General features: G+C 71.1%; 52 protein-coding genes, 1 other RNA gene and 1 pseudogene (2 of these 54 running past the window's edge). 39 read left to right on the top strand and 15 right to left on the bottom strand.

Annotated elements, in window-relative coordinates; all coding sequences use genetic code 11:
- Positions 1-60 carry the 5' portion of a histidine phosphatase family protein gene (locus WG212_RS19170; RefSeq protein ID WP_337188720.1) on the bottom strand. 558 nt of this gene lie to the left of the window's left edge, so only the first 60 of its 618 coding nucleotides appear in the window; its start codon is at positions 58-60; its stop codon lies off the left edge, out of view.
- Between the two features lie 221 nt (positions 61-281).
- Here WG212_RS19170 and WG212_RS19165 point away from each other — a divergent pair, with 221 nt between their 5' ends.
- From WG212_RS19165 to WG212_RS19075, 19 genes are all read left to right on the top strand, one after another.
- Positions 282-1,184, top strand: a complete 903-nt coding sequence (locus WG212_RS19165; protein WP_337188719.1) for an alpha/beta hydrolase — start codon at positions 282-284, stop codon at positions 1,182-1,184.
- A gap of 38 nt (positions 1,185-1,222) precedes the next feature.
- The gene (locus WG212_RS19160) at positions 1,223-2,116 is read left to right on the top strand and encodes a DMT family transporter (RefSeq protein ID WP_337188718.1); all 894 of its coding nucleotides are present in this window, start codon (positions 1,223-1,225) and stop codon (positions 2,114-2,116) included.
- On the top strand, positions 2,113-2,841 hold the full coding sequence (locus WG212_RS19155; RefSeq protein ID WP_337188717.1) for an N-acetylmuramoyl-L-alanine amidase: 729 nt from the start codon (positions 2,113-2,115) through the stop codon (positions 2,839-2,841). The genes WG212_RS19160 and WG212_RS19155 overlap by 4 nt, the downstream gene beginning before the upstream one ends.
- 51 nt (positions 2,842-2,892) lie before the next feature.
- An RNA gene (gene rnpB / locus WG212_RS19150) (RNase P RNA component class A) lies at positions 2,893-3,330 on the top strand.
- A gap of 383 nt (positions 3,331-3,713) precedes the next feature.
- Positions 3,714-4,181, top strand: coding sequence for a division/cell wall cluster transcriptional repressor MraZ (locus tag WG212_RS19145; RefSeq protein WP_337188716.1), 468 nt, complete (start codon positions 3,714-3,716; stop codon positions 4,179-4,181).
- The gene (gene rsmH, locus WG212_RS19140) at positions 4,178-5,152 is read left to right on the top strand and encodes a 16S rRNA (cytosine(1402)-N(4))-methyltransferase RsmH (protein WP_337188715.1); all 975 of its coding nucleotides are present in this window, start codon (positions 4,178-4,180) and stop codon (positions 5,150-5,152) included. The genes WG212_RS19145 and rsmH overlap by 4 nt, the downstream gene beginning before the upstream one ends.
- Positions 5,149-5,607, top strand: a complete 459-nt coding sequence (locus tag WG212_RS19135; RefSeq protein ID WP_337188714.1) for a cell division protein — start codon at positions 5,149-5,151, stop codon at positions 5,605-5,607. Before rsmH ends, WG212_RS19135 begins: the two co-directional genes overlap by 4 nt.
- Complete coding sequence (locus tag WG212_RS19130; RefSeq protein WP_337188713.1) at positions 5,604-7,361, top strand: penicillin-binding protein 2; 1,758 nt, start codon at positions 5,604-5,606, stop codon at positions 7,359-7,361. The genes WG212_RS19135 and WG212_RS19130 overlap by 4 nt, the downstream gene beginning before the upstream one ends.
- The gene (locus WG212_RS19125) at positions 7,358-8,812 is read left to right on the top strand and encodes a UDP-N-acetylmuramoyl-L-alanyl-D-glutamate--2,6-diaminopimelate ligase (RefSeq protein ID WP_337188712.1); all 1,455 of its coding nucleotides are present in this window, start codon (positions 7,358-7,360) and stop codon (positions 8,810-8,812) included. The genes WG212_RS19130 and WG212_RS19125 overlap by 4 nt, the downstream gene beginning before the upstream one ends.
- Entirely contained in the window at positions 8,805-10,232 is a 1,428-nt protein-coding gene (murF, locus tag WG212_RS19120) for a UDP-N-acetylmuramoyl-tripeptide--D-alanyl-D-alanine ligase (protein WP_337188711.1), read from the top strand. Before WG212_RS19125 ends, murF begins: the two co-directional genes overlap by 8 nt.
- On the top strand, positions 10,232-11,341 hold the full coding sequence (gene mraY, locus WG212_RS19115; RefSeq protein ID WP_337188710.1) for a phospho-N-acetylmuramoyl-pentapeptide-transferase: 1,110 nt from the start codon (positions 10,232-10,234) through the stop codon (positions 11,339-11,341). The genes murF and mraY overlap by 1 nt, the downstream gene beginning before the upstream one ends.
- Before the next feature lie 18 nt (positions 11,342-11,359).
- Positions 11,360-12,775, top strand: a complete 1,416-nt coding sequence (gene murD / locus WG212_RS19110; RefSeq protein WP_337188709.1) for a UDP-N-acetylmuramoyl-L-alanine--D-glutamate ligase — start codon at positions 11,360-11,362, stop codon at positions 12,773-12,775.
- 76 nt (positions 12,776-12,851) lie between these two features.
- Positions 12,852-14,030: a putative lipid II flippase FtsW gene (ftsW, locus tag WG212_RS19105; protein ID WP_337188708.1), complete on the top strand. Its 1,179-nt coding sequence runs from the start codon at positions 12,852-12,854 to the stop codon at positions 14,028-14,030.
- A 27-nt stretch (positions 14,031-14,057) separates the two neighbouring features.
- Complete coding sequence (gene murG, locus WG212_RS19100; protein ID WP_337188707.1) at positions 14,058-15,152, top strand: undecaprenyldiphospho-muramoylpentapeptide beta-N-acetylglucosaminyltransferase; 1,095 nt, start codon at positions 14,058-14,060, stop codon at positions 15,150-15,152.
- 217 nt (positions 15,153-15,369) lie between these two features.
- Positions 15,370-15,663: a type II toxin-antitoxin system RelE/ParE family toxin gene (locus WG212_RS19095; protein WP_337188706.1), complete on the top strand. Its 294-nt coding sequence runs from the start codon at positions 15,370-15,372 to the stop codon at positions 15,661-15,663.
- 9 nt (positions 15,664-15,672) lie between these two features.
- Complete coding sequence (locus tag WG212_RS19090; RefSeq protein WP_337188705.1) at positions 15,673-15,981, top strand: HigA family addiction module antitoxin; 309 nt, start codon at positions 15,673-15,675, stop codon at positions 15,979-15,981.
- A 298-nt stretch (positions 15,982-16,279) separates the two neighbouring features.
- Entirely contained in the window at positions 16,280-17,731 is a 1,452-nt protein-coding gene (murC, locus tag WG212_RS19085) for a UDP-N-acetylmuramate--L-alanine ligase (protein ID WP_337188704.1), read from the top strand.
- Positions 17,728-18,633 (top strand): UDP-N-acetylmuramate dehydrogenase, encoded by a 906-nt coding sequence (gene murB / locus WG212_RS19080; RefSeq protein WP_337188703.1) that lies wholly within the window; start codon positions 17,728-17,730, stop codon positions 18,631-18,633. Before murC ends, murB begins: the two co-directional genes overlap by 4 nt.
- 2 nt (positions 18,634-18,635) lie before the next feature.
- Complete coding sequence (locus tag WG212_RS19075) at positions 18,636-19,181, top strand: histidine phosphatase family protein (RefSeq protein WP_337188702.1); 546 nt, start codon at positions 18,636-18,638, stop codon at positions 19,179-19,181.
- A gap of 28 nt (positions 19,182-19,209) precedes the next feature.
- On the opposite strand, the gene WG212_RS19070 is transcribed toward WG212_RS19075, so the two are convergent.
- Positions 19,210-19,635, bottom strand: coding sequence for a PaaI family thioesterase (locus WG212_RS19070; RefSeq protein WP_337188701.1), 426 nt, complete (start codon positions 19,633-19,635; stop codon positions 19,210-19,212).
- Between the two features lie 170 nt (positions 19,636-19,805).
- Between WG212_RS19070 and WG212_RS19065 the strand changes: the two genes are divergently transcribed.
- The 13 genes and pseudogenes from WG212_RS19065 (at position 19,806) to WG212_RS19005 (ending at position 35,889) form a co-directional block, all read left to right on the top strand.
- The gene (locus tag WG212_RS19065) at positions 19,806-21,086 is read left to right on the top strand and encodes a SulP family inorganic anion transporter (protein ID WP_337188700.1); all 1,281 of its coding nucleotides are present in this window, start codon (positions 19,806-19,808) and stop codon (positions 21,084-21,086) included.
- Positions 21,087-21,144: 58 nt separating this feature from the next.
- The gene (locus WG212_RS19060; protein WP_337188699.1) at positions 21,145-22,116 is read left to right on the top strand and encodes a D-alanine--D-alanine ligase; all 972 of its coding nucleotides are present in this window, start codon (positions 21,145-21,147) and stop codon (positions 22,114-22,116) included.
- A 13-nt stretch (positions 22,117-22,129) separates the two neighbouring features.
- On the top strand, positions 22,130-23,077 hold the full coding sequence (locus WG212_RS19055; RefSeq protein ID WP_337188698.1) for a cell division protein FtsQ/DivIB: 948 nt from the start codon (positions 22,130-22,132) through the stop codon (positions 23,075-23,077).
- 19 nt (positions 23,078-23,096) lie between these two features.
- On the top strand, positions 23,097-24,578 hold the full coding sequence (gene ftsA, locus WG212_RS19050) for a cell division protein FtsA (RefSeq protein ID WP_337188697.1): 1,482 nt from the start codon (positions 23,097-23,099) through the stop codon (positions 24,576-24,578).
- 209 nt (positions 24,579-24,787) lie between these two features.
- Complete coding sequence (locus WG212_RS19045; protein ID WP_337188696.1) at positions 24,788-25,177, top strand: hypothetical protein; 390 nt, start codon at positions 24,788-24,790, stop codon at positions 25,175-25,177.
- Between the two features lie 310 nt (positions 25,178-25,487).
- Complete coding sequence (ftsZ, locus tag WG212_RS19040) at positions 25,488-26,996, top strand: cell division protein FtsZ (protein WP_337188695.1); 1,509 nt, start codon at positions 25,488-25,490, stop codon at positions 26,994-26,996.
- A 101-nt stretch (positions 26,997-27,097) separates the two neighbouring features.
- Positions 27,098-27,316, top strand: coding sequence for a hypothetical protein (locus tag WG212_RS19035; RefSeq protein ID WP_337188694.1), 219 nt, complete (start codon positions 27,098-27,100; stop codon positions 27,314-27,316).
- 299 nt (positions 27,317-27,615) lie between these two features.
- Positions 27,616-28,503 (top strand): UDP-3-O-acyl-N-acetylglucosamine deacetylase, encoded by an 888-nt coding sequence (lpxC, locus tag WG212_RS19030; RefSeq protein WP_337188693.1) that lies wholly within the window; start codon positions 27,616-27,618, stop codon positions 28,501-28,503.
- A 284-nt stretch (positions 28,504-28,787) separates the two neighbouring features.
- Entirely contained in the window at positions 28,788-29,399 is a 612-nt protein-coding gene (locus tag WG212_RS19025) for an MSMEG_1061 family FMN-dependent PPOX-type flavoprotein (RefSeq protein ID WP_337188692.1), read from the top strand.
- Positions 29,400-29,483: 84 nt separating this feature from the next.
- Positions 29,484-30,353: pseudogene (locus WG212_RS19020) on the top strand (outer membrane protein assembly factor BamD); the annotation flags it as partial.
- Between the two features lie 188 nt (positions 30,354-30,541).
- Positions 30,542-32,257, top strand: coding sequence for a DNA repair protein RecN (gene recN, locus WG212_RS19015; protein WP_337188691.1), 1,716 nt, complete (start codon positions 30,542-30,544; stop codon positions 32,255-32,257).
- A 109-nt stretch (positions 32,258-32,366) separates the two neighbouring features.
- On the top strand, positions 32,367-34,712 hold the full coding sequence (gene ligA, locus WG212_RS19010) for an NAD-dependent DNA ligase LigA (RefSeq protein ID WP_337188690.1): 2,346 nt from the start codon (positions 32,367-32,369) through the stop codon (positions 34,710-34,712).
- A 1-nt stretch (position 34,713) separates the two neighbouring features.
- Positions 34,714-35,889 carry a class I SAM-dependent methyltransferase gene (locus tag WG212_RS19005; protein ID WP_337188689.1) on the top strand — a complete coding sequence of 392 codons (1,176 nt, stop codon included), beginning with the start codon at positions 34,714-34,716 and terminating at the stop codon, positions 35,887-35,889.
- On the opposite strand, the gene WG212_RS19000 is transcribed toward WG212_RS19005, so the two are convergent.
- Together WG212_RS19000 and WG212_RS18995 are read right to left on the bottom strand one after the other, a co-directional pair.
- The gene (locus tag WG212_RS19000; protein WP_337188688.1) at positions 35,890-36,729 is read right to left on the bottom strand and encodes a methyltransferase domain-containing protein; all 840 of its coding nucleotides are present in this window, start codon (positions 36,727-36,729) and stop codon (positions 35,890-35,892) included. It lies immediately after the preceding gene.
- A complete protein-coding gene (locus WG212_RS18995) occupies positions 36,729-38,543 on the bottom strand; it encodes an aminopeptidase P family protein (RefSeq protein WP_337188725.1) in 1,815 nt (604 codons plus the stop codon). Before WG212_RS18995 ends, WG212_RS19000 begins: the two co-directional genes overlap by 1 nt.
- Before the next feature lie 88 nt (positions 38,544-38,631).
- Here WG212_RS18995 and WG212_RS18990 point away from each other — a divergent pair, with 88 nt between their 5' ends.
- The gene (locus WG212_RS18990; protein WP_337188687.1) at positions 38,632-38,976 is read left to right on the top strand and encodes a GIY-YIG nuclease family protein; all 345 of its coding nucleotides are present in this window, start codon (positions 38,632-38,634) and stop codon (positions 38,974-38,976) included.
- 16 nt (positions 38,977-38,992) lie between these two features.
- On the opposite strand, the gene WG212_RS18985 is transcribed toward WG212_RS18990, so the two are convergent.
- From WG212_RS18985 to WG212_RS18960, 6 genes are all read right to left on the bottom strand, one after another.
- Complete coding sequence (locus WG212_RS18985) at positions 38,993-39,859, bottom strand: 50S ribosomal protein L11 methyltransferase (RefSeq protein ID WP_337188686.1); 867 nt, start codon at positions 39,857-39,859, stop codon at positions 38,993-38,995.
- A gap of 44 nt (positions 39,860-39,903) precedes the next feature.
- Positions 39,904-40,398, bottom strand: a complete 495-nt coding sequence (locus WG212_RS18980; protein WP_337188685.1) for a hypothetical protein — start codon at positions 40,396-40,398, stop codon at positions 39,904-39,906.
- Positions 40,399-40,472: 74 nt separating this feature from the next.
- Entirely contained in the window at positions 40,473-42,830 is a 2,358-nt protein-coding gene (locus WG212_RS18975; RefSeq protein WP_337188684.1) for a UvrD-helicase domain-containing protein, read from the bottom strand.
- Positions 42,831-42,905: 75 nt separating this feature from the next.
- A complete protein-coding gene (locus WG212_RS18970) occupies positions 42,906-43,937 on the bottom strand; it encodes an amidohydrolase family protein (protein WP_337188683.1) in 1,032 nt (343 codons plus the stop codon).
- A 380-nt stretch (positions 43,938-44,317) separates the two neighbouring features.
- The gene (locus WG212_RS18965) at positions 44,318-45,283 is read right to left on the bottom strand and encodes a M56 family metallopeptidase (RefSeq protein ID WP_337188682.1); all 966 of its coding nucleotides are present in this window, start codon (positions 45,281-45,283) and stop codon (positions 44,318-44,320) included.
- Positions 45,273-45,647 carry a BlaI/MecI/CopY family transcriptional regulator gene (locus tag WG212_RS18960; RefSeq protein ID WP_337188681.1) on the bottom strand — a complete coding sequence of 125 codons (375 nt, stop codon included), beginning with the start codon at positions 45,645-45,647 and terminating at the stop codon, positions 45,273-45,275. The genes WG212_RS18965 and WG212_RS18960 overlap by 11 nt, the downstream gene beginning before the upstream one ends.
- 148 nt (positions 45,648-45,795) lie before the next feature.
- On the opposite strand from WG212_RS18960, the gene WG212_RS18955 reads away from it, so the two are divergent.
- Both WG212_RS18955 and WG212_RS18950 read left to right on the top strand, forming a co-directional pair.
- Entirely contained in the window at positions 45,796-46,230 is a 435-nt protein-coding gene (locus WG212_RS18955; RefSeq protein WP_337188680.1) for a nuclear transport factor 2 family protein, read from the top strand.
- 58 nt (positions 46,231-46,288) lie between these two features.
- Positions 46,289-46,507: a hypothetical protein gene (locus tag WG212_RS18950; protein ID WP_337188679.1), complete on the top strand. Its 219-nt coding sequence runs from the start codon at positions 46,289-46,291 to the stop codon at positions 46,505-46,507.
- Positions 46,508-46,566: 59 nt separating this feature from the next.
- On the opposite strand, the gene tauD is transcribed toward WG212_RS18950, so the two are convergent.
- Positions 46,567-47,442, bottom strand: coding sequence for a taurine dioxygenase (gene tauD, locus WG212_RS18945; protein WP_337188678.1), 876 nt, complete (start codon positions 47,440-47,442; stop codon positions 46,567-46,569).
- A 144-nt stretch (positions 47,443-47,586) separates the two neighbouring features.
- On the opposite strand from tauD, the gene WG212_RS18940 reads away from it, so the two are divergent.
- From WG212_RS18940 to WG212_RS18930, 3 genes are all read left to right on the top strand, one after another.
- A complete protein-coding gene (locus tag WG212_RS18940; protein ID WP_337188677.1) occupies positions 47,587-48,822 on the top strand; it encodes an acyl-CoA dehydrogenase family protein in 1,236 nt (411 codons plus the stop codon).
- Positions 48,823-49,101: 279 nt separating this feature from the next.
- Complete coding sequence (locus tag WG212_RS18935; RefSeq protein WP_337188676.1) at positions 49,102-50,184, top strand: PEPxxWA-CTERM sorting domain-containing protein; 1,083 nt, start codon at positions 49,102-49,104, stop codon at positions 50,182-50,184.
- Positions 50,185-50,188: 4 nt separating this feature from the next.
- Entirely contained in the window at positions 50,189-52,147 is a 1,959-nt protein-coding gene (locus WG212_RS18930; protein ID WP_337188675.1) for a tetratricopeptide repeat protein, read from the top strand.
- Between the two features lie 27 nt (positions 52,148-52,174).
- Here WG212_RS18930 and WG212_RS18925 read toward each other — a convergent pair whose 3' ends face one another.
- The 3 genes from WG212_RS18925 to WG212_RS18915 all read right to left on the bottom strand — a co-directional run bounded on the left by WG212_RS18925 (position 52,175) and on the right by WG212_RS18915 (position 55,796).
- The gene (locus WG212_RS18925) at positions 52,175-53,935 is read right to left on the bottom strand and encodes a tetratricopeptide repeat-containing protein (protein WP_337188724.1); all 1,761 of its coding nucleotides are present in this window, start codon (positions 53,933-53,935) and stop codon (positions 52,175-52,177) included.
- Between the two features lie 440 nt (positions 53,936-54,375).
- Positions 54,376-55,023 carry a hypothetical protein gene (locus WG212_RS18920; RefSeq protein ID WP_337188674.1) on the bottom strand — a complete coding sequence of 216 codons (648 nt, stop codon included), beginning with the start codon at positions 55,021-55,023 and terminating at the stop codon, positions 54,376-54,378.
- 149 nt (positions 55,024-55,172) lie between these two features.
- Positions 55,173-55,796, bottom strand: coding sequence for a hypothetical protein (locus WG212_RS18915; RefSeq protein WP_337188673.1), 624 nt, complete (start codon positions 55,794-55,796; stop codon positions 55,173-55,175).
- 102 nt (positions 55,797-55,898) lie between these two features.
- Here WG212_RS18915 and WG212_RS18910 point away from each other — a divergent pair, with 102 nt between their 5' ends.
- Positions 55,899-56,144, top strand: a complete 246-nt coding sequence (locus WG212_RS18910; protein WP_337188672.1) for a helix-turn-helix domain-containing protein — start codon at positions 55,899-55,901, stop codon at positions 56,142-56,144.
- 12 nt (positions 56,145-56,156) lie between these two features.
- Here the strand turns inward: WG212_RS18910 and WG212_RS18905 are convergent, their stop codons facing one another.
- Positions 56,157-56,372, bottom strand: partial view of a hypothetical protein gene (locus WG212_RS18905; RefSeq protein WP_337188671.1) — the final stretch only. It continues 1,152 nt past the right edge of the window; only the last 216 of its 1,368 coding nucleotides appear in the window; its start codon lies beyond the right edge, outside the window; the stop codon is at positions 56,157-56,159.

Genomic DNA, 56,372 nt, shown 5'->3' with positions numbered 1-56,372 from the left:
CACGGGGACCTGCGGATCGATGACGACCTCGGGATGGGTGACGAAGAGGATCGCGCTCATGCGCCGACCGATCGCCGGATACGCCACGCCACGCCAGCGTTTTTCGATGGAAGGCGATATTCACGCGACCGGCCCGACTGGGCCGGGCGGGTCTTTCACGGCCCGCAGCGCCGGGTCCGGAACGGCTCGGGGGCGGGGGGCGGGGCGCCGACGCATGACCTCCCACGTAATCGACCGGCCTACGCCGATGGGGTGATCTCCGCCCACACAGGAGACACCGCATGAACCGCCGCGACATCCTCACCTCGGGCCTGGCCGCCGGAACCGCAGCCGCCGTGGGCGCACCGCGATCCGCCGCCGCTGCAACGGCGCGCAAGGCCCCGACCATCCGCGCCAAGGACGGAACGCGCCTCTTCCATCGCGACTGGGGCGAGGGGCGGCCGGTGGTGTTCGCCGCGAGCTGGGCGCTGTCGGGCGAGATGTGGGCCTATCAGGTGGCGCACCTGTCCGAACGCGGCTTCCGCTGCATCGCCTTCGACCGGCGCGGCCACGGCCGGTCCGACGTTCCGGGCCGCGGCTACGACATGGACACGCTGGCCGACGACCTCGCGGCGGTGATCGACACCCTCGGCCTGAAGGACGCGATCCTGGTGGGGCACTCGATGGGCGGCGCCGAGGTGATCCGCTATCTGGGCCGGCACGGGACGGCCAGGGTGGCGAAGGTGGCCCTGGTGGCGGCCGTGGCGCCCTATGTGATCCAGACGCCGGACAATCCCTTCGGGGCGCCGATGGCGTTCCACGAGGCGACGCTCCGGCAGTACGCCGCCGACTTCCCGAAATGGGCGACGGACAACCAGGCGGCGTTCTTCACGCCGGAGACCTCGCCCGCCATGAAGGCCTGGCTGACCGATCAGCTCCTGGCGACACCCGTCCCCGTGGCGGTGGCCGCCTTCAGGGCGCTGATCGGCAAGGACCTGCGCCCCGACCTGCCCAGGATCGACCGGCCGACCCTGATCGTCCACGGCGACCGGGACGCCTCGGCCCCGCTCGCCGCCACGGGCCAGCGGCTGGCGGCGGGCGTCCCGGGCGCCAGGCTGGAGGTCTACGCCGGCGCGCCGCATGGGCTGTTCGTGACACACATGGACCGGCTCAACGCCGACCTGGAGACTTTCTTCCGGGCGTGAGGTTGCGGAGCCCGGCCACGGCGCCCTAGCTGGGCGTCATGGCCCCCCGCGACCTCGGCCTGCTCATGGCCATGTGCCTGGTCTGGGCGGTCAACAACATCATCTCGAAGTATGTGGTGAGCATCCTCGACGTGCCGCCGCTGTTCTATGCGGCCGCCCGGTTCGCGATCCTGGCCGCGCTGCTGATCCCCTTCCTGCGCCCGGCGCCGCGGCCGCTCTGGCGGCTGATGCTGGCGGCGTTCCTGATGGGCGGCGGGAACTTCGGCCTGATGTTCGTGGGCCTGAAGTACTCCACCCCGTCGGCCGCCGCGGTGGTGTTCCAGCTCGGGATGCCGATCACGCTGCTGCTGTCGGTGGCCTTCCTGGGCGAGCGGATCGGGTGGCGGCGCGGCGTGGGGATCGCGCTCACCTTCGCGGGCGTGCTGACGGTGATGTGGAGCCCCGAGGGCGTCGCGCTTTCCACCGGCCTGCTGCTGGTCGCCGGCGCCACCCTGATGTCCAGCGTGGGGGTCATCCTGACGAAGCAGATCGAGGGCATGCGCCCGCTGACCTTCCAGGCCTGGGTCGGGATCACCTCGGTGTTCCCGATGGCGGCGCTCTCTCTGGCCCTGGAGCCGGGACAGGTGGACGCGGCGCTCGGCGCCGGCTGGACGTTCTGGGCCGCCCTGGTGTTCTCGGCGCTGGTGGTCTCGCTGGGCGCGCATACCGCCTATGTGATGCTGCTCCAGCGCTACGAGGCGAACCTGATCTCGGCGTTGATCCTGGTGACGCCGCTGGCCACTATCGGCCTGGGCGTGGCGCTGCTGGGCGACCCGTTCGGGCCCCGGATGGCGATCGGCGGGCTGCTGGCCCTGGCCGGCGTCCTGATCATCGTGCTCCGGGGCAACCGGATGATGGCCCTGCTGCTGGCGATGCGGAACCGTGACTCATGACGACGTTCATCGAAGCGCCTTCGCCCAACTTCGACGCGCGCACGGCCCCGCCCAGCGTGTTGGTCCTGCACTACACGGGCATGCAGAGCGGCGAGGCGGCGATCGCGCGGCTGCGCGATCCCGCGGCCAAGGTGTCGTCGCATTATGTGGTGGAGGAGGACGGCCGGATCTTTCGGCTCGTGCCCGAGGAACGGCGGGCGTGGCACGCGGGCGTCTCGTACTGGCGCGGGCGGCGCAACCTGAACGGCGAGTCCATCGGGATCGAGATCGTCAATCCGGGCCACGAGTGGGGCTACCGGCCGTTCCCCGAGGCGCAGGTGGCGGCGGTGATCGATCTCGTGGCCGACATCCGCACGCGATGGACGATCGAGGACCGCGACATCGTCGGCCATTCCGATGTGGCGCCGGCGCGCAAGGACGACCCCGGCGAGCTGTTCCCCTGGAAGCGTCTGGCCGAAGCGGGGCACGGCCTCTGGGCCGAGGCTCCCCCCGCGCCGGGCGCGCCGATCGGGGCGGGGGAAGAGGGCGCGGCCGTCTTCGCCCTCCAGGCCGGCCTCACCCGCCTGGGCTACGACCTGCCGCCGTCGGGCGCCTTCGACGCCGACACCGCGACCGTCCTGCGCGCCTTCCAGCGGCACTGGCGGCCCGAGCGCGTGGACGGGATCGCGGACGGCGAGACGCGCGCGCGGCTGATCGCGCTGCTGAGGATGACCTCCCTCCCTTGATGGGGAGGGATGGTTGACTCTGCGCCGCGATCCCCCACTTTCCGCCGCGGATCAGACGGCCGGGCGGTCGCGGCCCCTTCGGGGGTCGAGGAAAGTCCGGGCTCCACGACGACATGGCGGTGGGTAACGCCCACCGGGGGTGACCCCAGGGATAGCGCCACAGAGAGCAGACCGCCCTGCTCCGCCAAGGCTACGCAGGGCTTGCCCTCCGAAGCCTCCGGCGAAGGAGGGTAAGGGTGAAAGGGTGCGGTAAGAGCGCACCGGGCCGCTGGTGACAGGGGCCGCATGGCAAGCCCCGCCAGGAGCAAGACCGAATAGGGATCCCGCGCCGGCCAAGTCCTTCGGAAACTGGCGGGTAGGAGCGTCGCCGCTCCGAGGGATCCGGGTAGGTCGCGAGAACCGGCCGGTGACGGCCGGTCCAGAGGAATGGCCGCCGCGTCCTGCGCGAGCAGGGCGGCACAGAACCCGGCTTACAGGCCGTCTGATCCGCTCCCTCCCGTCATGGGGAGGGTGGCGGGGCGAAGCCGAGACGGGTGGGGAAACAGGGATCATCCACCGCGTCCGAATTCGGGCGACCATCCCCAGCCTCAGCACTCCGGCCCCCGCTTCCCCGCCCCGGCCGCTTCGCGGCCTGTCCCTCCCCATCAAGGGAGGGATGGGCGCGTTAACTATTCGTACCAAGTATGTTCTGTGGATAAGTCTTGGGCCTTCAAGATTTCCCGCTGGATCGGCTGCAAAATCCCATCTGAGGTCAGCAAGTGTCATTGAAACCCACTTGGTCCCATGTTAACCCAATAACCATTCGCTAACCAAAGCGGCGGGTCGGGGCGCTGGCTGGCGGGGTTGGCGAAGGCAGGGGGTCTGGGCCGGGGATGTTTCTCTCGACCTTCGAGAAGCAGCTGGACGCGAAGCGGCGCATCGTCGTGCCGCAGGACTACCGCGCCGCGCTCTCGGGTCCCGTGGAGGGCGTCTTCCTCTTTCCTTCGATCCGCTCCGACTGCCTGGAAGGCGGCGGCCAGGCCCTGTTCGACCGCTATGGCGCGGTGGCCGACGAGCTGGAGTTCGGCGACGAACTGCGCGACTCCATCGAGCGCAACGTGTTCGGCGAGATGCAGCGCCTCAGCTTCGACACCGCCGGCCGCATCACCCTGCCCGAGAGCCTGTGCGAGCAGTACGGCCTGACCGACTGGGTGGCGGTGGTGGGCCTGCGCGACCGCTTCGAGATCTGGGAGCGCGACGCCTATCGCGCCCAGCGCGCCGCCGACCGCGAGCGGGCGCGCCAGGGCCTGGCCGAGATGCGCGCCCAGCAGCGCCAGGCCCGGATCGGAGGCGCCGCATGAGCGCCGAGGTCCGCGCCCCCCCTGTTGCCGGCAACCCTGTTGCCGGCCCCCATGTCTCCGTCCTGCTCGGCGAGGTGGTCGAGGCGCTCGCGCCCGCGCCCGGCGAGACCATCGTGGACGGCACTTTCGGCGCGGGCGGCTACGCCCGCGCGATCCTGGCGACGGGCGCGAAGGTCGTGGCGTTCGACCGCGACCCTACGGTCCGTCGCTTCGCCGCGGGATTTCCGGACGACCGCTTCCGCCTGGTGGAAGCGCGATTCTCGGAAATGGACGCGGTGCTGGGCGAGGGCCATGCCGACGGCGTGGCCCTCGACCTCGGCGTGAGCTCGATGCAGCTCGACGAGGCCGCGCGCGGCTTCTCGTTCATGCAGGACGGCCCGCTGGACATGCGCATGGGCGGCGACGGCCCCACCGCCGCCGACCTCGTCAACACCGCCGACGAAGCCGAGCTGGCGCGGATTCTCTTCGTCTACGGCGAGGAGCGCGAGAGCCGCCGCATCGCGCGCGCCATCGTGCGCCGGCGCGGCGAGCAGGCCTTCACGCGCACCCTGGAGCTGGCCGAGTTCGTGGAGCGCGCGCTGGGCGGCCGGCGCGGGGCCAAGATCCACCCCGCCACGCGCACCTTCCAGGGCCTGCGGATCGCGGTGAACGACGAACTGGGCGAGCTGGAGGCCGGCCTGGCCTCTGCCGAGCGCGTGCTGAAGGCGGGCGGCCGGCTGGCGGTGGTGACCTTCCACTCGCTGGAGGACCGCATCGTCAAGGCGTTCCTGGGCGAGCGGGCCGGACGGACGCCGGGCGGATCGCGTCACGCGCCGCCGGTGGCGACGACGGCCGAACCCAGCTTCCGGCTGCTGTTCAACGGCGCGCGCGGGCCGGGCGACGACGAGGTGAAGGCCAACCCCCGCGCGCGCTCGGCCAAGCTGCGCGCCGCCGTGCGCACCGAGGCTCCTGTGTGGAGGGTGGCGGCATGAGCGTCTTCACGCGCAAGATCCGCGGCTTCCGCCTGATCGACCTCGTCGGCGTCGGCCTGCTGGTGGTGGTGGTCCTGGGCGTCTACCTCGCCAAGACGATGGCCGGTCGCGAACGCGCCGAGATCGCCACGATCGAGCGCCAGATCAAGGCCGAGGCCGCCCGCATCCGCCTGTTGCAGGCGGAGGTGGCGCACCTGGAGCAGCCGGGCCGCCTGGAGCGGCTGTCGGTGGTCTATCTGAAGATGGAGCCGGTCGGCGCGAACCGCGAGGCCAGCGTGGACCAGATCGTGGACGTGGCCCGCGCCGGCCCGCCCAAGAAGGCCAAGGCGGTGTCGGCGGTGGCGGCGATGGTCAACGGGTCGGGCGTGATCCCGGGCGTGCCGCCGCCCCCGCCGCCGCAGGCCTATCCCGTGCGCGTGGCCGAGGCGCCCGCCGAACCGGGCGTGGCGCCATGAGCCTGTCGCAGACCAGCCTGGGCCGGGCGGGCCTGCCGCGCTGGCTGATCGAGCGCGTCTGGGGCCTGGAGCACGCCTTCGAGCGGGCGCGGGCGTCGGGCAAGGCCGAGGACGACACGCGGCTGCGCATCTTCTTCGTCCTGATCCTCTTCGCCGTCGGTTTCGTGGCCCTGGCGTTCGGGGCGACGCGGGCGGCGCTGTTCCCCGACGCGGCGCATGTGGGCGGCGCCGGGGCGCCGCTGGGCGCCTCGCGCACCGACCTGGTGGACCGCAACGGCATGCTGCTGGCGGCCGACCTTCTGCACTACGGCCTCTACATCGACCCGCGCGAGATCTGGGACCAGGCCGAGACCCGGCGCGGCCTCAAGGCGGCGCTGCCCAGCCTGGACATGAACCGCCTGGAGCGGGCGCTGCGGGGGAACCGCCGGATCTTCGTGGCCGGCGCGCTGACGCCCGAGGCGCGCAACCGCGTCCACCGCCTGGGGCTGCCCGGCGTGACGTTCGAGCCCGAGCAGCGGCGCATCTATCCGCTGGGGACCACGGCCGCCCACTTCATCGGCTTCTCGGACGCCGGGGGCGAAGGCCTGTCGGGCTCGGAGGCGGCGCTGAACGACGACATCCGCACCGCGGCCCGGAGCGGCGCGCCCGTGCCCCTGTCCATCGACCTGCGCGTCCAGGGCGCGCTGGAGGACGAGCTCTACAAGGCCATCCACGAGTTCCGGCCGGTGGGCGCGGTGGGCCTGGTCACCGACATCCAGACGGGCGAGATCCTGGCCCTGTCGAGTTGGCCCGTCTTCGATCCGAACGCGCCGGGCAAGTCCAGCGTCTACGCCCAGACCAACCGCGCGGCGGCCTCGGTGTTCGAGATGGGCTCGACGTTCAAGGCGTTCACCGTCGCCATCGGCCTGGACGCCGGGGTGGCGACGCCCGAGAGCACCTTCGACGCCCGCGAGCCGTACAAGCTGGGCTACCGGACCATCCACGACTACCACGCCAGCCGGAAGATCCTGACGCTGGTGGAGGTGTTCCAGCACTCGTCCAACATCGGCACCGCCAAGCTGGGCCAGGCCGTGGGCCCCGAGCGCATGGGCCACTACTTCGACGCCCTGGGCCTGACCAAGGCGGCCAAGGTCGAGCTGATCGAGAACGCCCGGCCGCTGACGCCCCGGGTGTGGAACGACGACGCCGTCGCCTCGACCTCGTTCGGGCACGGGATCAACGTCAGCCCCCTGGCGCTCGCGCGGGCTATGGGGGCGATCCACAACGGCGGCCGGATGATCCCGCTCACGATCCACAAGCTGGAGCCGGGGACGAAGGTGGACGGCCCGCGGGTGATGTCCGAGCGCACCTCGCTGCAGATGCTCTCGATCATGCGCGCCAACGTCACCGGCGGCAGCGGCAAGTCGGCCGACATCCCCGGCCTGTCGGTGGGGGGCAAGACCGGGACGGGCGAGAAGTACGACCCGGCGATCCGCCGCTACAACGGCCAGAAGCAGGTCTCGTCGTTCGCCGCCGTGTTCCCGACCTGGGGCGGCGTGGACACCAAGCGCTATTTCGTCCTGATCCTGCTGGACGAGCCCAAGGGCACGGCGCGGAGCGCGGGCTATTCCACCGGCGGCTGGGTGGCGGCGCCGGCCGTGGGCCGGGTGATCGAGCGGATCGCGCCGTTCGTCGACGTCCAGCGCCGCGCCGACGTGGGCCAGGCGGTTCCCGTCCTGCCGCCGACGGTCGAAGAGCTGGGCGAAGCGCGATGAGCGTGCGCCTGTCGAAGATCGTGAAGCGCGACCTGGGGACCGATCCCGAGATCAAAGGGGTGACGGCCGACAGCCGCAAGGTGAAGCCAGGCTTCCTGTTCGCCGCCCTCCCGGGATCGAGGGCGGACGGCGCGGCCTTCGCGGCCAAGGCCGTCGAGGCCGGCGCGGCGGCGGTGATCGCCGACCAGGACCTGAACCTTTCGGTTCCCACCGTGATCTGCCGCGACCCGCGCCGCGGCTACGCCCTGGCCGCCGCCAACTTCTGGGGCCGCCAGCCGCAGGTGTGCGTGGCGGTCACGGGCACCAACGGCAAGACCTCGGTCGCCAACTTCTGCCGCCAGATGTTCGCCCGCGCGGGCCACGCCGCGGCCAGCATGGGTACCCTGGGCCTGACCGTCTCGCGGCCGGACGGGACGCACGACCAGATCACGCCGCCCGGCCTGACCACGCCCGACGCGGGCGACGTGGCCGAGCTGCTGACCCGCGTCAGCCAGCTCGGCGTGACCCATTTCGCCATGGAGGCCAGCTCGCACGGCATCGACCAGCGCCGTCTGGACGGGGTGCGGCTGGCGGCGGCGGGGTTCCTGAACCTGACCCAGGACCACCTCGACTACCATCACACCATGGACGCCTACATGAAGGCGAAGCTCAGGCTGTTCGAGCAGCTCATGCCGCGCGGCGCGACGGCGGTGCTGAACGCCGATTCCGAGGCGTTCCCGTTCTTTGCGGCGGCCTCGGTGGTCTCGGGGCAGCGGGTGATGAGCGTGGGTGGGGGCGGGCAGGCGTTGAAGCTGCTGGAGCGGACCCTGCTCCCCGACGGCCAGAGCCTGAAGGTGCGCGCCGACAGCCAGGTCCATGACGTGCGCCTGCCGCTGGCGGGGGGATTCCAGGCGTCGAACGCGCTGGTGGCGGCGGGCCTGTGCCGCGCGGCGGGCCTGTCGTGGGACGAGGTGTTTGCCGGGCTGGAGGCCCTGACCGGCGCGCCGGGCCGGCTCCAGCGCGTGGGCGCGGGGCCGCGCGGGGGCGAGGCCTATGTGGACTATGCCCATACGCCGGACGGGCTGGAGACGGTGCTGAAGGCCCTGCGCCCCCACGCGCGCGGCCGGCTGGTGGTGGTGTTCGGCGCCGGCGGCGACCGCGACCGGGGCAAGCGCCCCCTGATGGGCCGGGTGGCGGCCGAGCTGGCCGACGTGGCGATCGTCACCGACGACAATCCCCGTTCCGAGGTCCCGGCGGCGATCCGGGCCGAGATCCTGGCCGGCGCATCCGGCGCCAGGGAGATCGGCGACCGGCGCGAGGCGATCCGGGCGGCCGCGGCGATGCTGGACGACGGCGACGTCCTGGTGGTGGCCGGCAAGGGCCATGAGCAGGGCCAGATCGTGGGCGACGTCGTCCATCCCTTCGACGACGTGCAGGAGACGGCGCTGGCGCTGGAACTTGTGCATGGCTGAGCCGCTGTGGACGTCCGGCGCCGTCGCGGCCGCCACGGGGGGCGTGGAATCCGGCGCCTTCGCGGCGACCGGCGTCTCGATCGACACCCGCAGCCTGGAGCCGGGGGACCTTTTCGTCGCCCTGGCGGGCGCGCGCGACGGCCATGCGTTCGTGGCCCAGGCGATGGCCGCCGGCGCGGCGGGGGTGCTGGCCTCGCGCGAGGTGGACGCGCCGTCCGTGCGGGCGGGCGACACGCTGAGGGCGCTGGAGGCCCTGGGAATCGCGGCCCGCGACCGGGCGGCGGGCGCGCGCCGCGGCGCGGTGACGGGCTCGGTGGGCAAGACGTCGGTGACGCAGGCGGTCATGGCGGGGCTTTCCCTGGCCGGCCGGGCGCATTCGTCGGTCAAGAGTTACAACAACCACATCGGCGTGCCGCTCACGCTCGCCCGCATGCCGGCCGACACCGAGCGCGCCGTGTTCGAGATCGGCATGAACCACGCCGACGAGATCCGCCCGCTGAGCGAGATGGTGCGGCCCCATGCGGCGGTGGTGACGACCATCGGCCCGGTCCACACCGAGAATTTCGCGGACGGCGAGGCCGGCGTGGCGATGGCCAAGGCCGAGATCTTCGACGGCCTCCAGTTCGGCGGCGTCGCGGTGCTGAACGCCGACAACGCGCATTTCGGCCTGCTGGAGGCCCGCGCCGTGGCGGCTGGGGCGAAGGTCCGCACCTTTGGGCGCGCGGCCGGCTGCGACGCGCGCCTGCTGGACTTCCGGGCCGCCGACGGCATGGCCCAGGTGCGCGCCGAACTGGACGGCCGGCGGGTCGACTTTCCCCTGTTGCAGACCGGCCTGCACTGGGGTCTCAACAGCCTGGCGGTGATCCTGATGCTGGAGGCGCTGGACGTGCGCCTGGACCTGGCGCTGACGGCGCTGTCGGGCTTTGCGCCGCTGGCCGGGCGGGGCGCCGAGCGCCGGTTGGACGGCCCCCGCGGCGCCTTCACCCTGATCGACGAGAGCTACAACGCCAACCCGGTCTCGATGGCCTCGGCGATCGCCACCCTGGGCCAGCGCAGCGTGGCCGGGCGGCGGATCGTGGCGCTCACCGACATGCTGGAGCTGGGGCCGGAGGCGCAGGCGTTCCACGCCGGGCTGGCCGCGCCGATCGCGGCTGCGACGATCGACCTCGTCTTCTGCGCCGGTCCTCTGATGAAATCGCTCTGGGACGCCCTTCCGCCGACTCGCCGCGGCGGCTACGCCGAGACCGCCGCCGTCCTCGCGCCCCAGCTCTCTGAGGCCGTGAGGGCCGGCGACGTCGTGATGGTGAAGGGGTCGAACGGGTCCAGGGCCGGGCAGGTCGTCCAGGCGTTGCTGGCGGCCGGTTCCCCCCGACAGGCCCCGGGCCGCGCCCTGAAAGGCCCTGGGGGGGAGGCCGGCTGATGTTCTACTGGCTCTACGTCCAGCTCGCCTCGACCGACTATGTGCCGGTCCTGAACCTGCTGAAGTACCAGACCTTCCGGACGGGGCTGGCCATCTTCACGGCCCAGTTCGTGGTGGTGGCCATGGGCTCGCGCTTCATCCGCTGGATGCAGGCCAAGCAGGGCAAGGGCCAGCCGATCCGCGCCGAGGGCATCGAGCGCCACATCATCGAGAAGGCCGGCACGCCCACCATGGGCGGGGTGATGATCCTGGCCGGCCTGTTCGCGGGCACCCTGCTGTGGGCCGACCTCACCAACGTTTACGTCTGGGCGGTGCTGATCGTCACCGGGGGCTACGGCCTGCTGGGCTTCATGGACGACTACGCCAAGGTCACGCGTCAGACGACGGCGGGCGTCTCGGGCAAGGCGCGGCTGGCGGTCGAGGCCGGCATCGCGATGGCGGCCATCGCGCTCATCATCACGCTCGCGCCCAAGCCGCCCGAGAACGCCGAGTTGCTGACCTCGGTCACCTTCCCGATCTTCAAGCAGTACTTCATCGACCTCTCCTGGGGCTATCTGCTGTTCGGGGCCTTCATCATCGTGGGGGCGGCCAATGCGGTGAACTTCACCGACGGCCTCGACGGCCTGGCCACCGTTCCGGTCATGATCGCGGCGGCGGCCTACGGCCTGATCGCCTACATCGTCGGCAACTACGTCTTCGCCAACTACCTCCAGCTCCACTTCGTCCCCGGTGTGGGCGAGCTGGCGGTGTTCTGCGGGGCGCTGATCGGGGCGGGGCTGGGTTTCCTCTGGTACAACGCCCCGCCGGCCAAGATCTTCATGGGCGACACCGGCTCTCTGGCCCTGGGCGGGGCGGTGGGCGCCATCGCGGTGGCCACCCGCCACGAGATCGTGCTGGGGATCATCGGCGGCCTGTTCGTGGCCGAGACCCTGTCGGTGATGATCCAGGTGGCGTGGTTCAAGCGCACCGGCCGGCGGATCTTCCTGATGGCGCCGGTCCACCACCATTTCGAGAAGCTGGGCTGGTCGGAATCCACCGTCGTGATCCGGTTCTGGATCGTGGCGGTGATGCTGGCCCTGGTCGGCCTCGCCACCCTGAAGCTCAGGTAGGAGGCGCGTGCAGGCGGCATGATCCCGGTCCGCGGCTTCGAAGGCAGGACGGTGGCCGTGTTCGGCCTGGCCCGCACGGGGCTGGCGGCCGCGCGCGCCCTCGTCGCCGGGGACGCCGAGGTCGCCCTGTGGGACGACAGCCCGAAGGCCCGTGAAGCCGCCGCGGCGGAGGGCTTCGAGCTGACCGACCTGGCTGCGGCCGACTGGTCGGGCTTCGCCGCCGTGATGCTGTCGCCCGGCGTGCCGCTCACGCACCCCAAGCCGCACTGGACGGTGGAGAAGGCCCGCGCGGCGGGCGTCGAGATCCTGGGCGACATCGAGCTGTTCGCGCGCACCGTGAACGCCGCGCCCGAGCACCGGCGGCCGAAGGTGGTCGCCATCACCGGCACCAACGGCAAGTCCACGACCACCGCCCTCATCGGCCACATCTGCGCCGAGGCCGGCCGGGACACCCGCATCGGCGGCAACATCGGCGCCGGCGTCCTGGGCCTCGACGACATGCACGGCGGCGCGGTCTATGTGCTGGAGCTGTCGTCCTACCAGCTCGACCTGACCTCCAGCCTGAAGGCCGACGTGGCGATCATCCTGAACGTCTCGCCCGACCACCTGGAGCGGCACGGGACGATGGAAAACTACGTCGCCGCCAAGCGCCGCATCCTGCTCAACCAGGACAAGGGCGACACCGCCGTCATCGGCGTGGACGACGCCTGGGGCCAGCAGATCTGCACCGAGATCACGGCCGCCAACCGCCGCACCATCGTGCCCATCTCGGCCAGCAAGGCGATCAGCCGCGGGGTCTACGCCCTGGACGGCCTGCTGTACGACGCCGCCGGCGAGCGCGCGGCCCAGGTGGCGGACCTGAAGCGCGCCCGCTCGCTGCCGGGCCGGCACAACTGGCAGAACGCGGCGGCGGCCTACGCCGCGGCGCGCGGGCTGGGCGTCTCGCCCGAGCTGGCCGCCCGCGCCCTGACGACCTTCCCGGGCCTCGCGCACCGGATGGAGACCGTGGCGCTGATCGGCAAGGTCCGCTTCGTCAACGACAGCAAGGCCACCAACGCCGATGCGGCGCGCCAGGCCCTGTCGAGCTATCCCGAGGTCTACTGGATCGCCGGCGGCCAGCCGAAGACGGGCGGCATCGAGGAGCTGGCCGACCTGTTCCCGCGCGTGATCAAGGCCTACCTCGTGGGCGAGGCCGAAGCGGCGTTCGCCACCACGCTGGAAGGCCGGGCGCCCGCCGTGGCATGCGGGACCATCGAGGCGGCGGCGCGCGCGGCCTATGCCGACGCCGCGGCCAGCGGCAGGGACGCGATCGTCCTGCTCTCGCCGGCCTGCGCCTCGTTCGACCAGTTCGCCGACTTCGAGCAGCGCGGCGAGGCCTTCCGCGCCGCCGCCCGCGCGATCGCCGCCGGCCGCGTCAGCGAGGGCGCGCCATGAGCCCCTTCGCCACCAGTTCTCTCCCCCTCCCCAGCTTCGCGGTCCCCCTCCCCCGAGGGGGGAGGAGACCCTCACCATGACGACCGTCAGCAGCAACGCCCACGCCTTCGCCCGGTCCGACCGCTCGCCGCTGGGCGTCTGGTGGTGGACCGTCGACCGCTGGATGCTGGGGGTGGTGGCCATCCTGATCGCCATCGGCGTCGTGGTGTCGTTCGCCGCCAGCCCGGCGGCGGCGGCGCGCATGAACATCGGCGACCCGTTCCACTTCGCCGTCCGGCAGTGCGTCTTCGCCGTGGCCTCCATGATCCTGATGATGGCCGTCTCGATGCTGGACGTGAAAGGCGTGAGGCGGGCGGCCTTCTTCATCTGGCTGGCGGCGATCGCGGTGATGATCGCCCTGCCGTTCATCGGCCACAGCGCCAAGGGCGCCACGCGCTGGATCGAGTTCGGCGGCTTCACCTTCCAGCCGTCGGAATACATGAAGCCGGCCCTGGTGATCCTGGTCGCCTGGATGTTCGCCGAGGGCCAGAAGGGCGCCGGGGTGCCCGGCGTCTCCATCGCCTTCGGGCTGTTCGCGGTCTCGGTGGGGCTGCTGCTGATCCAGCCCGACGTCGGCCAGACGGTGCTGATCACGGTGGCCTTCGGCGCCGCCTTCTGGATGGCGGGCGTCCCCATGAGCTGGGTGATGCTGCTGGGGGCGACGGCGCTCGCGGGGCTGTCGTCGACCTACTTCATGTTCCCGCATGTCCAGAGCCGGGTGGACCGCTTCTTCTCGCCCGAGAAGGCCGACACGCACCAGGTCGACGCCGCCGCCATCGCCCAGGCGGCGGGAGGACTGTTCGGCCGGGGCCCGGGGGAAGGGGTGATGAAGCGCCGCGTGCCCGACCTGCACACCGACTTCGCGGCCTCGGTGGGCGCCGAGGAGTTCGGGCTCGTCTTCCTGCTGCTGGTGATCTCGCTTTTCGCCTTCGTGGTGGTGCGCGGCCTCATGAGGGCCATGAAGCTGTCGGATCCCTTCGAGCAGATCGCGGCCGCGGCGCTGTTCGTGCTGGTCGGCCAGCAGGCGATCATCAACCTGGCGGTCAACCTGAACATGATGCCGACCAAGGGCATGACCTTGCCCTTCATCAGCTACGGAGGCTCCTCGATGCTGGCGATGGGCCTGACGATGGGACTGGCGCTGGCGCTCACGCGCCGCCGGCCGGGCGCCTATGCGCAGAGCGAAGGCCTCGCCAAGGCCGGGACGTTCGGTTGACCGCGCGCGCGAGGATGAGAGGCGCCCATGCGTAGGATCGCCGTCGTCGCCGCCGGGGGGACCGGCGGCCACCTGTTCCCGGCGCAGGCGCTGGCCGAGACGCTGATCGCGCGCGGCTGGGGCGTGGTGCTGGCGTCCGACGAGCGGGTGGCGGGCCTGGCCCAGGACTTCCCGGCCGAGCGGCGCATCGGCCTGTCGGCGGCCACCTTCCGGCGGGGCGACCCCATCGGCATGGTCCGCGCCGGCCTGGCCGTGATGCGCGGGGTGTTGCAGGCCCGCGGCGTCTTCCGCGAGATCCGGCCGCACGTGGTGGTCGGCTTCGGCGGCTATCCCTCGGCGCCGGCGCTGGTGGCGGCCCGGCTGGACCGGCTGCCGACCGTCATCCATGAGCAGAACGCGGTGATGGGCCGGACCAACCGGCTGCTGGCTCCCCACGTGAAGACCATCGCCTGCGCCTTCCCGACGCTGCAGAAGGCCCCGAAGGGCGTGGCCGAGCGGGCGAGGGTGGTCGGCAACCCGGTGCGCCCCCCGATCCGGGCCCTGGCCGAGATCCCCTACGTCCCCCCCGAGCCGAATGGCCCCGTGCGCCTGCTGGTCACGGGCGGCAGCCAGGGCGCGCGCCTCCTGTCGGAGCTGGTGCCCGAGGCGGTGAAGGCCCTGCCCGAGGACCTGCGCCGCCGGCTGGTCGTCCAGCAGCAGACCCGCGCCGAGAGCATGAACACGGCGCGCCGGGCCTATCGGGACGCCCTGGTCGACGCCGAGATCGCGCCGTTCTTCCGCGACATGGCCAGCCGCCTTCGCGACGCCCACCTGGTGATCGGGCGCTCGGGCGCGGGCAGCGTCTGCGAGTTCGCCGTGGCCGGGAAACCGGCCATCCTGGTCCCGCTGGCCATCGCCATCGACGACGACCAGGGCCAGAACGCCCGGCTCCTGGCCGACGCCGGCGGCGCCGAGATCGCCCGCGAGAGCCAGCTCACGGTGGAGAGCCTGGCGTCGGCGCTGGAGGTCCTCCTGAACAACCCGGCCCGCCTGGCCCGCATGGCCGCGGCCTCCCGCGCCGTCGCCATCCCCGACGCGGCGGAGCGCCTGGCCGACGTGGTTGAGGCGACGGCGGCGGCGTAGCGGCGCGAAGCGCCGTTCCTGAACCACGAAAGACACGAAAGGACACGAAGGCGGGCCATGCAGCGCCTTTCGTGTTTTTCGTGGTTTCAACAGAGCGCCTGGGGCGTGTCCTGGCGTCGGCGGAGCGCCCGCCGCCTCAGGACCTCCGCCACCTGCTGACAGGACAGCCAGCGGAATGTAGCGTTGGTCACTACATTCCGCTTGATGCTGTAGCGACTTGCGCTACATTCGACTCGTGATCCAGTCCTGGGGCAACGACGAAGCAAGGCAGGTCTTCGAGGGGCGTGCGCCGCGGGGCCTGAACCCCGACATCCTCGCCCGCGCCCGTCGGATGCTGGCCGCCCTGAACGCGGCGACGACGCCACAGGACATGGCCGCCCCGCCGGGCAATCGCCTGAAGAAGCTCCAGGGAGCGGAAACCTGGTCGATGCGGGTGAACGACCAATACCGGATCACGTTCGTCTGGGGCCGAAGCGGTCCCGAGGACGTTTGGCTCGGCGACTATCACTAGGAGGCCACGATGATCGACTTCTACAACTTCGAAGCGCCTCTCCCTCATCCCGGGGAAATCCTCCGCGAGGACTACATGGCGCCCATGGGCCTCACGGCCGGAGCGCTCGCGCGCGCCATGGGGCTGAAGGATCGCACCCGGATCGAGCGCCTGTCCCGCGAGACCCAGAATATCACCGCCGACACGGCTCTGCGCCTCGGCCGCGTGTTCAACACCTCTCCCCAGTTCTGGATCAACCTGCAGACCCAGCACGACCTTTCGCTCGCCGCGATCAAGGGGCGGGATGAGCTGGCCAAGCTGAAGGCGCTCGTCGCGTAGCGTTCCCTGACCCCCGAAGACACGAAAGGACACGAAAGGGATCGAGTCCTCCCTGAGCCTTCGCGCCAGCGGAGGCTCAGCCTTTTCAAACCGCGGAAGCCCGCCGAGGGGCGCGGAATCGCAAGCTTCGCCTTCCGCGCCTTTTCGCGTTTTCCGCGGTTCATCTGAATCCAAAGGCGCCGCTTCGCGGCCTCGCGAAGACCGAACGCCCTTTCGTGTCCTTTCGTGTCTTTCGGGGTTCCCCGCCTGACGCCCGCGCCCCTTCCGCCGCGCGGGGAAGCGTCCTAGGACTCGGGCCATGACCCGTCGCCCCGTCCCCTTCGAGATCGGCCCCGTGCACTTCATCGGCATCGGGGGCATCGGCATGAGCGGAATCGCCGAGATCATGATGCGCACGGGCTACACCGTGCAGGGGTCGGACGCCCGGGCCAGCGCCAACACCGAGCGGCTGGCGAAGCTGGGCGCGAAGATCTTCGTCGGCCACGATCCGGCCAACGTGGAGGGGGCCTATGCGGTCGTCTATTCGACCGCGGTCAAGCCCGACAATCCCGAGATGGTGGCCGCCCGCGAGCGGCGGCTGCCGCTGGTGCGCCGGGCCGAGATGCTGGCCGAGCTGATGCGGCTCCAGTTCTCGGTGGCGGTGGGCGGCACGCACGGCAAGACCACCACCACCTCGATGATCGCCTCGCTGCTGGACGCCGGCGGCCTGGACCCCACGGTGGTCAACGGCGGGATCATCAACACCTACGGCACCAACGCCAAGGTCGGGACCGGCGAGTGGATCGTGGTCGAGGCCGACGAGAGCGACGGGACGTTCCTGAAGCTGAAGTCCACCTGCGCCGTGGTCACCAATATCGATCCCGAGCACCTGGACCATTACGGCGACTTCGACGCCGTGAAGCGGGCCTTCCAGGATTTCGTGGAGAACATCCCCTTCTATGGCTTCGCCGCGGTCTGCACCGACCATCCCGAGGTCCAGGCCCTGGCGGCGCGGGTGGAGAACCGCCGGCTGGTGACCTATGGCGTGAACCCCCAGGCCGAGGTGCGGGCCGAGGGCGTCGCGATGGGGCCGGACGGCGCCCGGTTCGACGTGCTGATCCGTCCGCTGGAGGGCGAGCCCCTGCGCTATGCCGGCCTGCACCTGCCGATGGCCGGCCACCACAACGTGCTCAACGCCCTGGCCGCCGTGGCGGTGGCGCGCGAACTGGGGCTGGACGAGGGGGCCATCCGCAAGGGCCTGAAGGAATTCGGCGGGGTGAAGCGGCGCTTCACCACCACGGGCGTGGCGAACGGCGTGCGCGTGGTGGACGACTACGGCCACCATCCGGTCGAGATCGCCTCGGTGCTCAAGGCGGCCCGGGCCGTCACGGGGGGCGCCAATACGGGAGGCGCCACTACGGGGGGCAAGGTGATCGCGGTGGTGCAGCCCCACCGCTACACGCGCCTGCGCGACCTGTTCGACGACTTCTGCGCCTGTTTCGCCGACGCCGACGTGGTGCTGGTGGCCGACGTCTATGCGGCGGGCGAGGCGCCGATCGAGGGGGTGAGCCGCGACAGCCTCGTGGAGGGCCTGCGCCGCTACGGCCACCGCCGCGCCCTGCCGCTGCCCGCGCCCTCGGACCTGGCCGCGATGGTCCGGCAGGAGGCCGCGAACGGCGACCTCGTGGTGCTGCTGGGCGCCGGCGACATCACCAACTGGGCCTACGCCCTGCCGGGCGAACTGGAAGCGCTCGGGGAACCCGCCGAATGAGCGCCGCCGACTGGCGCGACGCCCTGCCGGCCGTGCGCGGCAAGCTCCTGCGCGACGAGCCGCTGGGGCCGTTCACATGGTTCCGGGTCGGCGGCGCGGCCGAGCTGCTGTTCCTGCCCGCCGACGCCGAGGACCTGGCCGCCTTCCTGAAGGCGCTTCCCGCCGAAGTCCCGGTGACGGTGCTGGGCGTGGGCTCGAACGTCATCATCCGCGACGGCGGCGTGCCGGGCGCGGTCATCCGGCTGGCGGGGCGCGCCTTCGCCGGCGTCCAGGCCGAGGGACGCCGGATCACCGCGGGCGCCGCGGCGCTGGACGCGGCCGTGGCGCGGGCGGCGGCCCGGGCCGGGATCGCGGGGCTGGAGTTCTATGCCGGAATCCCCGGCACGGTGGGCGGCGCGCTCACCATGAACGCCGGTTGCTATGGCTCGGAGACGAAGGATGTGCTGGTGTCGGCCTGGGGGTACGATCGCTCGGGCGCGCGGCAGGAGCTTGAGGTGGCGGACTTCGGCTATACGTACCGGCATTCCGGCGCCCCGGCCGACATCGTCTGGGTCGAGGCGGCCTATGAGGGGCGTCCCGATGCGCCCGAGGCGGTCCAGGCGCGAATGGACGAGATCACCGCGCGGCGGGAGCAGACCCAGCCGATCCGGGAGAAGACGGGCGGCTCCACCTTCAAGAACCCGCCCGGCCATTCGTCGTGGAAGCTGGTGGACGCGGCGGGCTGGCGCGGGAAGGCGTACGGCGGGGCGATGTTCTCGCCGCTGCATTCCAACTTCATGATCAACACCGGCGCGGCGACGGCCGCCGACCTCGAAGGCCTGGGCGAGGCCGTGCGGGCCGACGTGAAGGCGAAGGCGGGCGTCGATCTCCAATGGGAGATCAAGCGGATCGGGAGGCCTTGAGCGTGGCCGGCGCCTCCCTGATCCTGGTGCGTCACGGGCGGCCGCTGATCGACCCGGACACGCCGTCCACGACCTGGCCGCTGTGCCCCGAGGGGCGCGAGGCGGTCGAGACGCTGGCCGGGAAGATCGCCGCCTACCGCCCCGTCGCGGTGGCCGCCAGCCCCGAGCCCAAGGCCCGCGAGACGGCCGAGATCATCGCCGCGCGCCTGGGCCTGCCGGTCGACATCGATCCCGGCCTGCACGAGCACAAGCGGCGCTCCCTGTCGTTCGGGACCGAGGAGGCGTTCCGCGAGAAGATCGCCCGCATCTTCGAGGCGCCCGGCCAGCCGGTAGGCGGGATCGAGACGGCGCACGCGGCCTGCGAGCGGCTGGCGGCCGCCCTGGCCCAGCACAGGAGTCGCCCGCTGGTCGCCGTCACCCACGGCACGGTGCTCAGCTTCTACGTGGCCCGGCTCCTGGGCCTCGACGCCCACGACCTCTGGCGCAGCCTGCACCTTCCCGACGCCTTCGTCCTGGACGCGGACGGCGGCCTGATCGAGCGGCTCTGATCCCGTTTCTCCGACGTCGCGCGCATGTTCAGGCGGCGAGGGCCCGGTCGGCCGGGACGAGGCGGGCGCTGGCGTTGCCTCGGGCGATGAGGGCGCCCGACAGATCCATGAGCCGGCCTTCCAGGAAGGCGATGCTCTTGCCGGCCTGGACCACCTGGCCTTCGGCGTAGATCGGCCCCGGCCGCGCCGGGGCCAGGAAGCTCACGTGCAGTTCGATCGTGGGCGTGAACATGCGGCCCTCGGAGAAGACGAACATGGCGGCGCCCATCACGTCGTCCAGCATGGCCGCCAGGAATCCGCCCTGGATGAAGCCGGCGGGGTTGCAGAACGCAGGGCGTCCCTCGAAGCGCGCGCGCAGCCAGCCGTCGGCCGGCCGGGCGTCGACCAGCTCGAAGCCGAGCAGTTCGGCGCAGGGTGGGCGTGGCAGGCCGTCCAGGGCGGTCGGAACAGGCATGGGGTCTCCTTCCGGCCTGCACATCCTGTCGATGGCCTGCTGCCAGCATGGTGGCGACAGGTCGCAGGGAGCGACGCCAGGTGGTTGACGCCAGGTGGTTGACGTAGGGGACGGCTGACGATTGAGAGGGATCAAGGCTAACTTAAGCGGGATCGGAGATCCTGATCGCCATGCCGGACGGCGCCGCCACATCGAACCTCTACCGGCCGAAGCTCGCGACGGTTCTGTCCGAGGGCTACGGCCTGGGCGACCTGCGCCGGGATGCGGTGGCGGGGCTGACGGTCGCCGTGCTGGCGTTGCCGCTGTCGATGGCGATTGCGGTGGCCTCGGGGGTTTCGCCGGAGCGTGGGCTGTACACGGCCATCGTGGGCGGCTTCCTGGTCTCGGCGCTGGGCGGCAGCCGTCACCAGATCGGCGGCCCGGCCGGGGCGTTCATCGTGCTGGTCGCGGCGACGGTCGCCGACGTGGGCCTGCCGGGACTGTTGCTGACGGTCTTCCTGTCGGGGCTCATGCTGGCGGCCCTGGGGCTTTTCCGCCTGGGCGGTCTCATCCGCTACATGCCCCACGCCGTCACGGTCGGTTTCACCACGGGCATCGCGGTGACCATCCTGGCCAGCCAGATCAAGGACCTCGCGGGGCTCACCCTCGAAGGCGCCGAACCGGGGCCCGTGGGCCTGAAGCTGCTAGCGCTGGCCGAGGCCGCGCCCACGTTCAACCCGGCAGCGCTCGGGCTGGGGATCGGCGTGGCGGGATTCATCCTCTGGCTGCGGCGCGTGCGCCCGACCTGGCCGGGCATGCTGCTGGCGCTCGTGGCGGCGACGATCCTCGCGCGCTTCGTCCACCTGCCGGTCGAGACGATCGGCAGCCGCTTCGGCGGGATTCCGCACAGCCTTCCGGCGCCGGCGCTGCCGGACGTGTCCTGGGACCTGATCGTGCGCTGCCTGCCGGCGGCGCTGGGCTTCACGCTCCTGGGTGGCCTGGAGAGCCTGCTGTCGGCCAAGGTCGCGGACGGGATGACCGGGCGGGTCCATCGCTCGAACATGGAACTGGTGGCCCAGGGGCTGGCGAACGTCGGTTCGGCCATCTTCGGCGGCATCGCGGTGACCGGGACCATCGCCCGTACGGCGACGAACATCCGCGCCGGCGCCCGCACGCCGGTGTCGGGGATGCTGCACGCCGTCTTCCTGCTGGCGTTCATGCTCGTGGCCGCGCCCCTGGCCAGCTATGTGCCGCTCGCGGCGCTCGCGGGCATCCTGGTGGTCGTGGCCTGGAACATGGCCGAGAAGCGGGAGTTCGCGAGCCTGCTGGGGCAATGGAAGGCCGCCGCCGTGGTGCTGGCCACCTTCGGCGTGACGGTGCTGCACGATCTGATGTCCGGGATCTTCGCAGGCTGCGCCGTCGCGCTCGTGTTCTGGATGGGATCGAGGATGGCCCGCCGCCTGGGCTCTTGACCCGGCCGGCGACGCACGCCACCGCGGACCCCAACCCCCGAGCCGTCGTGAGGCGCCGATGAATCTTCCGCTGCACGGATCCCTGTCCGGGCGTCACGTCGCCGTGCTCCTCGGCGGCCTCTCGTCCGAGCGCGAGGTCAGCCTCGTGTCCGGGCGCGCGTGCGCCGAGGCGCTGGAGCGGCTGGGCGCCCGGGTCAGCCGCGTGGACGCCGGCCGTGACCTGGCCCAGGTCCTGACCGCCCTGAAGCCGGACGTCTGCTTCAACGCCCTGCACGGGGCCTGGGGCGAGGACGGCTGCGTCCAGGGCGTGCTGGAGACGCTGGGCGTGCCGTACACCCACAGCGGCGTGCTGGCCTCGGCGCTGGCGATGGACAAGGCCAAGTCCAAGGCCGTGCTGGCCGCCGCCGGCGTCGTCGTGCCCGGCGGCGGCCTCTTCGACCGCTTCGAGGTGGCCCGCGATCACGTGATCCCGCCGCCTTACGTGGTGAAGCCCAACGCCGAAGGGTCGTCGGTGGGCGTGTTCCTAGTCTTCGACGGCGCGAATCGCCCCCCGCAGGAGGTGGTGGCCCCCGACTGGACCTATGGCGAGCAGGTGATGGTCGAGCCCTATGTCCGTGGCCTGGAGCTGGCGGTCGGCGTCATGGACGGCAAGGCCATGACCGTGACGGAGATCGTGCCGAAGACAGGCTTCTACGACTACGAAGCCAAGTATGGCGACGGAGGTTCGGAGCATATCGTCCCGGCGAGAATTCCGGCTCATGTCATGGAAAAAGCGAAGAAACTCTCCGAGATGGCGCACGAGGCCCTGGGTTGCCGGGGGGTTACCCGGTCCGACCTTCGTTATGACGACATTAACGATGTTTTGGTCCTGTTGGAGGTGAACACCCAGCCGGGGATGACGCCCACGTCGCTCGTACCCGAGCAGGCGGCGGCGGGCGGGGTGGATTTCGACCGGTTGGTGCTTTGGATCACGGAGGACGGGCATGCCCGCAGCGGCGCGGGGGGGATCGCCAGGCGCAGCGAAGGGTAGGGCGTCCGTCGGCGTGTCCCGGGGCGGCGTATCCAAGGGCGGCGTATCCAAGGGGGCCACGCCCAAGGCGGCCCCGGCCCGGCGCGCTGCGGCCAAGGCCGGGGCGGGCGGCCCGCGCCTCGCGCCCCGCCACATCCTGGGCCTCGCCGCGGCCGTCCTGACCCTGGCCGTGGCCGCCACCCTGGCGACCGGGGGGCGTGGCGCCCACATCGCCCAGACCGTCGGCCTGGGGGTCGACCGCAAGTTCGCCGACGCCGGCTTCCGCCTGAAGGACGTCCATGTCGAGGGCGCCTCGGACATGGCCAAACCCGACATCCTGCGCGCCGCCGGGGTGGGCGAGGGCGCGCCGCTCCTGGGCCTGAACCTCGATCAGCTCCGGGCGCGCGTCGAGGCCGTGGGCTGGGTGCAGGAGGCGCGTGTCATCCGCCTGCTGCCCGACACCCTGGTCATCGCCGTGAAGGAACGTGGCCAGCTCGCCGTCTGGCAGCACGGCGGCCGCACCGTGGTCATCGACGCCCAGGGACGCGTGATCCCGGAAGCCGATCCGGCGCGTTTCGCCGATCTGCCGCTGGTGGTGGGCGCGGGGGGCGCCGAGCATGCGGGCGGCATCCTGCCCATCCTCGTCCAGCGCCCGAAGCTGATGGCGCGCCTGGAGGCCCTGGTCCGGGTCGACAACCGCCGCTGGGACCTTCGCATGAAGGACGGCGCCCTGGTCCAGCTCCCCGCCGCCGAGGAGGAGCAGGCCCTGATGAAGCTGGAGCAGCTCGACCTGCGCTCCCGCATCCTGGAGCTGGGCTTCGAGCGCATCGACCTGCGCAACCCCGACACCATCGCGGTCCGCCCGAGGGCGCCCCAGGCCGCGGCCGGCTTCGCCGCCGGCCCCGCGTCCTCCGACCCCTCCGCCGCCGCTTCGCCCGTCCCCCTTTCGCCCGTCCCCCGTTCGCCTGTTCAGGGCGTCTAGCCAGAGACCTCCGCCGCCGATGCTCAAGTTCGCCGAACGCGCACCCGAGACCCAGGAAGGGGCCCAGAAGGGCCGGCGCCCGACCGACCGATCCTCGACCCGCGCAAGTCAGGACGGCCATGGTCCGATCGGGCCGGGCCGAGGCGCCCCGGGCCAGGAGGGCCAGGGCGAGGGACGCCGCAAGGCCGAGCCGCGCCGTGACGGCCGGGACGGGCTGAAGGCGGCGTTGGCGCCGCCCAAGGTGGTGGCCGCCGTCGACCTGGGCGCCGCCAAGGTGACCTGTTTCATCATGAAGCCCGACGGCGTGCGCCGCGGCGACCGCACGCTGACCACCTGCGGCGTCGGCTACGTCCAGTCGCGCGGGGTGCGCGGCGGCGCGATCGTCAACCTCGACGAGGCCTCCGACGCCATCGCCCAGGCGGTCGAGCGGGCCGAGAACGTCGCCGGCGTGAACGTCCAGGGCGTCACCATCGCCACCGCCGGCGGTCAGCTCAGTTCCTCGCGTGTGATCGGCCGCGTCTCGATCGGGGCCCGGCCCATCGCCGACCACGACCTGGTGCGCGCGATCCAGAACGCGCTGGCCCAGATCAAGCTGCCCGGCCGCCGGGCCATCCACATCCTGCCCATCGCCTGGGCCGTCGACGGGCAGGGCGGCGTGCGCGATCCGCGCGCCATGTACGGCAAGACCCTGGGTGTCGAACTGCTGGTCGTCTCGGTGGCCGAGACGGTCTTCAACACCCTGGGCGCCTGCGTCGAGCGCGCCCACCTCCAGCTCGAGGGTGTGGTCGCCGCGCCCTTCGTCTCGGCCCTGGCCGCGCTGGAGGAGGACGAGATGGACCTGGGGTCGGTCTGCATCGACATGGGCGGCGGCTCCACCTCGGCCTCGGTTTTCCGTGGCGGCAGCCTGGTGCACGTCGAGACCGTGCCGGTCGGCGGCCAGCACGTGACCCAGGATATCGCCCGGGGCCTGTCCACCTCCATCGCCGGCGCCGAGCGCATCAAGACCCTGCACGGCAGCGCCATCGCCTCGGCCAACGAGGACCGCGAGATGATCGAGGCCCCGCCCCGCGGCGACGACCCCGGCGCCGGCCCGGTCGTGGCCCCGCGCAGCCTGCTGAAGGGCATCATCGCGCCTCGCGTGGAAGAGACCCTGGAGCTGCTCCGGGACCGGCTGAAGGCCGCCGGCGCGCCCATCGAGCCGGGGGCCGGCCTGGTGCTGACCGGCGGGGCCAGCCAGCTCGCCGGCGTGCGCGAAGTGGCCGTCCGCGTCTTCGACCGCCCCGTGCGCCTGGGCCGCCCGCGCCGCGTGCCGCACCTGGCCGACGCCGCCTCGGGCCCGGCCTTCACCGCGGCGGCCGGCATCCTGCACCGCTCGGCGTTCGGGCCGCGCGAGGCGGTCTCCACCAAGCAGCTCGCGTCCTCGAAGCTCCGTCGGGAGCCGCTGGACCCCCGGGCCAACCCGCTGGCCAAGGCCGCCGTCTGGCTGCGGGACAACCTCTGAGGTCCGACCTCGGCCGACGCCCGGGGGGCCGACGCCGCGGGGGGCCGTCGCCCGAACGCCGGGCGGCCCAACGGCCCGTCGTTCCAGCGGAATTCCCCCGCGGTCGCCTGATACGCGAACCGGCTTGGCTTTGCGGGCCTGAAGGCTCAGGTTCGCCTCGACACCCAAGGATCGGCGGCGCGAGCCGGTCCCTCAGTTCGGAGCGGAGTATGAAGTCGGCTGTGGGGATGGGCCTGGCGCTGGCGCTGTTCGGCGGTGCGGCCTGGAGTGCGACGGTGGATGCGACGGTTTCCACGCCCGCGCCTGTTCAGCCCGCGCCCGTCCAGGCGGCGCTCGTGGGCCCCGACGCGACCCTGCCGGGCGATGAGGGCGGCGATCCGTTCGCGGTCCGCGAAAAGCCGGCCGACGGCCCTCTGGCCATGCTGGGGCTCGACAAGTCCAGCCCGCTGCCCGATCCGGCCTCCTGGGCCATGATGATCATCGGCTTCTTCGGCGCAGGATATCTGCTGCGCAGCGGCCGCTCGGGCGGCCTGCGCGCCCTGCGTGCGGTCAAGGCCGGCCGCCCGGTCGGCGGCAAGGGCGACACGGCGACCCGCTGAGGGACTCCATTCGTTCCGAGGACGGCCCGCTCCGATCGGGCCTTGGCGGATGCTCGGCCGGCACGTCCGGGCCAGCCCGCGCGGCCGGTCCAGGGCCTGTCGCGGCGTTACTGTCTATCCCGCTGTTCTTTCCTTGAGGACAAAGCGGAAAATCCTGTTCAGCCAAGCTCGACCGCGTTCCGACTCAGAGTATGCGGTTAACACTCGATTAAGAGTGTCGGCGCGTACTTAACGCATCGTTACTCAGGTGCGTCGGTCCAGGGGTGTCCGCGCGCGCCAGACCGGAAAAAACGGGAAGGACAGGACGTCCATGGCCATCTCTCTCACCGCGCCGCGCGCGACCGAACTGAAGCCCAGGATCGTCGTGTTCGGCATCGGCGGGGCCGGCGGCAACGCCGTCAACAACATGATCGAGGCGGGCCTGGAGGGGGTGGAGTTCGTCGTCGGCAACACCGACGCCCAGCAGCTCCAGTTCGCCAGGACCGAGCGCCGCATCCAGCTCGGCGTGCAGGTGACGCAGGGGCTCGGCGCCGGCGCCCATCCCGAGGTGGGCATGAGCGCGGCCGAGGAGAGCATCCCCGAGATCGGCGAGCATCTGGACGGCGCCCACATGGTGTTCATCACCGCGGGCATGGGCGGCGGCACCGGCACGGGCGCGGCCCCGATCATCGCCAAGTGCGCCCGCGAGCGCGGCATCCTGACCGTGGGCGTGGTGACCAAGCCGTTCCACTTCGAGGGCCGTCACCGGATGCGCCTGGCCGACGCCGGCATCTCCGAATTGCAGCGCTACGTCGACACCCTGATCGTCATCCCGAACCAGAACCTGTTCCGCGTGGCCAACGAGCGGACGACCTTCGCCGAGGCCTTCGGCATGGCCGACCAGGTGCTGCACTCGGGCGTCCGCTCGATCACCGACCTGATGGTGCTGCCGGGCCTGATCAACCTCGACTTCGCCGACGTGCGCACGGTGATGACCGAGATGGGCAAGGCGATGATGGGCACCGGCGAGGCCACGGGCGACGACCGCGCCCTGATGGCCGCCCAGAACGCCATCCAGAACCCGCTGCTGGACGAAGTCTCGCTGAAGGGCGCCAAGGCCGTGCTGGTCAACGTGACCGGCGGGCTGGACATGACGCTGCTCGAGGTCGACGAGGCCGCCAACGCCATCGCCGAGCAGGTGGACCCCGAGGCCAACATCATCTTCGGCGCCGCGTTCGACCCGACGCTGGAGGGGATGATCCGGGTGTCGGTGGTCGCCACCGGCATGGACGGCGCCTCGATCGCCGCCATAGAGCCCAAGATCGAACGCCGCTCGCTGTCGGTCGAGCCCCTGCGGGCGACGGTGACGCCCAAGGCCGAACCGGCGGTTGCGCAGGCCGAGCCTGTCGCCGCGGCGGCGGTGGCCGCCGAACCGGCTCTGGAAGCTGCGGATGAGGTCGAGCAACCCGACATCTTCAGCCAGCCGCTGGCGGCCGAAGCCGCTCCGGGCGCAGCCGCCGCGGAACCGGCGGCGTCCGCACCCGTCTCCCGGATCGTCGACCCGGACGCGGTCGAGCCGGGCGACGAGCGTGACGCCCCGCTGTTCGCCGAGCCCGCTTTCGAGCCCCGGCGCCCGCGTGGAGGCTTCCTGAGCATCTTCGGCGGCCGGCCCCGCTACGACGCGCCCGGCGCGACGGCCGCTGCGGCCCGGCCGACGCCCGCGCCGGCTCCTGCGCCCAGCCGGGGCGGAGCCCAGCCGGCGGAAGCGATCCAGCCCGAGGCGGCCGATCCGGCCGAGGACCTGGAGATCCCGTCCTTCCTGCGCCGCCTGGCCAACTGAACGGCCCGGCGGCCCGCCTGACGCAGGAACGCCACGAAAAGGTCACGCCCGCGCAGGCGCCCAGATGATAGAACCTCCCGGAGCCCTCCGGGAGGTTTGTCATGTCCGGTCAGCGCATCATCTGGGTTTCGCCCGTCGCCGGCGGCTGGGCCGTGCTGTGCGCGGGGTTGCAGCCCCTGCTGTTCCGCTCGGGCGGCCGGGCCGAGGCGCAGGCGCGCCGGCTTGCCGCCTGCCTCGCCCGTCTGGGTCGGGCGGTGCAGGTGCGCGTCCTCGACCGGTCGCGGAACCTCGTGGGCGCGCAGCTCTATCCGGCGAGCTGATCTGGCCGGCGAGCTGATCTGACCGCCGGGCTGACCCGGTCCGGACCGACGACCGGGGACCTTCCGTGAGCGCAACGGCGGCCCGAGGGCGCGAACGCGCTTCCCGGGCAATTCGACCGTCCGCGCGCGGTTCGCTCCGCGGGTTGCGCCGCCGTCCCCAAGCCTCGGATTCCATGCGGATTTCGGCGCGAAACATTGCGAAACACGAAGTGCTTTGCTGCGGTGCATCAATCGGCTTAGCCAGACGTTGGGGCAAAGGTTCGGTCGTCGCACCGCGTATCGTTGCAGGAAGGTCTGCCTTGGCCGCGTTTCAACATACCCTCAGGTCGCCTGCGCTGTTCGCCGGGATCGGCGTGCATACGGGAGCCTACGTCCGCGTGTCGGTCCGGCCGGCGGCAGTCGATACGGGCGTGGTCTTCGTGCGCACCGACGTGCGTGACGCCGACAACCGGGTGCGCGTGAGCGGCGAGGCCGTCTGCCGCACGCAACTGGGCACCGTGATCACCAACGCCGCGGGCGTCACCGTCTCGACCATCGAGCATCTCATGGCCGCCTTCGCCATGCTGGGGGTCGACAACGCCGTGGTGGAGCTGGACGGCCCGGAAATGCCGATCATGGACGGCTCGTCCGCGCCGTTCGTCCGCGTGCTGGACCGGGCGGGCCTGCGTCCGCAGGAAGCACCGCGCCGCTTCATCGAGATCGTGGAGACGATCGAGGTCGTCGATGGCGACAAGCGCGCCGCGCTCAAGCCGGCCGACGGCTTCGAGGTGGCCTTCGAGATCCGTTTCGACAGCGCCGCGATCGGCCGTCAGGCCATCGACATGCCGATGGACGAGGCGGCGTTCCGCGCCGAACTGGCCGACTGCCGCACCTTCGGCTTCGCGCACGAGGTCGAGGCCCTGCGCGCGATGGGCCTGGCCCGGGGCGGCTCGATGGACAACTGCATCGTCATCGACGGCGACCGGGTGCTGAATCCGGAGGGCCTGCGTCGGGCGGACGAGTTCGTGCGGCACAAGGCGCTGGACGCCATCGGCGACCTCTATGTCCTGGGCGCGCCGATCCTGGGCCGCTTCGAAGGCGAACTGGCGGGCCACGCCCTGAACAACGCCCTCGTCCGCGAGCTCCTGGCCCGGCCGGACGCGTGGCGTGTGCGCACCCTGGTCGAGGACCTGAAGGAAGCGGTGTAGCCCTTCCTTTCCCGCGCAGCGGGTGGTGGAGAGGGAAGGCCTCATCCAAAGCGCCGCCGTCCGATCCGCTGCGCTTGTGGGCGGATGATCGCGCCGCCCTGCCGGCGGCTTGCCCTTCCCACCCCTCGCTCGGAACCTGTCCTCTGGTCGGCCTTCGGCCGAGCCCCGGGGAGCCGGCGGCGCCGGCGTCGGCGAGCGGTCCCCCCTTCCCATCGCATGGGTAGGGAAGAAGGTTGCGAGCGGTTCGCAATGGCGCCCTAATGCCCGGCAAGGGAGATTTCGCCATGGCCGACGACGCCAGCACCCAGCTCGATGCGCTCTATCATCGTCCACATCCGCTGACCGTGGCCAAGGACATCGGGGTGATCGATGCGCACGGCCGCCGCTTCATCGAACTCTCGCCCTTCGTCGCCCTGGCCAGCGCCGGCCCGGACGGGAAGGTGGACGTCTCGCCCCGCGGCGGCGGCCCCGGCTTCGTCCGCGTGTCGGAAGACGGGCTGAGCCTGCTGATGCCGGACCGGCCGGGCAACAACCGCCTCGATACGCTGCGGAACATCGCCGAAGGATCGGGCGAGGTGGGCCTGATGTTCATGATCCCCGGCGTGGACGACATCTACCGCGTCAACGGGCCGGCCAGCCTGGTGGTGGACGACGACCTGGCGAAGACCTTCGAGGAGTTCGGCAAGCTGCCGAAGAGTCTGCTGAAGGTCGAGGTGCGCGAGGCCTATCTCCACTGTCCGAAGGCCTTGATGCGCGCCGATCTGTGGGGCGACACCCACAGGGTGGACCGCGCCAGCCTGCCGTCGCTTTCCGACATGATCAGCGACCAGCTCAAGCTGGAGCGGCCCAAGGCCACCCACGAGCAGCAGGTCGAGAGCCTCCGCCAGACGCTCTGAGCCTGCGGGCGCCGTTTGCTCGCCACAAGTGGTGGTGTAGAAGCGACTCTCCGCGTGGGGGCGCGCGCTGGTCTTGAGGTGAAGGTGTCTTCGGTTCGCACGTCTGCCAAGGTGGTTCTCGTCACGGCCGCCTGCGCGCTCGCCCTTTCCGCCTGCGCCGGAAACAGCAAGAAGAACAGGAACCGGCTGGCCTACGAGGAGCGTCCGGTCGAGCTGCTCTACGCCACCGGCGCCGACCGGCTGGACCGCCGCCAGTGGAATCAGGCGGTGAACTATTTCCAGGAGGTGGAGCGGCAGCACCCCTATTCGGAATGGTCGCGGCGCGCGATCCTGATGCAGGCCTACGCCCACTACCAGGGCAACGACTACGCCGAGGCCATCGGCGACGCCGAGCGGTTCATCCAGCTCTATCCGGGCAACCCCAGCGCGGCCTACGCGCACTACATCAAGGCCATCTGCTACTTCGAGCAGATCGTGGACGTGAACCGTGACCAGGCGGCCACGGGCCAGGCCCTGGGCGCGCTGCGCGACGTGGTCCAGCGCTATCCCCGCACCGAATACGCCTCGGACGCCCGGCTGAAGATCGACATGGTCAACGACCAGCTCGCCGGCAAGGAAATGACCATCGGCCGCTGGTACCTGCGCAACGGCGACACCCTGGCCGCCGCCAACCGGTTCAAGACCGTCATCGACCGCTATCAGACCACCAGCCACACGCCCGAGGCGCTGTATCGCCTCGTCGAGGCCTACCTGACGCTGGGGCTGATGGAGGAGGCGGGGCGCAACGGCGCGGTCCTGGGGCACAACTATCCCGGCGACCAATGGTACGCCGACGCCTACAAGCTCCTGACCTCGCGCGGGCTGCGACCGGCGACCGAGCCCGAGCCCGGCGGTCGGCGCGGGATCTTCCGCCTGCCGTTCACGCGCGACAAGGAACGCACGATCCAGCCGCCGCAGGCGGCCGATCCGAATGTCGCGGTCCAGGCCAGCCAGGAGGCCGAGAAGCGCTCAATCTTCCGCCTGCCGTTCGGCCGCAAGGACGAACCGCGGCCCGAGCCCGTGAAGCCCGAGACCCCGCCCTCCTGAGAGACGGGATGCGACGGCCCTTCTTTCCGGGCTGATTCCCGGCGATCCTCCGCCCGATGTTGATCGGACTCCAGATCCGCGACGTGGTGCTGATCGAAAGCCTGGACCTGTCCATCGGTCCGGGCCTGACCGCGCTCACCGGCGAAACCGGCGCGGGCAAGTCGATCATCCTGGATGCGCTGGGCCTCGCGACGGGGGCGCGGGGAGACGCCGGGCTTGTCCGGCGCGGCGCCTCTCAGGCCGTGGCCACGGCGGTCTTCGCACCCACGCCAGAGCATCCCGTGTGGGCCATCCTGGACGAGAAGGGCCTGGCCTACGCCCGCGACGAGGACCTGGTCCTGCGCCGCACGCTGAGCGCCGACGGCCGCAGCCGCGGCTTCGTCAACGACCAGGCGACCGGCGTGGGGGTGCTGAAGGAACTGGGCGAGGCGCTGCTCGAGGTCCACGGCCAGCACGAGACGGTGGGTTTGCTGGACATGCGCACGCATCGGCCGCTGCTCGACGCCTATGGCGGCCTGGCGACCGAGGCGGACGCCGTGGCTGCGGCCTGGCGAGGCTGGCGCGAGGCCCGCGCGCGGGTCGAGGGGCTGGAGGCCGACGCCGCCCGCTCGGCCGCCGAGATCGAGGACCTGACCTTCCGCCTCTCCGAACTGGACCGCCTGGATCCGCGGGAGGGCGAGGAGACGCGGTTGGCCGAAGAGCGCGCGATCCTGGGCGCCGCCGAGAAGGCGCTGGGCGACATCGCCGCCGCGCGCGACGCCTTCGACGGGCTGGGAGCGCGAACGGCCCAGGCGATCCGCGCCCTGGAACGGGCCCGCGAGCGTGCGACGACGGCCGGCGCCGCCGCGGACGGCGCGGCCGTGACCCGCCTGGCCGCCGCCGCCGAGGCCCTGGATCGGGTGCTGGTCGAAGCGGGCGAGGCCGAGGCCGCCGTCGACGCCGCCGCCGCCGCCTTCGACTTCGAGCCCGACCGCCTGGAGAAGGCCGAGGAGCGTCTGTTCGACCTGCGCGGCCTGGCCCGGAAGCTGGGCGTGACGGTGGAGGCGCTGCCCGGCCTTCGGGTCGAGTTCGCCGCCCGCCTGCGCGCCATCGAATCGGCGGATGAGACCCTCAAGGCCGCCCGCGCCGGCCTGGCTGCGGCGCGTGACGCCTATGCGGCCGCCGCCGAGGCGTTGTCGGCCGCCCGCCGGACGGCGGGCGAGGCCCTGGCGACGGCGGTCATGGGCGAACTCGCGCCGCTCAGGCTGGACAAGGCGCGCTTCCGTGTCGCCGTGTCGCCGCTGGCCGAGGACCGCGCGGGGCCGGCCGGCCAGGACCGCGTCGCCTTCGAGATCGCCACCAACCCCGGCGCGCCCTTCGGCGACCTGGGCGCCATCGCCTCGGGCGGCGAGCTGGCGCGCTTCGCCCTGGCCCTGAAGGCGGCCCTGGCCGCGCGCGGCGGCGGACCCCAGCCGCTGATGATCTTCGACGAGGTGGACCAGGGCGTGGGCGGCGCGGTCGCCGACGCCGTCGGCCTGCGCCTGAAACGCCTGGCGTCGCCCGAAGGGCGGAAGGTGGGGGCCCAGGTGCTGGTGGTGACGCACAGCCCCCAGGTGGCGGCTCGCGCCGAGGCCCACTGGCGGATATCCAAGGCCGGCGACGCCGACCGGACGCGCACGGCCGTCGAGACCCTCTCGCTCGCCGAGCGCGAGGAGGAGATCGCCCGCATGCTGGCCGGCGCCCAGGTCACCGACGCCGCCCGCGCCGCCGCCCGCGCGCTGATGGAGGCGTGACGGGCGTACTTTACGACAACCATAACGTTCTGTATTTGTTCTTTCCCTTCCCGCGAAGCGGGAGACGAAGGGTTCCGCGTTGGCGGGCGCACAGGCTAAGACCAGCGGCATGGCCCAGATCCCCGTCGATCAACTCAGCGAAGCCCAGGCGGTCGAAGAGCTGACGCGGCTGGCCGACGAGATCGCGGCCCACGACATCCGATACCACGCCGAAGACGCGCCCACGATCTCGGACGCGGAGTACGACGACCTCAAGCGCCGGAACGGCGAGGTCGAGGCCCGCTTCCCGCACCTTGTCCGTGAGAATTCGCCCTCGATGAGGGTCGGGGCTTCCCGGTCCGAGAAGTTCCGGGCGGTGGAGCATGGCGTGCCCATGCTGAGCCTGGACAACGCGTTCGCCGACGATGAGGCGGCGGAGTTCGACGCGCGGATCCGCCGTTTCCTGCGCCTCCCGGCCGACGAGACGGTGGGCTACACGGCCGAGCCCAAGATCGACGGCCTCTCCTGCTCGATCCGCTATGAGAAGGGTGTGCTGGTCCAGGCCGCCACGCGCGGGGACGGGAAGGTCGGCGAGGACGTCACCGCCAACGTCCGCACCATCGGCGAGATTCCGCACAGGCTTCTGGAAGATGGCTGGCCCGACGTGATCGAGGTGCGGGGCGAGATCTATCTGGGCCACGAGGAGTTCGCCGCCCTCAACGCCGCCGCCGCCGAGGCGGGCCAGAAGACCTACGCCAATCCGCGCAACGCCGCGGCCGGTTCCCTGCGCCAGATCGATGCGGCCATCACCGCGTCGCGCCCGCTGCGCTTCTTCGCCTATGCCTGGGGCTATCATTCCCAGGCCTTCGCCGAGACCCAGTGGGCGGCGCTGGGCAAGCTCAGGGCCTGGGGTTTTCCGACCACGCCCGAGAGCGTGCGGGTGGAGAACGCCCAGGGGCTGCTGGCCGCCTATGCCGAGATGGAACGGGTGCGGCCGCGCCTGGGCTACGACATCGACGGCGTGGTCTACAAGGTGGATCGCCTGGACTGGCAGCAGAGGCTGGGTTTCGTCAGCCGCGCGCCGCGCTGGGGCATCGCCCGGAAGTTCCCGGCCCAGCAGGCGCGCACGATCCTGGAGGCCATCGACATCCAGGTAGGTCGGACCGGCGCGATCACCCCGGTGGCGCGGCTGCATCCGGTGACCGTGGGCGGCGTCGTGGTGGTCAACGCCACCCTGCACAACGCCGACGAGATCGCCCGCAAGGACATCCGGGTGGGCGACACCGTGATCCTCCAGCGCGCCGGAGACGTGATTCCGCAGATCGTCGCGGTCGTGCCCGAGGAACGCCCGGAGGACGCGCAGCCGTTCGAATTCCCGACCCATTGCCCGTGCCCTCTGCACACCGAACTGGTGCGCGAGACGACGGCTGCGGGCGCCGAGACGGTGGTGCGCCGCTGTTCGGGCGAGTTCGCCTGTCCCTTCCAGCGGCTGGCGCACCTTCGCCACTTCGTGAGCCGGCGGGCCTTCGACATCGAGGGCCTGGGCGAGAAGCAGCTCACCATCTTTTCCGAGCAGGGCTGGCTGAATTCGCCGGCCGACATCTTCCGGCTGAAGGCGAAGCGCGAGGAGATGCTGGCGCTCGACCGCTTCGGCGAGACCAGTGTCGGCAATCTGCTGGCCAGCATCGAGGACCGCCGCCGGATCGACCTGGACCGGTTCATCTACGGGCTGGGCATCCGCCATGTGGGCGAGACCACCTCGCTGGCCCTGGCGCGGCACTTCGAGACCGCCGGGCGCTTCGTGGAGATCTCGAAGCTGGCGGCCGAGCAGACGGCGGGACCGGTCTACGCCGAGCTTTCGGACCTGGACGGCCTGGGACCGACGGCGGTGGCGGCGGTGCTGGACTTCGCCCGCGGGGGCCAGGGGGGCGGCCAAGGTGTCCTGGTCCCCCCGGACATCTCGCTGGACGGTCATCTGCGGCTGGCGATCCCGAAGCTGAACGCCCGAGCCCGCGCGGCGCTGGAGGCCCGCTATGGCGATTGGACGGCCTTCGAGGCTGCGGCCCGGCAGGCGGCCGGCGAGACGCCGGGCGAGGCCCTGCTGGAGGTCGCATCGGTCGACGCCGTGGGCGTGGTGGCCGCGCGGATGATCGCCGAGTTCTTCGGCGAGGACCACAACCGCGCCCTGGTCGACGACCTGCTGGGCGAACTGACCATCATCCCGGCCGAGCGGCCCAAGACCGACACGGCGGTCGCGGGAAAGACCGTCGTCTTCACCGGCGCCCTTGAGCGGATGACGCGCGACGAGGCCAAGGCCCAGGCCGAGCGGCTGGGGGCCAAGGTCTCGGGCTCGGTGTCGAAGAAGACCGACATCGTCGTGGCCGGGCCCGGCGCGGGCTCGAAGCTGAAGACCGCCACCGAACTCGGCATCCAGGTGATGACCGAGGACGAATGGCTGGCGATGGTGGGGAGCTGACTTGGGCGTCCCGGCGCCGGACCGGCTGCGGATCGGTTTCGACCGGTTGCGCTGCAACCTGCTGAACCTGGCCGAGCTGATCTTCCTGGGCGTGCTGGACGAGACGCCGGGCGAGCCGACGGCGCTGCGCCTGCTGGGCGTGACCCGGGCGAAGATGGGCCGCCCGGGCGCCGTGGAGCATCTGAAGGCCGCCGCGGCCGCCGCGCCCGAGGTCGAGGTGATCTGGAGCGACCTGGCCGTCGCCCTGCGTGAGGCGGGTGACGCGGCCGGCGCGGCCGACGCCTACGCCCGGACGCTGGCCCTGCGCGATCCGGCCGCCGGGACCTTGCCGCCGCTGGAGGCGCTGTCGTTCGCCACCGAGCGCGACGCGCACCGGTTCGAGCTGGCCGACTATCCCTATGTGGCGACCGTGCGCCACGGCGCGGGCCGCCCGCCGCACCCCGGCCTGACGGCGATCCTGGAGGCCGGGCGGAGGCGCTACGCCGCGATGCTCGAGGCGATCGGCGACCTTGCGTCGTACTTCGGCGATGTCGCGATGGGCGGGCGCTACGAGGCGGACGATCCGTTCTGGCTGAACACCTGGTTCCCGGCGCTGGACGGGATGGCGCTGACGGCCATGCTCAAGGCCCACGAGCCGGCCCGGTTCGTGGAAATCGGGTCGGGGGTCTCGACCAAGTTCGCCCGGCGCGCGGTTCGCCGCTTCGGCCTGCGCACGAAGCTGATCTCGATCGATCCCCAGCCGCGCAACCAGATCGACCGGCTGTGCGACCAGGTGATCCGCAAGCCGCTGGAGCAGTGCGACCCGGCCATGTTCGACGCATTGCAGCCGGGGGACATCCTCTTCCTCGACAGCTCGCACCGCGCCTTCCAGGGGTCGGACGTGACGGTGTTCTTCACCGAGATCCTGCCGCGGCTGAAGCCGGGCGTGATCGTGCAGGTCCACGACGTCTACCTGCCCGAGGACTACATCTCGGGACACCTGCGGCAACTGTGGAACGAGCAGTACCTGCTGGCGACGGCGTTGCTGTTTGGCCCCGAGCGGTTCGAGGTGCTGTTTCCCGCCTGGTGGGTGGGGCGCGATCCCGAGCTGAGGGCCCAGGCGAGGGCCGTGGTGGGGCAGGGGCCGCTGACCGGCCTCGATCCCTACGGCGCGTCCTTCTGGATGCGGATGCGGTAGTCAGCCCGGATTGCGCGCCGTCACGATCCAGGTAGCGGAGTCCAGCTTCACCCCCTTGGGGCCTTCGTGGGCGGCTAGGGCGGCGCGCACGGCGTCCACGACCGCCTCGCGCATCTCGGGACGCTCCCGCAGGGCGCCGCCGAGAACCCCGATCTTCAGGGCGACCTCCAGCGAGGCGTCCAGGTCGCCAGCCCCGATCTTCTCGTCGTGGGGCGCGATAGCCGCGTCGGCGAAGCCGGCCGAATCCAGGATGCTCCGCACACGCTGGGGATCGGCGAAGGCGAAGGGGCCGGGCGCGCCGGGCTCGGGCGGCTGGGGCGGCGGGAGGAGGTGCTGCACCGACGCCATCGGCAGGGTGAAGGCCGGATTCTCGGCCGGCGCGCGCCAGCAGACGAAGCCCAGCCGGCCACCCGGCCGGAGCGCCCGGCGCAGGTTGGCGAAGGCGCGCGGCGGATCGGCGAAGAACATCACGCCGAACCGCGAGAACACGGCGTCGAAACCAGCCGCCTCCAGCGGGTGGGTCTGGGCGTCGGCCTGCAGGAAGGCGACCTCGGGACGACCTGCGGAGCGCCCGCGGGCGACATCGAGCAGGGGCGTGGAGATGTCCACGCCCAGCACCGAGCCGCCGGGCGCCACGGCGTCGGCGAGCGCCAGCGTGGTCGCGCCCGCGCCGCAGCCCACGTCCAGGATCCGCTCGCCGGGCTGAAGCGCGAGGGCGGCCATGACGCGCCGGCCCAGCGGTTCGAGCTGGCGGTCCATCGGGCTCTGCATGGCCGCCCAGGTGGGGCCGGCCTGTTCGTTCCAGTAGGCGGTCTGCTGGGCGTTGGGGGCGGCCGACATCAGATCGTCTCCGTGACCTTGTCGAGCCAGGTCCGGACCTCGGGCTCGAGCTGTGGGCCGATCACCTCGCGGACGCGGGCGTGGTAGGCGTCGAGCTGGGCGCGCTCGGCGGCGCTCAACAGGTCGCGGTCGATCAGGCGGCGGTCGATGGGCGCCAGCGTCAGGGTCTCGAAGCCGTGCATGGGGCGCTCGCCGCCCGGGATCGGCTCGGCGGGCGTCACCACCTGGAGGTTCTCGATGCGGATGCCGTAGCCGCCCTCCTTGTAGTAGCCGGGCTCGTTCGAGAGGATCATGCCCGGCTTGAGGGCGACGGTGTTCGGGGCCTTGGAGATCCGCTGCGGGCCTTCGTGGACGCCCAGGTAGCTGCCGACGCCGTGGCCGGTGCCGTGGTCGTAGTCGAGGCCGTGCATCCAGAGCGCGTGGCGGGCCAGGGCGTCCAGGGCCGAGCCGGTCGTGCCGGGCGGGAAGCGGACGGCGGCCAGGGCCAGGTGTCCCTTCAGGACCAGGGTGAAGCGCTGGCGCATCTCGGCCGTCGGCTCGCCGATGGCGACCGTGCGGGTCACGTCCGTCGTGCCGTCCAGGTACTGGGCGCCGGAGTCCACCAGCAGCAGCGAGCCCGCCTCGGCCCGCCTGTTCAGGCGTTCGGTGGGCCGATAGTGGACGATGGCGCCGTTCGAGGCTGCGCCGGCGATGGTGTCGAAGGAGAGGTCCTTCAGGGCGCCGGTGGCCTCGCGGAAGCCCTCCAGCTTGCGCACGGCGGTGATCTCGTCGGGTGGGTTCGCCTGGCCTTCGGTCGCCAGCCAGTGGAGGAAGCGGGTGAGGGCCGCGCCGTCGCGGGCGTGGGCACGGCGGGTCCCCTCGATCTCGACGGCGTTCTTGCAGGCGCGGGGCAGGGCGCAGGGGTCCTCGCCCCGGATCACCTTCGCCCCGGCCGCCTGGAGCGTGTCGAAGTACCAGGCCGAGGACTGGGCCGGATCGACCAGCACCGACTGGCCTTTCAGCTCCGCGAGGGCCGCGGGGAGTTCGTCGGGCGTTTCAAGACGGACCTGGTTGCCCAGCCAGGCCGGCAGCTCGGGCGTGACCTTGGCGGGGTCGAGGAAGAGGCGGGCCGAGCCGTCCTTCGACAGGATGGCCTGGCCCAGCGGCAGGGGCGAGCGGATGACGTCGCCGCCGCGCACGTTGAACAGCCAGGCGATGGATGCGGGCGCCGTCAGCACCGCGGCGTCCGCGCCCTTGCCGGCGACGGCGGCGCCGACGCGGGCGCGCTTGGCGGCCGAGTCCTCGCCCGAGACCTCGGCGGGGTGGGGGACCACGGGCGCGACCGGCTGGGCCGGGCGCTCGGCGCCCCAGGCCAGGTCCAGCGGGTTGTCGTTCACGGGCGTCAGCTCGGCGCCGGCCTTGGCGGCGGCGGACCTGAGCTGGGCCAGGGCGTCGGGGCTGTGCAGGCGCGGGTCGTAGCCGATCTTCTGGCCCCGGCCGGCGGCGGCTTCGAGATAGGCCGGCACGCCGCCCTCCACCAGGTCGCGGATCTCGAACAGGCCGGCGTCGACCTGGTCGCGCACCTGGAGCGTGTAGCGGCCGTCCACGAAGACGGCGGCCTTGTCCTTCAGGATCACCGCGGCGCCGGCCGAGCCGGTGAAGCCGGTGGCCCAGGCCAGGCGGTCGTTGGCGGCGGGCAGGTACTCGTTCTGGTGCTCGTCCTCGTGGGGCACGAGGAAGCCGTCCAGGCCCTGGCGGGCCATCGCCGCGCGGATCAGCGGGACGTGGCGCGGGCCGAACGAGCGGTCGGTGGTCTCATCGAAGGTCTGGCGCATGGGGCGCATGTAAGCGCTTCCGCCCGGTGCGGCAAAGGGCGCCGGAGCCTCCGTTTGACCCCTGGCGGCGGAGGGCGTAGCGGGGCGCATGGACAAGACCGATCGCCGCCAGGCCGTCCGCGACTTCAAGGAGCGCAGGACCGACGCCGGAATCTACGCCGTCCGCTGCGCGCCGACGGGCGAGGCGTGGGTGGCGGGCAGCCGCAACATCGACGCCCAGCAGAACAGCCTGTGGTTCGGGCTGAGGTCCGGCGGCCATCCCAACAAGGCCATGCAGCAGGCCTGGAACGCCCACGGCGCCGACGCCTTCGCCTTCGAGATCCTGGAGCGGATCGAGGCGGGCGACTTCACCGCCCTGGGCCTCGCCGACCATGTGAAGGGCCGCGAGCGCCACTGGCTGTCGGACCTGGGCGCGAAGAAGGCGGTCGGCTGATCCCGGCGGGTGCGGTTCAGGGCCGGCGCAGCACCAGCGTGGCCCAGGCGTCGCGGTGCAGGCGGCGGACCAGCCGGAAGCCCTTCGACGTGTAGGCGGCCAGGACCCGGCGCTCCTGGGTGCGGAGCAGGCCCGACAGGATGGTCAGGCCGCCGGGCCTCAGCGCCCGCTTGATGTCCTGCGACAGGGCGACCAGCGGCGGGGCCAGGATGTTGGCGAAGACGAGGTCGTAGGGGCCGTCCACGCGCACGTGCGGGTCGTCGAGGCCGAAGGCGTGGACGAAGCGGGCGTCCGCCGTGTTCAGCCGGGCGTTCTCGTTGGCGATGCGGACCGAGACGCGGTCGATGTCGGTGCCGACGGCCACGGCCGAGCCGGTGCGCGCGGCGGCGATGGCCAGGACGCCGGTGCCGCAGCCCACGTCGAGGACGCGCGGGAAGCGGCGCCGCTTCAGCAATTCGTCGAAGGCCAGCAGGCAGCCGACGGTGGTGCCGTGGTGGCCGGTGCCGAACGCCGCGCCGGCCTCGATGCGCAGGTTCACCGTACTGGCGGGGGCGAGGCCGCGGTCGTGGGCGCCGTAGACGAAGAAGCGGCCCGCGCGCACGGGCGGCAGGCCCGACAGCGCCAGCGCCAGCCAGTCGGCGTCGGCCAGCACCTCGGTCGTCACGCGTAGGCCGGGGTGGCCGGCGAGCACGGCGCGGACCGCCTCGGCTTCCTCATCCAGGGTGGGGAAGGCGTCGATGCGCCAGACGTCGCGGTCCTCGTCCTCCTCGAGGATGGAGAAGGTCAGGGCCTCGGTCTCGGGCGTCGCCTCGAGGGCGGCCGCGGCGGCCTCGGCGGCCGCGCGGGGGCCGCGGGCGATGATCTGGATGGCGTCGTCGCTCATGGGCGCGAGGCTCTAGCGGGGAAGCGGCGCGAAGGCGAGGCCGTTCAGAGCGGCGACAGGTCTTCCTCGGGCGGTGACGGCGGCGCGGGCAGGTCGGATTCATTCCAGGCGCCGCCCTGTTGCGAGGGATGGTGGGGGACGGGACGCGGCTCATCGGCCCAGCGGGCGCGGGCGACGACGGGCGCTTCATAGGCCATGACATCGCCACCGTGGTCCTGGGCGCTGGCGGCCGCCTCGCCTCCGGCCTCGGGCGCGTCGGCCTGGTCGTCGAGCGCGAGGAAGGTGTCTGGCGGGGGCTTCAGGCTGTCGGTGCCGACCACATAGTCAGGGACCCTCCCGCGATAGGCCGCCATGCCGGCGTCAGGCGCCTGGACATAGGTGCGCGGCCCGCCGCCCGAGATGAGCTGCTGCGGCCCTTCCAGCGGCTCCTCGTCCAGGTTGGGCTTCAGCGTCGCGCCGAGCGCCAGCCCAGCCGCGGCGGCGAGGGCCACCCCGGTGAGCAGGCGTCGGGTGTCAGGACTGCGGAGGAGCGGCAGCATTGATCGAGATACGCGCAGGGGCGGCGGAGGGTTGCGTCGTTCTTCTCCTAGCTCGTCTTGGCGGCCACGCGGCCTCACCCCTGCTTCTCAACAAAGCTGTCGAGCACCTTCTTCTCGCCGGCCTTGTCGAAGGCGACGGTGAGCTTGTTGCCCTCGACGCTGCGGACGGCGCCGTAGCCGAACTTGATGTGGAAGACGCGGTCGCCGCGCTTGTAGTCGCTGGCGGCCGAGCTGTCGGAGGTGGCGACCAGGCGGCCGTCGCCCTCGATCACCGCCTGGCGGCCGGGATGACTGCCCCGGTACTGGTTGGCCTGGGCGCGACGCCAGCCGGGCGAGGCGTAACCGCCGCCGAAGCTGGGGTCTTCGTCCCACCGGCTGCCGTGCTGCTGCATCCCCGGGCCGCCGCCGTAGTAGCCCGTCTCGGAACTGGCCTCCACGTTGGCCGCCGGCAGTTCGTCGACGAAGCGGCTGGGGAGCTGGCTGGTCCAGCGGCCGTAGACCTGGCGGTTGGCGGCGAAGCTGATCCGTGCCTCCTCGCGGGCGCGGGTGATGCCCACGTAGGCCAGGCGCCGCTCCTCCTCCAGGCCCTTCTCGCCCTTTTCGTCCATCGAGCGCTGCGACGGGAAGACGCCTTCCTCCCAGCCGGGCAGGAAGACGAGCGGGAACTCCAGGCCCTTGGCCTGGTGCAGGGTCATGATCTGGACGCTGTCGGCCTGGGGCCCGCGCTCCAGGTCCATCACCAGCGAGACGTGCTCCAGATAGGCCTGGAGGTCGTCGTAGCCGCCCATCGACTGGACAAGTTCCTTCAGGTTCTCCAGCCGCCCCTGGGCCTGGGGCGAACGGTCCAGCTTCAGCATGTCGGTGTAGCCGCTCTCCTCCAGCACCGCCTCCATCAGGCGGGCGTGGTGGATCTCGCCGCTCTGGATGCGCCAGCGGTCGAGGTCGCGCAGGAAGTTGGACAGCGCGGTGCGGGTGCGGGCCGGGAGGTCGTCGGTGAGCACGAGCTGGCGGGCGGCGTTCGTGGCCGAGACGCCGTTCAGGCGGGCGATCTGCAACAGCTTCTGGACCGAGGTGTCGCCGATCCCGCGCTTGGGCTGGTTGACGATGCGCTCGAAGGCCAGGTCGTCGTCCTCGGACTGGATCAGGCGCAAGTAGGCGATGGCGTCGCGGATCTCGGCGCGCTCGAAGAAGCGCGGGCCGCCGATGACCACATAGGGGATCTGGAGCAGGACGAACCGCTCCTCGAACGCCCGCATCTGGAACGACGCGCGGACGAGGATGGCCATGTCGCGATACCGCCGGCCCTTGCGGTGCGCCCGCTCCACCTCCTCGGCGATCAGGCGGCTCTCGGCCTCGCCGTCCCAGACGCCACGGACCACGACCTTTTCGCCGCCCTCGGCCTCGGTCCAGAGGGTCTTGCCCAGGCGGCCCTTGTTGGTGGCGATCAGGCCGGCGGCGGCGGCCAGGATATGGCTGGTGGAGCGGTAGTTGCGTTCGAGGCGCACGACCTTCGCGCCCGGGAAATCGCGCTCGAAGCGCAGGATGTTGTCCACCTCGGCGCCCCGCCAGCCATAGATCGACTGGTCGTCGTCGCCCACGCAGCACAGGTTGCGGCTCTTCTGGGCCAGCAGGCGCAGCCACAGGTACTGGCAGACGTTGGTGTCCTGGTACTCGTCCACCAGCAGGTAGCGGAAGCGGCCGTGGTATTCGGCCAGCACGTCGGGATGCCCGGTGAAGATGGTGATGTTGTGCAGCAGCAGGTCGCCGAAGTCGCAGGCGTTCAGGATGCGCAGGCGCTCCTGGTAGAGGCGGTACAGCGCCTGGCCCTTTCCGTTTGCGAAGGCCTGAGCCTCGGCCGGCGGGAGCTGGTCGGGCCGCCAGCCGCGGTTCTTCCAGTGGTCGATCAGGCCGGCCAGCGCCTTGGGCGTCCAGCGCTTGGCGTCGATGTTCTCGGCCTCCAGCACCTGCTTGATCAGGCGTTCCTGATCGTCGGTGTCGAGGATGGTGTAGTTCGACTTCAGGCCCACCAGCTCGGCATGGCGGCGCAGGATCTGGGCGGCGATGGAATGGAAGGTGCCCAGCCAGCGCAGGCCCTCGGCCGAGGGGCCGATGATCGCGGCGATCCGCTCGCGCATCTCGCGGGCGGCCTTGTTGGTGAAGGTGACGGCCAGCAGCTCCCACGGCCGCGCGCGCCCGGTGGCCAGGATGTGGGCCAGGCGGGTGGTGAGCACGCGGGTCTTGCCCGTGCCGGCGCCGGCGAGGACGAGCACCGGGCCCTCGACCGCCTCGACGGCCTCGCGCTGCTCGGGGTTCAGGCCGTCCAGATAGTCGGCCGGGCGCACGCCCGTCCCCGGCATGGGCGCGCGCGCCAGGTCGGAGATACGCGGGGCGGGCGGGCCGCCGAACAGGTCCGTCGAGTCGGTGTCGGGCATCGGAACATATGTAGCACGCCGGCCGGCCGGCTTAAGGGGCTTCCGAACCGGCCGGCGCGATCCGGCGTGTTTCCGCTACACGTCCAGCCGGTAGACGCGCCGGGCCGTGCCGGAGAAGAGGGCGGTCTTCTCGTCGGCCGAGGCGCCGGCAGCCAGGCGCTTGAAGGCGTTCCAGAGGGTGGCGTAGTCGCAGGCGCCCATGTCGACCGGGAAGTTGGACTCGAACATGCAGCGGTCGGGACCGAACGCCTCGATGCAGGTCTCGATGTAGGGCCGCCACTCGTCGGCCAGTTGCTGGGACGGGGCGCGGGGTTCGGCCAGGAACGAGGGGAAGTTGCAGAAGGCCATGGCGAGGCCGCCGAGCTTCACGGAGACGTTCTCGGACTTCGCCAGTTCGCGGATGCTGTCGCGCCAGACGGGGAATCGCTCGGAGAGCCGGCCCTCGTAGACGCCGCGGCCGAGAGGCGTGCCGACGTGGTCGAGGACGATGGTCGTGCCGGGGAAGGCGCGGGCGAGATCGGTCAGGTCGGGAAGCTGGGGTTCGAGCAGCCAGGCGTCGAAGCTGAGGTCCATCGGCCCCAGGTGGCGGAATCCCTCGCGGAACGTGCGGTCGAGGTAGAGTCCCTGTTCGACCCGGTTGAGCGGGCCCAGCACATCCTTGTCCGCGTCCCACGAGGCGCTGTTGCGGATGCCGCGGAAACGGCCGCCGCCGGCGCGGACGTGCGCCTCGAGCACGGCCTTGGCGCCGTCGCCCAGGAGCAGGTCGGCCTTGCCCACGATGCCGGCGCAGGCGCGGAAATCCCCGTACATCCCACTGGCGCTCATGGCCGCGACGCCGTTGACGAACTCGGTCTCGCCAACCGGCCTCATGGCCTCGGGGCCGTCGGCCTTGTAGAACGCGCCGCACTCCAGGAAGACCGTGGCGATCACGTTGTGGCCGCTGCCGGTGTCGGCGATCAGCTCGTCCAGCAGGTAACGGGGCGCCGGCTGGATCGCGGTCATGAAGGGATGCTCGGTCACCGTCGGCGTCGCGTAGGTGCGCCGGTCCCACAGGTGGTGGTGCGGGTCGATGATCGGCAGTTCGGGGTCGAGGATGGCTTCCGGCATGGCGTTTCCCAACGGTTCTGATCCCAGGCGTTGCTGGGGGTTGGGGGCAGGCTAGAGGTCGGCGGCCCGGCCCTCAACCACACGCCGGGCGTGAGGTGATGCGCCGGAGCTATGCGCCGGGCCGCGGATCGAACCGGCGCTAGGAGGCTGTTAGGGACCTGTGTCCGGATTACAGCGTTGAACAACATCAGCTCGTCATCGCCGGGCTTGTCCCGGCGACCCATCCCTCGGCCGCAATGCCGCGAGGCCGGCCCGCGTCACGCGGCCCGCCGCAGAAGGCTATGGAAGCGGAACCATGGGTCCCCGGGACAAGCCCGGGGATGACGACCTGGAAGAGAGGGGCAAGCCCCCAGCCCCGACAGCGCGGTCCCTAACAGCCTCTAGGAGGCGGGCGCGGTCGGGACTTCGCGCGGCGGGGTGCGGATCAGCAGGACCGAGACGGCGCGCTCGCGCGTGTCGTCGAAGAAGGCGATGACCGGAGGCGGATGCTTCTCGCCGGGCGGCTGGCTGGCCCAGGCGGTGAAGGCGGCGGAGATCATGGCCGCGGCCAGCAGGGTGGGCCCGGCCAGGCCGTCGTGGGCGGCCGGGGCGCTCATGGCCGCCACGCGGGTTTCGAGCGGATGACGCCCATGGGCGGGCCAGTGGCAGCCGAAGGGCAGGGCCTGGGCGGCGAGCTGGCTCTTGAGCAGGGTGCGGGCGTAGAGGGCCCGGTCGTTCGGGCGTCGTCTCAGGACGGCCGCGTCGCAGGCCAGTTCCTGGTCGGTCCTCATCACCTGCGCCGCGAGGTGAACGAGCGGATTGAACCAGCAGAGGGCCTGGAAGGCGGCGGCCAGGGCGCGGGCGCGGGGATCGCCGCGGCGGACATGCTCGCGCTCATGCGCCCGGATGAGGTCGCGTTCGGAGCTGGTGTAGGTCCCGTCGTCGGCAGGCATCAGGATGCGCGGGATGAAGACGCCCACCACCGAGGGGCCGACACGCCCGCGGCGGGCCGCGGCCATGTAGCGGGCCTGGGCCGTCGCGAATCCGCCCGCGACCAGCGCCGCGCCGACCGCCCATGCGGCCAGGACGACGGCGGAATGGTTCCGCGCCAGGGCGAACGGGTCGGCCGGCGGCGCTTCCAGCACCACTGGCGGCGGCATGAGGCTGGCCAGGAAGACGATGGGCGGCAGGGCCCAGAGGCCATAGGCGATCTGGGCGCCGAACAGGCGGCGCATGGGCCGGCGGGCGGCCAGCACGGCGGCCACGGCGACGGCGAGCGCGACATTGGCCCGCAGCAGCGCGGCCAGGATGTCGCCGGCCAGAATCTCACTGACCAGAATGTCGTTGATCAGGATCTCACCGCTCATCGCCGTCGAGCTCGTCGATCAGCTTCTTCAGCCGGGCCACCTCGTCGGGCGACAGGGCGCGGTGCTGGGCGTAGTGGGCCACCAGCGGCGCGAGCTGGCCGCCGAAGAGGCGGTCGAGCAGGCCCTGGCTCTCGCCGGTGATGTACGCCTCGCGGCTGACGAGGGGACGGTAGAGGGCGCGGCCGCCCGACCGTTCGGAGGCCAGGGCCTTCTTCTTGAGGAGGCGGTTGATCAGCGTCTTCACCGTCGCCTCGCCCCAGTCCTGGGCCGGCCCCACGGTCTGGATGATCTCCTCGGCCGTCAGCGGCCCCCGATCCCAGAGGGCTTCCATCACCTGGCTTTCGGCGCCCGAGATCCGCGACATCTTACATCCGTACCTTTCAGGGGACGTTACGCCTGTAAGATGGGCTGTCAAGCGTCGCGTCCGGGTCCATAGTCGCCCGCGGGCGAGGGGCGGATTTATGGCGGAGCCGCCCCCGAAGCCGGGCTACGCCGCAAAGGACCGACTCCACATGACCGACGACCTCGCCGCCCGCCGCATCGCCGTGGTGCGCGAGCACATGGCGCTGGAGATCACCCACGACTGGGACGCGGTGATCGCCACCTTCGCCCACCCCCGCTACGAGCTGTACGGCGGCGGCGCGGTGTTCGACGGGGAAGATGCGGTGCGGCGCTACTTCGCCGCCTCGCGCGTGCCGTTTCCCGACCAGGGCAACGAGATCATCGCCATCGCCCACGACGGCGACACGGTGCTGGTGGAGTTCTGGCTGACGGGCACGCACCTGGGGCCGCTGAAGCTGCCCGGCCGGACGGTGGAGCCGACGGGCCGGGCGTTCCGCGTGCGGATGGCGGCGGGTTTCGAGTTCGCGCCCGGCTCGGACCGCATCCTCTGCGAGCGGCCCTATTTCGACCAGGGGGCGGTGGGCCGCGCGCTGGGGCTGGCGTGAGGAACCGCTTCGGGGCTTCGTGTGCTATAGCTGGCGTACCTCAGAACGGAGCCCGCCCATGAAGCTCTCCGACGACGACCGCGACCGGCTCGCCCTGCACACCGCGTTCGCGGTGCATCAGATCTCCCGCTGGCTCGCCACTCGCGACGACGTCCCCAAGGACATCCGCGACCGCCTGCGGGGCCACATCAGTGCGCTGGAAGGCGTGATGGTGACCTCGGGTCACGACTGGATCCGGGACGAGATGGAAGCCACCGAGGCGGCCCTGACGGCCTGAGGGGCCGGCCCGGTCGAGATCGCGCTTACCTCCCGCCGCTTCGCGGGGGAGGTAAGCGCCTACTCCGCCGCGGCCAGCGCCGCCGCGGGCTTGCGCGAGCGGTGATAGGGGCGCTCGCCCAGGATGGTGGCGCGGATCATGACGCGGCGATTGGGCAGGTAGTCGTTCACCGCATAGTGCTGGGTGATCCGGTTGTCCCAGAAGGCGAGCGCGTTCGGGGTCCAGCGCCAGCGCACCTGGAACTCGGGCCTGGTGACGTGCTCGAACAGCATGTTCAGGATCGCGTCGCTCTCCTTGCGGCGCAGGCCCTTGATCCGCTCGGTGAAGCCGAAGTTGACGAAGAGGGCGTCCTCGCCGGTCTCGGGATGGGTGCGGACCACGGGGTGCAGCACCGGCGGGTGCTCGGCCAGGGCCTTGGCGTGCTTGTCGGCGCCGGCGGCGTTGGCGACGATCCCGCGCTGGGGGAAGCCGCGGGCGAAGTCGTGGACGGCGTCGAGGCTCTCCAGGAAGCCGCGAAGGGTCGGGGACAACGCCTCGTAGGCGGCCTTCATGTTGGCCCAGATGGTGTCGCCGCCGTTGGGCGGCAGCAGGCGGGCGTGCAGGATCGAGCCCATCGGCGGGGTCTCGATGAAGGTGACGTCGGTGTGCCAGGCGTCGTTGTCGGTGGGGTTGCCGGCGTGGTTGTCGAGGGTGAACAGCTCGGGCGCGTCGGGCACGCCGGGATACAGCGGATGGGTGTGCAGCGCGCCGAAGCGGGCGGCGAAGTCGCGGTGCTGGACCGGCGTCAGGTCCTGGTCCTCGAAGAACAGCACCTGATGCTTCAGGAGTTCCTGGCGCAGGGCGGCGGCCAGGTCGGCCGAGACCCCCTGGGCGAGGTCGATCCCTTCGATCACGGCGCCGATGGCGGGGGTCAACTGGCGGACGTGCATGGACATCTTCGAACTCCCTGTGGGGTCATAGGAGATCACTTGAGCGTCGGGGTCAAAGGGGACGCGCGCGGGACGTCAAAGGCCTTGCCTCCCCCCACGGCGCCGCCCCAGGGTGGGGAAAATTCGAAAAGGCAGTAGGGAGACGCCGCCGTGGCCATCGATTTCGAGATCCCCGAGGAGGCCAGGAAGGTCCGCGAGAAGGTCCGCCAGTGGGTGCACGACGAGTGCATCCCGGCGCAGGAGCGGGTCACCGACAAGGCCAGCTACAAGAAGGTGCTGGACGAATTGCGGACCAAGGCCCGCGCCCAGGGCCTGTGGATGCCCTTCGTGCCCAAGGAGCATGGGGGGATGGGCCTGGGGCCCCTGGCCAACGCCCTGGTCCAGATGGAGCTGGGGGAGAGCTATCTGGGCGCGCTCAGCCTGAACAGCCAGGGGCCGGACGACGCCACGATCCTGACCCTGCTGGCGCACGGCACCGAGCACCAGAAGGAGAAGTTCCTCAAGCCGCTGCTGAACGGCGAGAAGCGCGTCTGCTACTCCATGACCGAGAAGGCGGCGGGCGCCGACGCCACCGGCATGCGCACCACCGCGGTCAAGGACGGCAACGAGAACTATGTGCTGAACGGCGAGAAGTGGTTCTCGTCGGCGGCGTCGGTGGCCGACCTCGCGGTGGTCATGGCGCGCACCGACCCGGACGCGCCGCGCCACCAGCAGTTCTCGACCTTCATCGTGGAGCTGCCCAACCCGGGCTACCGGATCAAGCGCGACATCCAGACCATGGCGGCGGAGGGCCCGCTGTCGCACATCCTGGGCGGCGGCCACTCCGAGGTCGAGATCAAGGACCTAGTGGTGCCGGCCGAGAACCTGCTGGGCGGCGAGGGCCAGGGATTCAACATGGGCCAGCACCGCCTGGCCTACGGCCGCCTGCGGCACGGCATGCACAACGTGGCCATGGCCCAGCGGGCGCTGGACCTGGCGGCGGCCCACATCACCACCCGCGAGACCTTCGGTGGGCCGCTGCACAAGCGCCAGGCCGTGCAGTTCATGATGGCCGAGTGCGCCAGCCAGCTCTACATCGCGCGCCTGATGCTGCTGCACATCGCCTACAAGGCGGAGAAGGGCCTGGACCTGCGCCAGGAGAACGGCATCGCCAAGGTCTACCTCGCCCACATGGTGCACCATGTGGTGGACACCGCGATCCAGCTCCACGGGGCGCTGGGCTACAGCCGCGATACGCCGCTGGCGGCCTGGTACACCCATATCCGGTCGCAGCGGCTGGTGGACGGGCCGGACGAGGTGCACCGCTGGACGACGGGCCGCAACGTCATCAAGGCGTTCCAGCAGACCGGCACGACGGCGGGCGCCTGCGGCGGCGACCTGCTCTGAGGAACGGCGCGGCGTTTCCCCGATCGATCACGACGGGGACGCCGCGGGCCGCCTTCGGATTCACCTATCGGGACGCGCGGAGGTCTTCGGCGGGCCGCCCATGTGGAGGCGCCGGTTCGCAGCCTCTTCCGGCGCGGTGTGGTCCGGAAGGCGAGTTGTATCGCCGGATTTTCAACCCACACAAGAACGAGATCGTGCGCGCCGGTGCGCGTGCTAGGGTTGACGAGAAGGATAGGGACTCGCGGGGGCGGGTCCTCGGCGTTGTGGCCGGAGGGGCTGATGCGAAGCGCGAAGTATCTGGCTGCAGGCTTGGTCCTGCTCGCGGCGAACACCGCTCAGGCCCAGTCGATCGACGCGACGCCGACAGGCTACGGGGAGATTGCCGAAACCGCAGTGGTGCCCTTCTCGACGACGTTGCCGCGTGGCTACAACGTGATCAACCTGGGCGGACGGGGCGGAAGCGTGGAGTCGATCGTCGAGATCGGCGCCAGCCAGGTCAGCTTCGAGAGCGGCGTGGCGGTCTCGGGCGCCTTCTCGACGGCCACCTCCTACTCGGGCGTCGACGTCACGATCACGAACCTGTCCGATGGCCTGCTCGCGATCTCGGACTTCGAGTCCACCATCATCCCCGCCGGCATGGGCTTCTACCTTCAGGAGCGCGCGGGGGCGGCGACCGACAACAACATCTTCACCGGCTATGGCCAGACGTTCTCGGGCCTGACGTTCGAGGACCTGAGCACGCATGTGGAGGCGTACTCGCCGTTCGCCTACGCCGACTTCGACTTCTCGGTCGTCAGCAACGACGTGACGCTCTATTCGCTCAGCGGCTGGATCAGCCTGGCCTTCGATTCCGAAGGCAACGTCATCCAGAACTACAACCTGGATGTGGCCTCGGCCGCGCTGGACGGCTTCGTCCTGGCGTTCGGCAGCGAGACCCTGCCGAACCAGCTCGCGTGGGCCTATGCCTGGGATTCCACGAACATCGTGCTGCCGTTGAACGCGTTGCTGGAAAGCGGGCAGAGCCAGGTGATCCAGTACCGGACCAGCGTCACGGCCTACACGCGCTCCGACTGCATCACGGCGACCACCTGCCTCGTGGCGTATTCGGGCTTCGGCGATCCCATCGGTCGCGGGGGCGGCGTCGAGTTCGAGTCGTTCGCCGCCATGCGGGGCTTCGGCGCGCTGGACGCCGAGCCGAAGTACATCACCGGCATCAACTTCTCGCCTCAGTTCATCGATCCCGTTCGGCTGACGGACGGAGGCGGCGTCGTGCCCGAACCCTCGACCTGGGCCTTCATGATCTTCGGTTTCGGCTTTGCGGGAGCGGCGTTGCGGCGCCGGCGTACGCTGTCGTACATTTGAGGGCATGGGGGACGGCGACGGGGCACCTGACACGCGGCGCGAAGGCGCCTTCGCCTATCGGGCGTTCATAAGCTACAGCCACCGGGATCGCGACTTCGCCCAGCGCCTGCATCGCGAGGTCGAGGGCTATCGCCTACCCGGCAAGCTGATCGGCAAGGTCACCGCCGTGGGTGAGGTGCCGCGGCGCCTCCGGCCCATCTTCCGCGATCGCGAGGAACTCCCGGCTTCCGGGGACCTCAGCGCCGAACTCACGTCGGCGCTGCGCGGATCGATGTTCCTGGTGGTGATCTGCTCTCCGGCGGCGGCCAAGTCGCGCTGGGTCAACGAAGAGATTCTCCAGTTCAAGCGGTTCCACGGCGAAGGCCGGGTTCTGGCCCTGGTCGTGGATGGCGAACCGAACGCATCGGCCATGCCGGGCGCGGAGGACCGCGAGTGCTTTCCGCATGCGCTGCGTTTCCGGATCGGGCCCGACGGCGCCCTGTCCTCGACGCCGGCCGAGCCGATCGCCGCCGATTTCCGGCGCGAGGCGGACGGTCCGCGACTGGCCACCCAGAAACTGATCGCCGGCCTCACGGGCCTGAAACTGGACGAGCTGGTCCAGCGCGAGACCCAGCGGCGCATCGCCCAGATGACGGCCATCGCATCTGGCGCGGTCGTCGGGATGCTGGTGACGGGCGGGCTCGCCTTCTACGCCAACTCGTTGCGGATCGAAGCCAACCACCAACGCACGATCGCCCAGCACGAGGCCGCCGCCGCCCGCGCGGCCGCCGACTATCTGGTCGGCACCTTCGAGCTGTCGAACCCGGCCACCGAGAATCCCCGGACGATCACGGCCCTGACCATCCTGGGCCGCAGTGTCGAGCGGGCGCGGGTCGAGCTGGCTGACCAGCCGGCGATCCAGGCCCGGCTGCTGGCCACTCTGGGCCGCGCCTACAACAACCTCGGCCTGCTGGGTGAGGCGCGCACGGCGGTGGAATCGGCCCTGCCGGTAATCGACCGCTCCGGCCCTGACGGCGCGGAAGCCCTGCTGGTGCTCGCCACCACCTACGCGCGGGAGGGCCAGCTCGAGCTGGCCCTCGCCACCGTGCGTCGCGCCGAGGACCGGCTGACCGGTGACGGCCCCCAGAACGCGAACCTTCGGGCCCTGGCGGCGCTCACCGAGGGGCGGATCCATACCTCGACCTCGAACGTCAAGGCAGGGGTCGCCGCCTTCGACCGGGCGCTGGCCCACTATCGCGCCGCCGGCGCCGATGCGTCGCGCGGCGCCCTGGCCATGGCCTTGAACAACCGCGGCCTGCTCCTGTCGGACGACGGTCAGTTCGACGAGGCGCGGACCTCGCTCACAGAGTCGCTGAAGCTGTTCCAGGCCTCTCTGGGCGAGACCCATCTCTCGACGGGCAAGGCGTGGTTCGCGGTTGCCCAGAACTCGTTCAACGCGGGTGACCTGAAGCGTGCCCAGGTCGAGATCGCCAATGCGCTCCGGATCGAGCGCGCGGTCCTTGACGACGACAACCCGATCCTCGCCGACACCCTGTCGATGCAGGGCCAGATCCTGCACGGCCTGGGGCGGCTGCCCGAGGCGGAACAGGCGTTGCGCGAGGCGATCGTCATCTACCGCCAGGCCTTCGGCGGGCCTCACTACCTCATCGGCATCGCCGATGTGTACCTGGCCCTGATCGCCTCCGACCGGGGCGACTCCCGCGGGGCGCTCGAAGCTCTGGACGACGCCAAGCGCAACTATGACGTCAGCTATGGCAGGACCCACCCCAACCACGGCGACCTGCTGGTCAATCGCGCCAAGGTGCTGGCGCGCGCGGGGCGAATGGCCGAGGCGCGCTCGGACTGCGCCGCCGGCATGGCGATCCTCGATCAGACCCTGGGCGCCGACGCCAGTTTCACCAGGACCATGGCCGCCGAGTGCCGGGCGCTGGGCCACGCTCCCGCCGCGGCGACCGGGCGTTGATCGTGGAGCGGCCCTTTCCCGGGGGCGTCAGTCCTTCGGCCGGCGGCTGAGGCGGTACAGCGGATAGACGCCGAAGCCCTTGGGCAGGGCGATCTTGCCGACATAGTTGCAGTCGAACGGATGGTCGTCCTGCATCTCCAGCACGGCGGCGAAGGGTTCGGTGACGTACACGCTTCCCGACGGCGTGACCGGCTCGATCCGCGCGGCGCGTGACACTTCGCTGCCGTAGTAGTTCGTGCGCTTGGTGACGGGATCATAGCCCGAGTACGTCGAGCCGTAGTGCAGGGCGATGCGCATGGCCGTGCCTTCGCGCACGCCGAGGCGCCGGCAGTCCACCTTGGCCAGGCCTTCGCAGAGGTCGAGCGCCGCTGCGGCTGCGGTCGGCGCATCGCTGAAGACCGCGAAGATGGCGTCGCCCCAGGTGTTGCCCTGGCGGATCACCTCGCCGTACCCCTCCAGGATGCGGGCCGCGCGGACCATCACCTCTTCCCAGAAGAGGGGCAGGACGCGTTCGTCCAGCTTCGAGAAGCCGGGATAGTCGGTGAACATCAGGCCGTAGACGCCGCGTTCCACGTCGGGCTTTTCGGGCGGCGGCGGCATGACCGGGCGGACGAGGGGCGGGGCGATGATCACCTCGGACCGGCCGCCCGTCGCCTTCCACGCAGTGATGTCCGAGCCGCTGAGCGTGCGGTCGCCGCGCGCCTCCACGATCACGAGCTGCAACGGCTCGGCGTGAAGCTGCCGGGCGCGCAGGCGCGTCATGCCCATGGTGACCTTGGAGCCGTAGGCGAACTGCTCCATGCCGCCCATGAAGGCCATGTTGCTGCAGAAGGTCACCGAGGCGGCGCGGTCGCGGCAGGCCTCGTATCGTCGCACCCAGCTCTCGCCGGCCGGCGCGACCGACTGCTCCAGGAAGTCGGCCTCGGCGAACGGCAGGACGACATGCAGCTCCGCGCCGGCGGCCAGGAGCTGTTCGGCGATCAGGATGTCGCTGCCGGCGGCCAGCGCCCCGTAGCCGAAGCCCACGTTCTCGCGCGCGATCAGGTCGCGCGTGCGCGCGGCGAGGTCGTCCTCCAGCTCGGGACCGCCCACGAAGATGTTGCCGCAGAACATCGCCACCTTCGGCGGCTGGATCAGCTCCAGCAGGGCGCCCATCTCGGCCTTGACGCTCCTGGCCGCCACCAGCCTCTGGAGCTGGAGCACCGTGGTGGAGCGGGCGCCGACGTCCGCATCGGGCGCCGCCAGGGCGCGGGCCAGCGCGTCGCGGGCGCCCTCCGCATCGCCCAGGACGACCAGCGCCTCGGCCAGGGTGGCCAGCGAGAAGTAGCCGGTGCGCCCCTCGGGCATGGCCTCGTCCACCACGTCCCGGGCAAGGCGTTCGGCCAGATCCGTCTTGCCGGCGATCAGCGCCAGGCTCGCGGCGTTGATGGCGGGATAGCTCGAACGTGTCCGCCGATGCACCGCCTCGTAGAGGTCGCAGGCTTCCAGCAGGCGCCTGCGATTGGGCGCCCCGCCGGCGAAGGCCAGATCCTTGAGCAGGCGCGCCTTGAGCGACAGGGTGTCGACATCGTCCCGGTCGGCGAGGCCGTAGTCCTCATAGAGCCGAAGCGCCCGTTCGGTGTCGCCCAGGCGTGCGAGGGTCAGCACCTCGAGGTAGTTCAGTTCGGCATGGCTGGTGTCGCCCCGCCGCGCCACCTCGTCATAGGCGCCCAGCAGGTCGCCCCGCGCGAGGGCGGCGCGGACCGAGGCCGCCCGCTTCCCGGGCGTGGGCGGCCCTGAAGGGGCCATCAGCGACACGGGCGGCCTCCGGCGTCGACGACCCGTCCCGCGGCCCTGGCCTTCATGTCATGCACCCGCGAACAGCCCCTCCGCCGAAACGCCCCCGGATGCAGCCCGCAAGGGCGCCGGTCCCCCCGGTCCGGCGTCACATCCCAGGTGTCGTGATATCGACGCTAGCCCGCGTCGCGCCCGCCGTCCACGCCTCCACCCGCAGGAGGCGAGTGGCGGGCGAGCCTGTCGCCGACGCCTGCGCCTCGCCGAGCAGTCTGAGGCAGGCCGGTGAAGGCCCGGCGGCGTCGCGGGATCATATCCTCCTTCACGAGTTGGCGTTCCGCCTCCGCGGCGGTCGGGGGTATAGCGAAGAGCGGAACAGAAGCAGGTCGTGACCACAAGACATCGGAAAAGCACCGACGTGCTGAGCGCCGATTTACGTCCCCAGCTGCCGGAAGCTACCGCTTGTCGTTGAACTCCGCCTTCCCGCGCTGCTGGTAGATCGCGAGGGTACGCACTCGGCGGTATATTGAGAGCAGAATTTTCAGCGAGATGAGTGGATTGTCGGTCCGCGTATGAATTGTTGCCGGGTCCGGAAGGTCCATCATGCGTGAAAGTTTCTCGCAAGCCTCGATCGCAAACTCAAGCTGCTCGCGCTCCAGTTCCAGGCGTTTCCGCTCGATCTCAATCGACAGTAGCTTGCGCTGTTGCGCCTCCCTGTAGATCGAGCTGTAGGTCTGGTTGCATTCGTTGAGCGTCTTGGTGACGCGGTTTACGACGTGAGCCAGCACGTAAGTTAGTGGGATAAGCACGGTCCCAATCTCGATCCAACCGGGAGAGGCGTATTGGATCGAGGCGACGCTCGGACGCTGCTCCCGTGGGGTATTGTATTTCAGCTGATTGTAGAAGTTTACGGCACTATAACCGCCGCGCCATGGGTACGCTTGGAAGGCGCGGAAGATGCGCTCATTGTCCCACTCGTCGAGACCAGGGAGTAGCGCCTGGAGGATGAAGTAGACCTGCTCGTAGGTCCTGGAGAAGGTGTAAAGATCTTCAAGGGACCATCGCCCGTCGATGTGGATTGTGTAGGTCTCACCCTCAGCCATTTTTGACGCGCCGCAGGTTCCCTTAAGGACGGGAGCGCGAGCATTGCTCGATTCTGCAGCCCCGTTCCACTTGCAGCGGCCCGCGGCAACTCAAGTTACGGGACGAGTCGCATCCGCCCACGTAGATCGGACGCTATCGGAAATGCGGGCTAGAAGGTGGCCACATCCGCGCCGCGGTTGCGCGGTCCCTGGTTCAGGAGAGCTTGGTCCCGCAAGAGGACTCCGAAGTCCAACAGCTGGATATGCAGCGTCACCTCGCCGCTCAGCGTCGTTAGTCGCGCCGAAAGCCTCTCGATCTCTCGCGGTAACACCTGGCCAGACGCGAACCGCAGATGCGTGTAGCCGCTCCATGAGGCGATGCCGTCCGGCAGGGAATTGTAGTGCGGCGGGCCGTACTTGGCGGTGAGCTTCGCGGTCAGTTGGCGACCGAACGTGTAGTCCGGTTGGAAGCGCCCGATCATCTGCTCAGTATTGATGCGGAACAGCCGACCCAACGGCGTGAATTCGAGATTGTAGGCTATGCCCCGCTCACGGGCCGAATATTGCCCGCCACCCAAATCCTCCAGGCGGAGCCGTCTGGCGACGTCGCGGAAGGGCATCCCGATCTCAAGACCGTTGGCATCATGTGCCCGCAACACCGAGACGTAGGGGCGAGACGCGTTCGGCTCGGCGGCGAAGCATGGCGATGACCCGAGCAATAGAGGGGCTATTGCCGCGACCACCACCCGAGCGAATCGGGCGTGGATGCTCAGGGTGGGCGCACGATCAGGCATGATGGGTCCCCAAAAGAATAGCGGTGAGTTTATCACCGTAAGAGGTGGTTTTTCTACCTTATAGTGGCGCTTTCACCCCTCCGCCCTGACTGGTTGCGGGTGATGATTTCCGCTCGTCAGGTTCGGGCCGCTCGCGCGTTGCTTGGCTGGTCACAGCAGGAGCTGGCGGACCGGGCCATCGTGTCGGTCAACGCACTGGTGCGTCTTGAACGCGGCACCGTGGACACCCGCACGAGCACCCTGTCTGCCGTTCAAGGCGCGCTTACCCGCGGCGGAATTGAGTTCATCTCGGCCGATCAGAAAGGTGAGGGCGTGAGGCTCACGCATCCCGACTCGCACCTAGACTGACTTCGGCTCGGTCTACCCGGCGTTGCGGATGGCCTTCGCCAAGTTTGACGGGTCTATCCCGAGCTTGCGCGCCGCCGGTCGAATGCCGCCCTCTGCTTCGACGACGGATTTCCAATGCCGCAACCGGGCCTCCCGCGCGTCCGCCTCAGCGCCGCGCTTAGCCCACAGCCCCTTCAGCTTCTGGGCGATGATATAGTGCGGGACCCGCGTGTTGGTCGGCGAGCCTTG

Source organism: Phenylobacterium sp. (genome assembly GCF_037189685.1).
GTDB lineage: Bacteria > Pseudomonadota > Alphaproteobacteria > Caulobacterales > Caulobacteraceae > Phenylobacterium.
Note: the sequence above shows the minus strand (reverse complement) of the source record. Positions and strands in the feature narration are given on the sequence as shown.

Coding starts and splice junctions, on each gene's coding strand:
- WG212_RS19165 (WP_337188719.1), top strand. CDS start 282: ATGAACCGCCGCGACATCCTCACCTCGGGCCTGGCCGCCGGAACCGCA.
- WG212_RS19160 (WP_337188718.1), top strand. CDS start 1,223: ATGGCCCCCCGCGACCTCGGCCTGCTCATGGCCATGTGCCTGGTCTGG.
- WG212_RS19155 (WP_337188717.1), top strand. CDS start 2,113: ATGACGACGTTCATCGAAGCGCCTTCGCCCAACTTCGACGCGCGCACG.
- WG212_RS19145 (WP_337188716.1), top strand. CDS start 3,714: ATGTTTCTCTCGACCTTCGAGAAGCAGCTGGACGCGAAGCGGCGCATC.
- rsmH (WP_337188715.1), top strand. CDS start 4,178: ATGAGCGCCGAGGTCCGCGCCCCCCCTGTTGCCGGCAACCCTGTTGCC.
- WG212_RS19135 (WP_337188714.1), top strand. CDS start 5,149: ATGAGCGTCTTCACGCGCAAGATCCGCGGCTTCCGCCTGATCGACCTC.
- WG212_RS19130 (WP_337188713.1), top strand. CDS start 5,604: ATGAGCCTGTCGCAGACCAGCCTGGGCCGGGCGGGCCTGCCGCGCTGG.
- WG212_RS19125 (WP_337188712.1), top strand. CDS start 7,358: ATGAGCGTGCGCCTGTCGAAGATCGTGAAGCGCGACCTGGGGACCGAT.
- murF (WP_337188711.1), top strand. CDS start 8,805: ATGGCTGAGCCGCTGTGGACGTCCGGCGCCGTCGCGGCCGCCACGGGG.
- mraY (WP_337188710.1), top strand. CDS start 10,232: ATGTTCTACTGGCTCTACGTCCAGCTCGCCTCGACCGACTATGTGCCG.
- murD (WP_337188709.1), top strand. CDS start 11,360: ATGATCCCGGTCCGCGGCTTCGAAGGCAGGACGGTGGCCGTGTTCGGC.
- ftsW (WP_337188708.1), top strand. CDS start 12,852: ATGACGACCGTCAGCAGCAACGCCCACGCCTTCGCCCGGTCCGACCGC.
- murG (WP_337188707.1), top strand. CDS start 14,058: ATGCGTAGGATCGCCGTCGTCGCCGCCGGGGGGACCGGCGGCCACCTG.
- WG212_RS19090 (WP_337188705.1), top strand. CDS start 15,673: ATGATCGACTTCTACAACTTCGAAGCGCCTCTCCCTCATCCCGGGGAA.
- murC (WP_337188704.1), top strand. CDS start 16,280: ATGACCCGTCGCCCCGTCCCCTTCGAGATCGGCCCCGTGCACTTCATC.
- murB (WP_337188703.1), top strand. CDS start 17,728: ATGAGCGCCGCCGACTGGCGCGACGCCCTGCCGGCCGTGCGCGGCAAG.
- WG212_RS19070 (WP_337188701.1), bottom strand. CDS start 19,635: ATGCCTGTTCCGACCGCCCTGGACGGCCTGCCACGCCCACCCTGCGCC.
- WG212_RS19065 (WP_337188700.1), top strand. CDS start 19,806: ATGCCGGACGGCGCCGCCACATCGAACCTCTACCGGCCGAAGCTCGCG.
- WG212_RS19060 (WP_337188699.1), top strand. CDS start 21,145: ATGAATCTTCCGCTGCACGGATCCCTGTCCGGGCGTCACGTCGCCGTG.
- ftsA (WP_337188697.1), top strand. CDS start 23,097: ATGCTCAAGTTCGCCGAACGCGCACCCGAGACCCAGGAAGGGGCCCAG.
- WG212_RS19045 (WP_337188696.1), top strand. CDS start 24,788: ATGAAGTCGGCTGTGGGGATGGGCCTGGCGCTGGCGCTGTTCGGCGGT.
- ftsZ (WP_337188695.1), top strand. CDS start 25,488: ATGGCCATCTCTCTCACCGCGCCGCGCGCGACCGAACTGAAGCCCAGG.
- WG212_RS19035 (WP_337188694.1), top strand. CDS start 27,098: ATGTCCGGTCAGCGCATCATCTGGGTTTCGCCCGTCGCCGGCGGCTGG.
- WG212_RS19025 (WP_337188692.1), top strand. CDS start 28,788: ATGGCCGACGACGCCAGCACCCAGCTCGATGCGCTCTATCATCGTCCA.
- recN (WP_337188691.1), top strand. CDS start 30,542: ATGTTGATCGGACTCCAGATCCGCGACGTGGTGCTGATCGAAAGCCTG.
- ligA (WP_337188690.1), top strand. CDS start 32,367: ATGGCCCAGATCCCCGTCGATCAACTCAGCGAAGCCCAGGCGGTCGAA.
- WG212_RS19000 (WP_337188688.1), bottom strand. CDS start 36,729: ATGTCGGCCGCCCCCAACGCCCAGCAGACCGCCTACTGGAACGAACAG.
- WG212_RS18995 (WP_337188725.1), bottom strand. CDS start 38,543: ATGCGCCAGACCTTCGATGAGACCACCGACCGCTCGTTCGGCCCGCGC.
- WG212_RS18990 (WP_337188687.1), top strand. CDS start 38,632: ATGGACAAGACCGATCGCCGCCAGGCCGTCCGCGACTTCAAGGAGCGC.
- WG212_RS18985 (WP_337188686.1), bottom strand. CDS start 39,859: ATGAGCGACGACGCCATCCAGATCATCGCCCGCGGCCCCCGCGCGGCC.
- WG212_RS18980 (WP_337188685.1), bottom strand. CDS start 40,398: ATGCTGCCGCTCCTCCGCAGTCCTGACACCCGACGCCTGCTCACCGGG.
- WG212_RS18975 (WP_337188684.1), bottom strand. CDS start 42,830: ATGCCCGACACCGACTCGACGGACCTGTTCGGCGGCCCGCCCGCCCCG.
- WG212_RS18970 (WP_337188683.1), bottom strand. CDS start 43,937: ATGCCGGAAGCCATCCTCGACCCCGAACTGCCGATCATCGACCCGCAC.
- WG212_RS18965 (WP_337188682.1), bottom strand. CDS start 45,283: ATGAGCGGTGAGATCCTGATCAACGACATTCTGGTCAGTGAGATTCTG.
- WG212_RS18960 (WP_337188681.1), bottom strand. CDS start 45,647: ATGTCGCGGATCTCGGGCGCCGAAAGCCAGGTGATGGAAGCCCTCTGG.
- WG212_RS18955 (WP_337188680.1), top strand. CDS start 45,796: ATGACCGACGACCTCGCCGCCCGCCGCATCGCCGTGGTGCGCGAGCAC.
- WG212_RS18950 (WP_337188679.1), top strand. CDS start 46,289: ATGAAGCTCTCCGACGACGACCGCGACCGGCTCGCCCTGCACACCGCG.
- tauD (WP_337188678.1), bottom strand. CDS start 47,442: ATGTCCATGCACGTCCGCCAGTTGACCCCCGCCATCGGCGCCGTGATC.
- WG212_RS18935 (WP_337188676.1), top strand. CDS start 49,102: ATGCGAAGCGCGAAGTATCTGGCTGCAGGCTTGGTCCTGCTCGCGGCG.
- WG212_RS18930 (WP_337188675.1), top strand. CDS start 50,189: ATGGGGGACGGCGACGGGGCACCTGACACGCGGCGCGAAGGCGCCTTC.
- WG212_RS18925 (WP_337188724.1), bottom strand. CDS start 53,935: ATGGCCCCTTCAGGGCCGCCCACGCCCGGGAAGCGGGCGGCCTCGGTC.
- WG212_RS18920 (WP_337188674.1), bottom strand. CDS start 55,023: ATGGCTGAGGGTGAGACCTACACAATCCACATCGACGGGCGATGGTCC.
- WG212_RS18915 (WP_337188673.1), bottom strand. CDS start 55,796: ATGCCTGATCGTGCGCCCACCCTGAGCATCCACGCCCGATTCGCTCGG.
- WG212_RS18910 (WP_337188672.1), top strand. CDS start 55,899: ATGATTTCCGCTCGTCAGGTTCGGGCCGCTCGCGCGTTGCTTGGCTGG.